Origin of the sequence: uncultured Cocleimonas sp. (genome assembly GCF_947495625.1) — a bacterium.
GTDB lineage: Bacteria > Pseudomonadota > Gammaproteobacteria > Thiotrichales > Thiotrichaceae > Cocleimonas.
In genome coordinates this window covers 1-57,671 of record NZ_CANLZW010000023.1, presented here as the reverse complement: position 1 = coordinate 57,671, position 57,671 = coordinate 1, and the positions used below count along the sequence as shown (strand labels likewise).

Genomic DNA, 57,671 nt, shown 5'->3' with positions numbered 1-57,671 from the left:
GATTCGTTTAAGACAGGGCGGTAGAATTGTGACCTTAACCTCTGTATCTGGTTTAATCGGAAATCGTGGTCAGGTAAATTATAGTGCTGCCAAAGCAGGTATTATAGGCGCAAGTAAATCGCTCGCTATCGAATTGGCGAAACGTAAAATCACTGTTAATTCGGTTGCTCCCGGAGTCATCGAGACAGATATGACTGAGGGGCTTTTTAAAGAAGAGGCCTATGTCAAAGAAGCTAAAAAGATGATCCCGATGGGCACTTTTGGTCAAGCCAGTGATATATCATCAACCATTAGTTTTCTGTTTTCTGATAAAGCGGCTTATATCACGCGCCAGACGATTAGCGTCAATGGTGGCATGTGTTAGCTTGCGATGAACAAATAGTTTTTAGCAAACCAACAATCAAAAAGTGATGGATAAACAAGTTAAAAGTGTTGCGATTATAGGTGCGGGGCCATCAGGCTGCGCGCTAGGATGCTTTCTCATAGAGAGAGGTATCGCGGTCACTATTTATGATAATTTGAGCAAACCAGAATTAATCGTAGGCGAATCAAATTTGCCCGCAGTCGTGCCCATTTTCCGTCGCTTAGGAATTGAAGAAAAAGTCGCCGCTATTTCACAAATTAAACGGGGTGCATCCTTTAGGCATGGCAGTGGCATACGCATGGATATCCCGTTTCAAACGCCCGGTAAACATTATCCTAACTTTTCTTACAATACGCCTCGCCCACAACTAGATTCACTGATACGCCAACGCGCTGAAGAGGTTGGTGTTCGATTTGTGAATAAAAAAGCGACATTAGAATTAGCGCCTGAGAATTCAGAGCGAGATTTAATTCTGTCTGAAGTGTCTTTGAATGATGCTGGATTGAGCACAGAAACACATCCAGATATTTTGATTGATGCGTCGGGGAGAAGTCGTCTTTTTAGCCGCTTGCTTGATATTCCGGCAAAACGTGGTGGTCGTGATGATATTGCGTATTTTGCTCATTTTGAGAACTTCGAATACAAAGAAGTGATTGAAGGCCAAATTGTTGTTTCCATATTAGATCACGGCTGGTCATGGCAAATACCTTTGAAAGGGAGATTATCTGTCGGTGTGGTGCTTAATAAACAGGCCGCCAAGAGTTACGGAGAAACCCCGGAAGAACGTTTAGATAATGTAATTAAACACAATTCCTTGCTAAAAGACGAAGGAAAGAACGCCAAACGTATAAGCAAAGTCATGCGTTATTCTAATTACCAATTACTTTCTGAAAAAGGCTATGGAAAGGGCTGGGTTATGTTGGGTGATGCTTTTGGTTTTGTCGATCCGATGTTATCCCCCGGTGTTTTTATGGCCTTAAATGCGGCACAAAGCATTGATGAAATCGTATTCAGTAGTCCTAAAATTACCTCGGCGAATTTAGAAAAATATTCTCAACAGGTAAATAGCTGGCATCAGTCGTGGACGACACTGATTGATTATTTTTACGATGGCCGATTGATGAGTTTGTCCGAACAGGGCAAGTCCATACAGGAAAATCCCAAGTCGTCAGTTGTGGGTAAAATGGCTGAGAAACTATACAGCAGAATAATTTCATCGATGGTCACTGGTATCAAAACTCGTTCTAAGGTAAATCAATCCCTGTTGTACCATGGCTGTCGCCAGCTATTGAAGGATCAGGAAGTCTTGAACGGCTATGCGGTAAAACCCTTTATAAAAAAAGAACAGAATAGTCACTGATATGTTTGAAAAAATTGCCCCCAATAAAGTAAAGCGTGTTTCGGAAATTACCAAGGAGCAATTTCTCAAAAATCATAAAGATACTGGCATTCCGGTAATCTTACCCACTCTTATGGAAGACTGGCCTGCCAAAGAAAAATGGGATGTCGATTATTTAATTGAAACCCTGGGTGATGAGGTTGTACCTGTGTACAGCAGTAAACCAGCCGTAGGCAAATCACATCAACATGCTGCTGCGAGGGAAATGCCGTTGCGTGATTACTTGAATTTACTGAAAAACGGCGAAAACGATTTACGCATGTTTTTTTATAATATTCTGAATAATGCACCACAGATGATTAAGGATTTCTCCTATCCTGATATCGGTCTTAAGTTCTTTAAGAAACTACCGGTTTTATTCGTTGGTGGGCGTGGCGCCAAAGTCCAGATGCATTACGATATTGATCTGGCGAATTTGATTCTGTGTCATTTCGGTGGCGTTAAAAAAGTATTGCTTATTCCGCCAGAACAAACCCAATTTATGTATAAAGTGCCATTCTCTTTCAGTGCTTTGTACGATGTGGATTTTTTAAATCCTGATTTTGAAAAATACCCTGCGCTAAAGTACGTTAAAGGTTATGAGGCAGAATTAAACCACGGCGATGCTTTATTCATCCCCTCTGGTTATTGGCATTATATTGTCTATGAAGACATTGGCTTTTCCATGACTTTGCGCGCATTTCCTACCAAGTTTAGTCAGCGTTTAAGTCTATTAAAAAATATTTTCGTGACCAGAACGGTAGAAGGATTGATGCGTAAAACTCGCGGACAAGCATGGAATGATAGAAACGAAAGAAAAGCGGTTGAGATAACAAACAGGAATATTCCTTAACACTTAATGTGAAAAAAGTTCCTTAAAGTAGGGGGGTGACTTTGTCTAATTAATCTTTAAACTTTTTTACAATTAAAGATGTATTTATCCCGCCAAATGCAAAGTTATTGCTCATAACCATATCAGTATCAATCGCTCTTAGATCACCTTGGATATAATCTAAATCAGCACACCTTGGATCAACTTCAGTCAGGTTTAGTGTGGGCGCGAACCAGCCTTCGTTCATCATCTGGATAGTGGAGTACAATTCAAACGCACCACAGGCACCAAGACTATGCGCAGTATAGCTCTTAATCGAGCTGGTTGGCTTTTTGCCGAGTACATTTAACGTCGCTTGTGATTCTGCGATATCGCCGTATTCGGTCGCTGTGGCGTGCGCGCTAACATAACCAATTTGATCTGCTGTAACTCCGGCATCATCAAGGCTCATTTGCATCACGCTTTGCATGGTCTCCTGATTCGGACGCATGATATGCGAGCCATCAGAGTTTGTACCGTATCCTATGATTTCAGCCAGAATATTAGCGCCGCGTTCTTTAGCGTGATCGTAAGATTCTAATATCAGTGAGCTAGCGCCTTCGCCAAGAACAAGGCCATCACGATCTTTATCAAAAGGACGGGGCGAAAGGTGGGGGGTGTCATTGGTGATACTGGCAGCAAAGATGGTATCGAAAACCGCTGCCTGAGTTGGGCAAAGCTCTTCCGCGCCACCAGCAATCATGACTTTTTGTTTGCCCGACTGAATAGCTTCATAGGCATAACCAATGCCCTGGCTTCCTGCGACACAAGCGCTAGAGGTTGTGTATACGCGTCCTTTGGTGCCAAAATATATGCCGATATTAACCGCTGCTGTGTGGCTCATCATGCGAATATAGGTGGTGGTATTGATGCGTTCCATCGACTGTTCTTCTAGCATGCTGAAGAATTCTACAGCACCCGCGCTGCTGCCCGTTGCAGAGCCAAAGCTCACGCCTGTCTGACCGTTAGTAATGACATCTTCACCATACAAACCTGATTCTTTAAGCGCTAATTCAGTGGCACGTACAGCCATCTGTGCAACTCTACCCATGCTTCTTTTCTTTTTTAGGCGATAGGTGTCTGGTAGCTCAAAGTCTTTGATGGGTGCAGCCAGACGCGTTTTAAGCTCGGGGTATTGATCCCATTCTTCCATGTAACACACTTTTGATTGTTTGCTTTCAAAAGATGTTTTTATTTCTTCCCAGGTTGAGCCCATTGACGAGATATTGCCAGCGCCAGTGATAACGACTCGATTGGGTGATTTTGATGAAGCTGGCATTATTAATGATTCTCTGCAGGTGATTTATTGATTGGCTGACGAAGTACAGATAAGTTGGCACTGGCAATGATTTCTGCTTCGTCTTTATAGCGAATTGTACAACTAAAACTTGCCAGTGTTTCTCCTACCATAGCGCTTTCACTGCATTCGACGACCAGTACACTGTTTTCTTTAAAATAAGATAGTGTGGATTGATATTTTCGAGTTCCCAGTAAAAAACCAAGCTTGGCATCTGCCGGATTTTTTATCGCTTGATTGCCTGCGATTAACGCAGCAGTTTGTCCCATGAATTCCAATCCAATGGTTGCTGGTACGCCCAAATCTTTTTCATAAAAAGTGGTTTCCTTGTCGATAAACACCTCAGCACTCGATTGTTTTTCGCTAACTTCCAATATTCTGTTAATCAACAGCATAGGTGGGCGGTGTGGAATTAACGTTAATATTTCTGGGTCAAAGCGTGTTGCTAAATCGCTCATGCTACTTCCTTGTTAGCGATAGTGTTAATTTGTTCCTGTGGGTTTTCTTCAGGTAGCCAGAAATCATAAAAATTAAACCATTGAAAAGGTGCTTTAGCGCACTGCTTTTCTAATTCTGTGGCAAACCTTTGTGCATAGTTTTCAATATCGCTTTGTCGTTGTTTGCGGCTAAGTACAATCTTTTCAGCGAAGTCGACCACTTCAAATTGTATCTGCCCAGATTTATCTGCAAAGTCTTGATAGGAAAACATCAGTTTTACCGGGCAATCTAATGCCTTCGCCAGTAAATAAGGGCCAATCGGTAATGCCGCTTTTTTATTAAAGAAATCGACAGTGACCGTACGCTCCACGCCAGTTAGTGGAATTCTGTCTCCTGCTATAAAGAGCCATTCTCCTGCATCTATCTTTTCCTTAAAAGACAGAATCGTATTGATATTGAACTCATCAACCTGATACACATTGAGTCTCGAATCTGGATTCAATTGAGCCATGATGTTGGTGTAGTTCTGTGAATGCTTATCGTGAAGTAATACGTTGATAGATTTGTCTTTATAGCGATGCATAAAACCACGACAGAATTCCAGATTGCCAAAATGAGAGCCAATAATCAATTGTCCGCGAGTATCGTTTAGTAACGTTTCAACGACTTCTGGTGAGTGAATTTTAAACAGGTCGCTATCAAGCTCCACATACCAGGATGAGAGTTTATCGACAACGGTCTCGGCGAATTGACGGAAGTGACGAATAGTGTCGGAAAACTTAGGTTTGCGCTTCCAGAAGTCAGGGTATTGTTGGTAATGATTTTTCAGGAATTCTTGCGATGCTTTACGTGAATCAGCACGAAAAATCACAAAGTAAGCAACCGTAGGTAATAACAATATAGATACAGCTTTTCGTCCAAGTGTTTTATGGATCAACCAGAGAAAACGTAACCCAAACAAAGTCCCAGCTTCCTGAGCGGAAGACCAGTGAGAATCGTCACTTGCCGCTCTTTGCTCGTTGTTCTTACTGTTACTGGAATTACTCATGTTTAGCTAAATTTTAGAAGTATAATTTTAGGAATGCGAATCAGCATACCTAGCATTAACTTGGTGTGGAGTTTGATTAAGAGTAAATTATCTCTCATATAATGAAAATGAGACACATTGTTTTCGATGTAAATGACTTTTGTGTCGATAAAGTCGGTTTTGATGCCTTCCCAATGTGATTTGACTAAAATATCCGTATCAAATGTCATACGTTTGCCGACATTGTAATTATCAAATACGATTTCAAACTCTTTAAGCGGATAGACTCTAAAGCCGCATAAGCTATCTTTAATATCAAACGACAGTGTTTCCAGGGCAACCCAGAAGCTCGTTACCTTTCTGCCGTACACTCTTGCTTTTGGGGCGCTCTCATCGAAATAGGGGGCACCGGAAACTATTTTGTGTGGGTTAGTCTCGCTATGTGAAATGAGTTTTTGTACATCTTCGATATTGTGCTGGCCGTCTGCGTCAATTTGAATGATGTGAGTATGCCCAGCCTGTCTTGCTGCATGGGCTGCAGTCAAAATCGCTGCGCCTTTGCCTCGATTATATGCGTGCTTGAGTAGTGTTATTTCAGGATAGTTACAGAGCAATTCCTCAAGCTTTTTGCGTTGATCTTCATCGCTGCCATCATCGACAACAATGCATGCCATGCCTAATGATTCTAGTTTTGGCAAGAATGCTTCAAAAGACTGGAAGTGATTATAATGAGGGACAGCAAGACAATAAGACATGATATAAATTATTTAGCCTCTGAAAATACTAATATGCCAGATGAAAAAAGGATTTCATCCTTTTCTTCCGTCATTGAATCGTCTTCTGTGATCGAGGTATATCGAAATTTCACAGTGTGTTTTTCAGGGTTTAAGGTGAGCGATAAGATTACCTTGGTTTCAGGCAAAATCATGGTGTTAAATTTTAAAGAATTAACGCCTCTGAATTCTTCGTATTTGAATAACCGTTTCGCTAGATCATTCGCCCAGTTAATCTGAACCACGCCGGGTAATACCGCCTGATCTGGAAAGTGTCCTTTAAAATAGGATAAGCTCACAGGAATGTCACAAATGACTTCGTATGAGTTATCAGTGGCTAAAGTGCTGGGTGTTTCACACACAGAGAATGTTGGCCATTTATCCTTCTCGGGATATTGCTGATTTAACTCTTCTGCTGTGATTGCTAGATTGATGCCTGTCATTTTTCTTCGTGTCTTTTGATGTGAATCTTACGGTAACCATATTCAAGGGCCATAAAACCACCGAGGAAAATATACGCTAAAAAGCCATTATAGAAAGTCCAGGCTTGAAGTGAAAGACAGCATGCGGTGTAGAAGGCTATGGCTGCGTTAACAATAAGAATAACGGCCCAGACCATCGAAAGGTTTCGCATATATTGTCGACCTTCATCGGGAATTTCTTTCATAAACATCTGGGCAAAGCGTTCAACCAAGGATGTTTCAGTGGTGAGTGACAACGCAAAAAATCCTGCAAAAGCAAGATTCATCATGACGGGATAATAACGAAGTAATTCTTCACTATTAAACCATGCTGCAATTACACACAATCCACCTACTAAAATCAGTTGGGCATATTGTTCCGGCCTTTGGAATTCACCTCTTAGAATGACTCGTGCTAGTAAAATAATAAAAAGCGCCAAAGAAAGCAGAGAAGGCCCAAACCTATCGAGGCTGAAATAGACGATAAAGGGATAGGCCACAGTCACAATGGCTATCAGGGCATATAGTATTTTTTTTGAATTCACAGCATCTAATCTTTGATGGCGTATTTAATAACTTAGTTTAATAGCTTAGTAAGCACTTTACGCTAAAACACTGTGTCGATACTCACCTAGCAAATCTCTTTCATCATCGCTGATAGATTGGCTAGGGTTGTCAGACAAAAACTCAAGTGAGTATTTCGCAATGCGCTCGAGCATCTCAGTATTGGTGGCTACAGCCTCTCTAATGTCTACCGTTTCATAGTCTTTTAAGACATCATTGAAATGGCGTAAACAAGGAATAAGGTATTGATCAAGGAAAATGCCTTGTGCAGGTTGAATAATGCGTTTGCTGGCCCTCTCTCTTAATTTCTCCTGAACTTGCTGGTGGAGCATTTTAGCTTTTGCTAGAAGAGGGTTTAGCTCGCGTATCGTATCGATATCAACAAAGGTATTTTTGAAAAACAATAAACTCAATATGCCCCAGTAATACGAATAATCCCAAAGTAGCTTGGTGCCCATCATTCTACGGTCTCCAAACCCACCATACTGCTGGGTGTATAGAGAAAGTGTATTTTCGTAATAATTATTTTGCAGGCTGTTGAAAACAACACTTTCGAGGCTGATATTGTTCTTTTCTTTTTGAGTGCTTATTAGGCTACTTATAAACGTGTTGCTCATCGCGATTGCATCACTACCTGGCGAATAGAAAGGGTCAGCAAATACGCCTGCTTCACCCGTTAAGCCCCAGCCATCTTCAGAAAAATACTTTTTACAGTCATAAGAGTAATCTCTTATAGCGACGTAATCTAAAACCTCGGCACCTTCAATTGCATTAGCACAATATGGTTGGTTTTTTGCTAGCCAGGCGAATGCATCATCGTAATCATTAAAGTCACTTTCTTCAAAAACCTGATCATCCATAACGATGCCAATACTTGTTGTGCCTGTACCTAGAGGGATTACCCAAACCCAGTAGCCGGGACCCATTAAGTGATTAGTACTTAACCAACGTTTGCCTGATTCAACAAGGCGGTTTTGCCAGTCACTATTTGAAGTCCAGTCATCTAAAGTCACCTGTCGATCAATTCGAAACCAGACTGCATTGGCTTTATGGTAGTTCTCTTTGGCCAGGTTGAGTTCTTTTTTAACCAGCATTTGACGTCCGGCTGCATCCACAAACCACTTGGAATTAAGCGTTTTGATGTCGCCGTTATTCGCAATGTCTATTTGTTGATGGTGTTTATCAAGTCTGATATTGCTGGTTGAAATGCCATCTATGACATTTACGCCTAGCTTGCTCGCTTCCCTGTGGAGTTTGTTTTCTAACACGCCTCGGTCTATCTGGTAGGTAGGAATGCCGAATAGATCACTAATACCTAACTCATCTTGATCTGAAAAGTCTGATTGCTGTTCACCAAAAAAACAACGCAGCCCATACTTACGTAGATGATCTTTCTCAAAATGGTCTTTTAGTCCCAATACTTCACTAAAGTAATGAGAGCCAATTTCTACCGTAGATTCGCCCACTTTGGCAATCGTTTCAGGAACAGGAAATGTTCTTTGTTCTAAAACGGCAACATCTAAATCAGGGGATTGTTGTTTGAGTTGCATGGAAAGCGACAGACCAGCAAGTCCGCCTCCTGCTATCACGACATCATAGTTTTGCGTATTGGACATATTAATTAACTAGCTTGGGATTATGTAAAGTTAACTGAAGCGATGTTTCAGCGCTGAGTGGAAGTAAAACAGTATCCGCAGAGTCTTTTGTCAGCATGTTTAATACTGCCAGAATTCTAGCGGATGGATTCTGTTTGTAGCTCGTATCAAGGTGAGTTTCCAAATCGAGTTCTGGCCATTCTGTTGCTTGTGACACTAATTGCATTTCCAGTAGGTTTGAATCGTTCTGATTTGATTCTAAAACAGGCTCAATAATTAGTGAGGCTGAGAACGACTGATCATTTTTTAATAGCGGTTTGAGAATTTCAGAAGAGGGTGCGTCATAAAACGTAATCTGCACAGGTGCTTGTTCTTGAACGCACTGGGTAACCGCTTCGAGTATTGCTAGCGATACAGACTCATTAAAACCTGCGACAGAGTTTGCAGCTTTCATGCAACCCGTACTAATCGTCCAGTAACCTGCGGCGGCGTTGTGTACCGAATTATGAAATTTGGTCGGCGATAATTGCATGTTTTCGGTAGCCAGCACTTTGCACATATAGTCTGTGAGTTGAGTGTCTCCTAAACCAGAAACAAAAACGCATGCCAAACCTTTCGGGTCTAAACCCGCCGATTGTGTCGCCTGCCATGAGGATTCAACTGCAAGCTTTACAGGCAGAGGTGCTCGTCGTCTTTCGTTGGCAGGGATAATTTCTGGCTTAGGACTGCTTGCTGTATTTTCAGCGGTAGCGCCAGTGGTCAGCAATTCTGAAAGTTCTTGCCAGTTTGTGTAATTTTGTCCCCAACCGCCCACGGCTTTGATGGAGCATCGTAAAATATTATCACTCATCAAGCGCTATCCTTATTACTATCAATCTTGCTGAAAACCAGACAGCAATTATTGCCACCAAAACCAAATGAGTTGGACATTACATGAGTCAGTGGGCGTTCGATATTTTCAGCCGTAATAGAAAAATCCAGCTCATTATCCAGATTGCTTAAATTCAAAGAACCAGGGATTAAATCAGTTCGCGCGGCATCAATAGCAATTAATGCTTCAGTGATCCCCGCAGCACCTAATGTATGTGCCATCCAGCCTTTTGTAGAAGAACATTGTGTGGATGATGGAAACATAGAGCCAATTAATTTTCCTTCGATAGAGTCATTCGCCTGACTCGATGTGCCGTGTAGATTGATGTAATCAATCTCTTCGGCAGGGAGTTTTGCCATTGTTAACGCACTTTCTATCGCCTGTTTGGCGCCCAATCCTTCGGGATGTGGGTGCGACATGTGATGAGCATCCGAGCTTTCACCGTAACCGGCTAACTCGATGCCTGTATCTGTTTCACAATCTTCTGCGCGCATTAAAATGGCATAGCCAGATGCTTCGCCCAGATTAATGCCGTCTCTGTCATTATCAAACGGCTTACAAGGATCTTGAGAGAGTAATTGCAGGGAATCAAAACCGTGCAAAACGCTATAGCACAAGGTATCAACGCCACCCACTAAAACAGCATCGACAACAAGACTCTGGAGCCATCTTGCGCCTGTGGCAAAAACTTTTGCGGATGAGGAGCAGGCCGTATTGATGGTGATTGCAGGGCCCGTCACGCCTGTTTGATGGGCGACAAATAACCCTGGTCCATGCGGGTTATGTACGGTTGCTTGTTGGTATTCTGCCGTCAGCGCGCCATTTTCATCGAGATGGCGGTAAGCCGTCTCAGTGCGATCGATACTTGAAGTGCTGGATCCCATAATGATTCCGACTCGACTAGGACGAAAACGCGTTTTCAGGTTTTCAAGTTGCGCTAAAATTGTTCCTTGTTGCAAGCCGTATGCCGCCATTGCATTGTTGCGACTTTGCCATTCACCCAAATCAATATCATCAATAGCGCTTACCCGTCCAATCCATGTGTCTAAATCAGAAAAAGGGAAGTCATTTTTGCGAAGTCCACTTTTTTGATTTTTAATAGCAATGCGAAGTTGCTCTATGTTGTCAGCGACAGCGGTTGTGGATTCGTAGTCAACAATGCGTATATTGCGTATTTTCATGTATTAAGCAGTCAATAAAATCTAATAGATTAGAGGGGGTAAAGAGAAGTGGATTCTATCAAATTAGCTTATACATTAACTAACTTTTTCATATTTTATTGGTTTGTCAGAACTTCTTGAAATATCAGCCTATTTTTATTGCAATAAATGGGAATTACTTCCATGCTAATCCTTTTTGTATTGGTTATGGGCAAACGATGAAGTTTTTCACAATATTTCAGATGTTTATACTCACGGTAATTCTCGTGGTTGGCGCTACAGCAAGCGCAGAGACGGATAAAGACGAAGAAGGATTGCCCCTTTGGGAGTTAGGTTTAGGCTTGGGCGCAGTGCATCAGTCGTACTACACGGGTACTAAACAATCGCGTGTTATTTTGCTGCCAATCCCCGTGCCTGTTTATCGTGGCGACATCTTAAAGTCAGATGATGATGGCGTGCGTGCGCAACTATTTAAAAATAAACGCGCAAAATTAGATATCAGTATGGATTTCAATGCTCAGATTGAGAGTGATGATGTTGATCTGCGTGAAGGTATGGATGATATCGGAAATATTGTCGAGTTCGGTCCCTCTTTTGAGGTGCTGTTAGGTGAAACGGATAACAGTCGATTGCATTTGAATTTACCCCTTCGAGCGATTGTCGAAATTGGAGAAAATGGTTTCGATAGTCGTGGTTTCAATTTCTCCCCGCATTTGACCTATCATCGCGACTTGGCATTTGCCGACAATTCATGGATTGCAGGTGTTTCTTTAGGGCCGCAATTTGGTAATTCTGATTATCATGATATTTATTACGGCGTGGGTACGGCTGATGTGACGTCAAACAGAGCCGCTTATTCAACCGCCAGCGGTTATTCAGGATCGCGTTTACAGTTGACGCTGAAGTCTAATAACCGTAAGCGTTTACTCCTTGGTTTTTTACGTTATGAGAATATTGACGGCGCAACGTTTGATGATTCGCCGATGGTTGAAACGAATGAGAACCTGGTTGTCGGATTTCTGTATAGCCATTACTTCTTTAAATCGAAACAACGGGTTCATAGAAAGTAAAAGTCACCCCCCTACTTATGGCGGTTTTTTATTCTCTTTTTAATCTACTGGAAAATATGAGTCATAATTTATGAATAAGTCTAATCAGCGAATCTCAGATTTGAGTTCACGCCTCTATCAGGCTTCTACAGAAATACGAATTCTTAAGCATATTAGTTGGCCTATTGAGGTTCGCGAAACGTTTTTTAGAAATAAAGCACAGCAATTACCAGAAATAGAATACCCAAGATTTGAACCACATAATGTATTGATGCAAATATCATCAATTCAGTCAGAGCTGGGTGATACTGTTGTGGACCAATGGCTGAATCGCCAGGCTCAGGATATTGCAGGAAGTGCTTTGATGTTAAGCGCTTCTGGTACAGAGCAATTTTATAAATATTCACGTGAGTTATATGGTGCGCCAAAAGACCCTCTAACAGATGGGATGACAACATCGCTGGCACTGGCACAAAAATTTGAGAAGCTGCTAGAATCTTTTTCCGATATTGATTTGGGTGCTCCTGCTAATGCAGATCGCTCCGCAGATGATGTTGCAGAAAAAATGTTAAAGGAGGTAAAGAAAACCTTCGCTAGCGATGCGCCAGAAATTTTGATTGTTGATGATCTCTCCGCAAATGCCTTGGCAAGCTCTAAAAGCATTCAGATTCGTCGAGGTGCAAAATTTACCGATCGTGATGTATTACAATTGATAAATCACGAGGCGCATATCCATGTTGCCACTTCTCTAAACGGTATAGAACAAGATTTATTACCCATGCTTGGCGCTAGTCATGCAGGAACAACCCGCACCCAGGAAGGCCTGGCTGTATTTGCAGAATTCATTACCGGAACGATGGATTTAGATCGAATGCGTCGTCTATCTGATCGAGTGCTGGGCATTCAAATGGCGATTGATGGTGCAGACTTTATCGAGGTATTTAGGTTTTTCGAAAACCGGCTGGATAATGAGGAACAAGCTTACGAAAACGCCCGACGAGTGTTCAGAGGAGGCGTAATAACCGGCGGTGCTCCTTTTACAAAGGATATTGTATATCTGGATGGTCTCTTGCGGATGCATAGCTTCTTGCGTGCTATTGTTGATACTAAACGTGTAGATTGTTTTCCTTTGATATTTTGTGGCAAGCTTGATTTGGAAGATATCACTGTACTTGGTCAGTTAGTGAAAGAAGGACTGTGCAAAAAACCAAAATATTTACCACCATGGGCAAGCGATAAACGTTTCCTACTAAGTTATCTCGCTTTTTCATCTTTACTCAATCACATTGATATGAAAAAAGTGAAGCAGCATTACAATATTTTATTGAATGAAGCGCCACATCTGGATTGGTCATAATCAGTTATAAAAAGTCACCCCCCTACTTAAAGGCCTTTTTTCTACATCCGAGATAATTGTATTTATTTCGGCTATCATTCTTAAATTAACCCTTACATATTTTCAAGAGAGATTTATCGTGGATAAACAAACGCAATTAGAAATCGAAGCAGCAGCCTGGCGCAAAACCCTGGAGCATTTTCAAAAACGTACCGATGTACAGAATATTGATTTGATGAATATGGCGGGTTTTTGCCGTAACTGCCTATCTAAATGGTATATGGGCGAAGCAAAAGAACGTGGTGAAGAGATCGATTATGATCAGGCGCGTGAAATTGTTTACGGCATGCCGTATGACGAATTTAAAGATAAATTTCAGGAAAAAGCATCTGAAGAGCAGATGGCCGCGTTTAATAGTATTGAGTGGGGTAAAGACACCACCGAATGATTTAATAGTTCAGTGTATTCATCTTTTGCCCCAGCACAGCGTTACTTTCGTATTCGAAAGTGCCTTGTTCTGAACCAAAATCTAAACACACTGAATCATTAAATACGTGGGAGTTTTACAGATGCAACTTTTTAAAGACCTAAGAAATCGTTTTTTATTTGCAGTATTTGTGATGTTTTTTGCTCTCCCTGCTCAGGCTAAAGATGCTTATGCTTTGCCTGAATTTACACAAAAATCTGCGCAAGAGTGGTTGAATTCGAAACCACTCACAAAAAAAGATCTGTTAGGTAAAGTTACTCTGGTTGATTTTTGGACGTTCGATTGCTGGAATTGCTATCGTTCCTTTCCCTGGTTGCACGGCATAGAAAACAAATATAAAAGCAAAGGCTTTCAAATCATCGGTATTCACTCGCCTGAGTTTGACCATGAAAAAATTCACGCCAATATCAAGGCGAAAATAAAACAATTTAAAATTACCAATCCAGTGATGGTTGATAATGATATGGGATACTGGCGTGCGATGAATAACCGTTACTGGCCAGCCTATTATATCGTTGATAAAAAAGGTCGAGTGCGTGCCAGTTATATTGGCGAAACGCATAAAAACACTGCGCAAGCGAATCAGATTGAAGCGACTATAGAGAAGCTTCTAGCCGAAAAATAAGATAGATAGAATTAGTATGAATCGTTAAAAAAACACCTCAAAGTAGGGGGGTGGCTTTATTTTCTAACTAGTATTTGTCTGGTCTAACACTCCAACCTAATTTAGTCCTAAGGATATGATAATAGTCATAATTTTTAGGGTGCATTAATTGAAGTTGATGAGATTTGTGACGAATCACCACATTATCGCCGGCTTTTAATTCAATATTGGATTGGCCATCAAAAGATACGCGCGCATCAACGTCTCGGCTTTCCTCCATGCTGATATTGATCAGGCTGTCATTGCTTATCACAATGGGGCGATTACTCAATGTGTGCGGGCATATCGGGACTAGTACGACGGCGTTTAAACTCGGATGAAGAATTGGTCCACCACTTGATAATGAGTAGGCTGTCGAGCCTGTCGGTGTTGCTACCACGATTCCATCAGCGCGTTGGGTATTAACAAATTTATCATCGATATGCGTTGTGAATTCAATCATGCGGATGTCATTTCTCACATGAAGTACAACATCATTGAAGGCAATGCTGCCACCCAGACTTTTATCGCCTCTAAAGGCTTCTGCATACAGCAAAGAACGTGTTTCTAAGGTGTATTCGCCTTTCAGCATGTGGCTTAATTGTTTGGTGATTTCATTGGGGGAAATATCGACCAGAAAACCTAATCGTCCCAGATTAATGCCAATAACAGGTACATTTTTATCCGCAAGTAAACGTCCTGCTTTCAGTAAAGTGCCATCACCGCCAACCACGATAGCGAGATCAATACAGTCGCAAAATTTTTCAGTATCAATAGCATTAATGTTTAGGTATTGGGCCGCATTTTTTTCCGCGACAACCGTAAACTTTTCTTTAAGCAGAAAATCATGAAGTGTTGTAAGCGTCGCTTTTACGCGGTCATCACTGTCTTTGGAAAAAATACCAATCGTTGAGAAGTTTTTCATGCAGGTCTCTTTTTAAATCACTAAACTACGATACATTAAAAATGTCGCGTAAACATGTATCTTAAATATGCTGGCTTCAGTAGAAGTTGGCCTATATTAACGTAAAAGCGCAAAAGAAGAGAGAATAAGAGAGTAATGACACAGAATCGATCAGCCCTTACCGGTAATTTCTTGATGATAATTACCGCTGCTTTATGGGGCTTTGCCTTTGTTGCACAAAAAACCGGGATGGATCATCTCAGCCCGTATATGTTTAGTGCAATTCGATTTGTTCTAGGTGCTACCTGTTTGGTGTTTTTGCTTAGATGGTTTGGTGGTGCTCGTCTGGATCGACGTGGTTATATCATGGGAATAGCCATGGGTGTGGTTCTGACCTTTGGTGCCCTGATGCAACAGGTTGGCATTGTTGAAACAACGGCGGGTAAGGGGGGCTTTTTAACGGCTATTTATATTCTGTTAGTGCCTATTTTTCTATCTTTTTCAGGGCATAAGCTTGCCGTTCAGATATGGCCTGCCGCCATTTTAGCGATTGCTGGATTGTATCTATTATCGATAAAAGGGGGCGAGTTTAACTCGATTAATGTCGGTGATTACTGGGTGTTAGCCTCTGCTATTTTTTGGGCAGTACATATTATTCTGATTGAAAAAGCCGTGAAGTATTACGATCCACTACGTTTATCCATTGTGCAGTTTTATACCTGTGGTGTGTTGTCACTGTTTGCGGTCTTTCTGTTTGATGAGACGGTTTGGTCTGAAGTGCTTGTCGGTGTAAAAGGTGGGTGGTTAGAATTACTTTATGGCGGCGTAGCATCCGTAGCGGTTGCCTATACGCTTCAGGTATTTGCACAACGATCTGTACCTTCGCATCACGCGGCTTTGATTCTATCGCTAGAGGCTGTGTTTGCCGTTATTGGTGGAGTTTGGTTGCTTGATGAAGAACTCACCATGCGCATGGTAATGGGCTTTGGCTTAATCTTCGCGGGCATTATTCTTGCCCAGATTCCGTTGTCCGGAACTAAGGCGAAACTAAAAATTAGAGAAAATATTGCTGATTGAGGCGGGAAGTGCAGTGAATAGTCATTCTATTGACAAACATTCCAACGAAAAGCAGGGGTATTTTAGCTATTTTTATGAGCCTTTGTTTCGCATAACGGTATCTATAATGATTTCAAAAATACGCTTAAGGTTGCCACCAACAAAACGCTTTAAAGAATAGATGTCAAAACGCGCTATTTCCATGTCGGCAATAATCAGGTCATGATCTTGATTATAAGTGTGGATGCCTATTGCGCCTTGAGTCGGAGTAATTGTTTCTAGCGGTTCTTCAATGTACCTATTTTCAATCTGGATGACTTTGTTGAGTTGGACTTGATGTCCGTATCGTTTAGCGCAATCTTGAGACACTCGAATTAATTCGCCATTTTTCTGGATAAAATTCCCAGCCATTCTGGCTTTTGTTACATCAGTAATAACAGGTTCGTCATAGAGCTTTTGAAAAGGACTGTTTAATAAATCTGCCGATTTATAAATGGATAATTCATCGTTATAGTCAGCTGCAGTTTGTCCTTCTGAAGTAAACAAATACCAGGTATTGTTAATTTTTAAAGGCGTGCTATCAACTGCTCCAACATTCTCGATTAAGGTTTTTTTCTTTTTCCATTCATAGGGGAATGAAGTGCACTCAAATAAATCGACGCTATTATTCTCTTCACTTTCCGGGATCATGTAGTACGTGCCGTTTTCCAGGAATACGTTAGGAAAAGACAAATGATAGTCAAAGTCTAGAATGACTTTGTCATTGATTAAGCGATTGTTTTCAATATCGAGTTCGGCCGCGCAAAGGTAGCCGCGATAATCCTCAAACTTTAGCTCTTCATAAAACACGTAGTATTTATCGTCTTTGAAAACCACAAAAGGATCGGCTTGAAACAGCGTCGGATCAGGAATGATTTTGTGCCATTTGGTTTCATGAGCTTGCTTGTAAACGATTACCCATTGAGTTGGGATAAACGTTTCGAATAGGATTTTCTTCAAAAATAGCAGCTTATAAATCAACTTATCAGCTTTGGATAAGGGGCTGCGATCGTATTCGAGGTCAGATTCATTGATGCCAAGTCTTGAACAAATGCGCTCTATTTTCTCATGCGTCAATTGTAGCGAACGACTTAGTGATCTTCTGTCTGCCGCCAAACTCGCTTTACGAATCGTTTCGCCATCTTTGGTGAATACTAATTCGACACAGCCATCGCTTACCGATGCTTTGTGGATACCTTCGAGTAGTGAGTTACAACCTGTAACCGTAAGCGTATAATTTGCAAGCATCTAAAAGGGAGTAATGGCCAATTAAGACTCGGCAATCAGATCAGATTCTGAAGCATTATTGTTGTTATATAAATTCCGATAAAGATCTTCGTGCTGCTTCACTTGTTGTTCCAGTGTGAAATTGTCTAAGGTTCTCTGTCTAGCTGCTTGTCCCATTTGGGCATAGGTGTCAGGTGTCTCTTTTTTGATTTCTACCATTTTTTGCCACGCTTCAGCCATTGCTTCATCATCTCCAATAGGAGTAATCAGGCCAGTATCACCAATAATATAGTCATTATCACCCACTGCAGTCGCTACGCACGGTATGCCAGATACCATCGCTTCACCTAATGTAAGTGGGAAGGCTTCGCCGAAAGAGGTAAGCGTTGCAAGGTCAAATGCATTCACTACATCAGGAATATCTTCGCGATTTCCTAGCATGTGTACTTTGCCTTCAAGCCCAAGCTCTTTTCGTAAGTTGACTAATTCTTCGTTATTTTCATCGACATTGGTGCCTACCAGCATAAAATGAACATGCGGCTGAGTCTTTGCCAGCATAGCTGCAGAATGCATAAAGCCGATATGATTTTTCTGGCGATGGAAACGCGCTATTTTGCCAATCACGAAAGCATCATCAGGAATCATAAGGCTATGACGAACTTTAAGTCCGGCAGGGCGATTAGGAAAACATTTGCTGGTGTCGACGCCATTCGGAATAACAATTGATTTTTCGTTATTAAAGCCCCAGGCAACGTGTTGTTCTTTATTCAGGTTTGAAACATACATCATACACGCAGGTAATTTTGAGATGAGCCCCCAGGTACGCAGTTGTAAACGTTTGCGAATTGGCTCTTTGTCGTAATGCTCTAAAGGCTCATGAACAGTCCAGATAACCGGTGGTTTTTTCGGCAGAAATTTGTTGAATAGTGTGCCAACAACGCCGCCTTCATACATGGTTCCATGAATCACGTCTGGATTGAATTCTTTTAGGATTGAATACGCTTTGCGTACATTTAATGGGTTCTTTTTGAGCTGTAATGAATGAACAGGCAAACCAAGTTCACGAATTCTATCCGCAAGATAGGTTTCGTTATGTAAGGAAATGACGATCATTTCAAACTTACTTTTATCGATATCAGTCAATAAACGTAGCAGCTGAACTTCTGCGCCACCCGTTTCTAGACCTGTAGATATATGAGCTACTTTAATCACTTTGGTTACCTTGTTTTTTGCCTTATTGTTATCATTCATTTAGTTTTTTGATTTTCTCATAAGGGTTTTATTTATCAATATTGAATAAGATGAAAGGACTGGAACTCAGATTCAAGTGTACAATTTTTATCCAGCTGTTTGGTTGGATTAATAAAAAAAGCCGTATAAGTAGGGGGGTGACTAAATTAAACGGTTCATTTAGGGTTGAAAACTTATAAAAAAACATCATCATTAAGCTTATGTCAAAAGATGCCTGTGATCTAAACGATCGTGCCAAACACTTATTAAAAGTCTTAATCGAAGGCTATATTTCTGATGGTCAGCCGATCAGCTCGACTTTGTTAGCAAAACGTAGCGGTTTGGACTTAAGTCCGGCTACTATCAGAAACGTCATGGCGTCTCTGGAAGATGCAGGCTATATCCATGCACCACATACTTCTGCGGGCCGAGTACCGACTTCACAAGGTTATCGTTTATTCGTTGATTCCTTATTGAATGTTACACCTTTGGCTGAGCAAGAATGTCAGACCCTGGAAATTCAATTAGATAATCGATCTTCAGCCAATTTAATTCAGTCGGCCTCAACCATGTTATCCGGGCTCACCCAATTGACAGGTATCGTGATGGCGCCGCAAATGGAAGCGCGTGCGATTCGTAAAATAGAATTTCTCAAACTTTCAGAAACTCAAATACTGGTTGTGTTGGTGATGTCGAATAACGATATCGAGAACCGCATGATTACGATGGATCGAGAAATATCCAGTTCTGATTTACAGCAAAGCAGTAATTATCTAAATGAAGTTTTAGTGGGTAAAGACCTGGCTCAGGCGCGTGCGGCTCTATTAAATGAAATGAAGCAAGTGCGAGCGGATATGAATGCAATGATGTTATCTGCCATTGATCTGGGCGAGCAAGCGGTCTCTGGTATGACAGAAGTTACTCAGGATGATTATGTCGTAGCAGGTCAAACCAATCTAATGGATTATGATGATTTGTCAGATGTCACAAAACTACGTCAGCTATTCAATGCCTTCAACGAGAAAAGAGATATTCTGAATATGCTGGATCGTTGTATGACGGCAGATGGTGTTCAAATATTCATTGGTCGAGAGTCAGGTCACGAAGTATTTGGTGATTGCAGTGTCGTTACTGCACCTTATCAAATTGATGATACTCACATTGGTGTTTTGGGTGTTATTGGTCCTAAACGGATGCATTATGATCGCGTGATTCCAGTGGTTGATATCACTGCTAAACTTCTTTCGGCTGCGCTGAATAAATAAAATTATTCGAGAAAGGCAAAAAACAATAAAATTTCCTTGAATTATTACTTAGAATCCCCACTTTTTATCGCACATTAAGTGAATTAAAGCTTTATTAAAATTTATTAAACACAAACAAATATTAGGTCGATAGCTCATGAGCGAATCTGAAAATAATAGTAACCAAGATAATATGGAAAATAACGTCGAGAACAATGTTGATAACATCGTAGAAAACGATGTTAATCAGCAAGAAGAAGCATCTGCCGAGATGCCCAATGGCGCTGAAGAAGTCACCATAGAATCTTTACAACAGAAGCTGGAAGAAGCAGAAGCCAAAGCCAATGATAACTGGGATAAGGCACTGCGAATTCAAGCTGAGATGGACAATTTACGTAAGCGTTGTGAAAAGCAGGTTGAAGATGCGCATAAATATTCGGTAAAGAAATTTGTGGAAGAAATTTTACCCGTAGCTGACAGCCTGGAAATGGGGTATGCGGTAGAAGGTGAAGTTGAACAGATTCGCGAAGGTATTGGCTTAACCATGAATGTCCTAAAAGCGGCAATGGAAAAGTTTAATGTTATTGCTGTTGATCCATTGGGTGAAAAATTTAATCCTGATCTGCATCAGGCAATGGCAATGCAGCCGAGCGAAGAATATGAGAATGATCATGTCAGTGCGGTTATGCAAAAAGGCTATACCTTAAATGGTCGTCTGGTTCGCCCTGCAATGGTAATGGTTGCTAAAAACTAAATAGTTATTTTGACTGCCTTATTCAGTAACACGAAAAGTGTATCTGACTAGGTAACAAATAAAGAAATAAAATAAATGTGGATTTTTTATTGATTTTAACCTTGATAAATAAACAAATAACCACACATTTATTACAACATTTTTTGATATTAACGTAACTCTAGATTGACACAATATTCAGTCCAAAGTTATTGACAGTAATAAACACATTTAAGAGAGAATTAACATGGGAAAAATAATCGGAATTGACTTAGGAACCACAAACTCCTGTGTCGCAGTAATGGAAGGTGACAAGCCTAAAGTTATCGAGAACGCTGAAGGCGATCGCACAACGCCTTCGATCGTTGCATTTGCAAACGACGAAGTATTAGTAGGTCAGCCAGCTAAGCGTCAATCAGTAACGAACCCTGAAAACACGCTTTATGCAATCAAGCGTTTAATCGGTCGTACTTTTGAAGAAGAAGCGGTACAAAAAGATATTAAGCTTGTGCCATACAAAATCATGAAAGCTGATAACGGCGATGCATGGGTAGAAGCGAATGGTAAGAAGATGTCACCTCCTGAGGTGTCAGCACGTATCCTTCAAAAACTTAAGAAAGATGCTGAAGCTTACTTAGGTGAGTCAGTAACAGAAGCAGTTATTACTGTTCCTGCATACTTCAATGACTCACAGCGTCAAGCAACTAAAGATGCGGGTAAAATCGCTGGTTTAGATGTTAAGCGTATTATCAACGAGCCAACTGCCGCAGCACTTGCTTACGGTATGGATAAAATGGCGAAAGGCGATAGCACGATTGCTGTTTACGACCTGGGTGGTGGAACGTTTGACGTATCAATCATCGAAATTGCAGAGATCGACGGCGAGTACCAGTTCGAAGTACTAGCAACCAATGGTGATACATTCCTTGGTGGTGAAGACTTTGATATGCGTCTTATCGACTATCTTGCAGACGAGTTTAAGAAAGACAATAGTGTTGATCTACATAGCGATCCATTAGCGCTACAACGTTTAAAAGAAGCTGCAGAAAAAGCGAAAATTGAGCTTTCATCTGCAACTCAGACTGATGTGAATCTTCCTTACATCACCGCTGATGCTTCTGGACCTAAGCACTTAAACGTTAAACTTACTCGTGCGAAGTTAGAGTCACTGGTTGAAGATTTAGTTAAGCGTACTATCGAGCCTTGTAAAGTTGCACTGAAAGATGCTGGTCTAAAAGGATCTGAAATCAACGACGTAATCTTGGTTGGTGGTCAAACACGTATGCCAATGGTTCAGCAAGCAGTAACGGACTTCTTTGGTAAAGAGCCACGTAAAGACGTTAATCCTGATGAAGCAGTAGCAGTTGGTGCAGCGATTCAAGGTGGTGTATTAGGTGGTGATGTTAAAGATGTATTACTTCTTGACGTAACACCTTTATCACTAGGTATTGAAACAATGGGCGGGGTAATGACCAAGCTTATTGAGAAGAACACAACTATTCCTACAAAGGCACAGCAAGTGTTCTCAACTGCAGATGATAATCAGAATGCAGTAACAGTACATGTACTTCAAGGTGAACGCGAAATGGCAACGGGTAACAAGTCACTAGGTCGTTTCGACTTAACTGACATCCCACCTGCACCACGCGGACAGCCACAAATTGAAGTTACTTTAGACATCGATGCAAACGGTATCTTGAACGTATCGGCAAAAGATAAAGCGACTGGCAAAGAGCAATCTATCCAGATCAAAGCTTCATCTGGCTTGAGTGACGAAGAAGTTGATGCAATGGTTAAAGATGCTGAAGCACACGCTGAAGAAGATAAGAAAGCGCGTGAGTTAATTGATGCACGTAATCAGGCTGATGGTCTTGTACACGCAACTGAGAAGTCTTTAGCAGAATACGGTGATAAGGTTGATGAAGCAGAGAAGACTAAAGTCACTGCATTAGTTGAAGAACTTAAAGAAGCACTTAAAGGTGATGACAAAGACTTGATTGAGAAGAAATCTCAAGAGTTGATGGAAGCATCAGGTGCTCTAGCTCAAGCTGCAGCAGGCGGCGAAGCAGGTGCAGCACCAGAAGGTGAGCAAGCTTCTGCAGAAGATGACGATGTTGTTGATGCTGAGTTTGAAGAAGTTGATGCAGAAGACGAAAAGAAGTAAAACGCAAAAAATGCCTCTTAATACTTTAATTTAAGAGGTGGGTAGACACATAAGGTGCATAGGTTTTTAACCTTTGCGCCTTATTTTGTTTTAGCGTTCTACTGGTTTTACAAACTCGGTTTAAACGGTTCTGTTTTAAGTGGTTCTAGTTTAAGCGCAGCACATTTATTGTTTATATAGTTTAAAGAAAAAAGGTTTCATCATGTCCAAACAATGTTATTACGAAATTTTGAGTGTTTCAAAAAGTTGTAGCGAAGCAGATCTGAAAAAAGCATATCGCCGCATGGCTATGAAATTTCATCCTGATAGAAACCCTGATAATCATGAAGCAGAAATAAAATTTAAAGAAATCAAAGAGGCATATGAAATCCTCTCTGATTCACAAAAACGCGCAGCTTATGACCAATTTGGTCATGCTGGTGTTGATGGCTCACAAGGCGGCGGTTTCGGTGGTGGCGGTTCTGGCTTTGGTGGATTTGGTGATATCTTTGAAGATATCTTCGGTGGATCACGTGGTGGCGGAGGCGGCGGAACTGCTGCTTATCGAGGTAGTGATTTACAATACAATCTAGAACTTACCTTAGAAGAAGCAGTCTTCGGAACAAGCGTAGACATTCGCGTACCAAGCAAACAAACGTGTGAGACTTGTGACGGTAGTGGTGCGAAAGAAGGCAGTCATCCAGAAACTTGTGGTACCTGTCATGGACAAGGCCAGGTCAGAATTCAGCAAGGCTTTTTCTCGGTACAACAAACCTGTCCTCATTGTCATGGTGCGGGAACCGTTATTTCAGATCCATGTGATGATTGTCATGGAGAAGGTCGTGTAGAGCAGAAGAAAACACTCGAAGTTAAAATTCCGGAAGGCGTTGATACGGGCGATCGTATTCGCTTAAGTGGCGAAGGTGAAGCTGGCATAAATGGCGGTCCATCAGGCGATCTTTATGTTCAAATGCACCTTAAAGAGCATGAGATTTTTACCCGTGATGGAAATGATTTGCACTGTGTGATGCCGATTCCATTTACACAAGCTGCTTTAGGTGGAAATATAAACGTACCAACGTTAAGGGGTGAAGTCAGTTTAAAAATTCCTGCTGAAACACAAACAGCTAAAGTTTTCCGCTTGCGTGGCAAAGGCGTTAAGTCTGTGCGCAGTAGTATGACAGGTGATTTGTTATGTCGTATCGACGTAGAAACTCCGATCAACCTAACCTCAAAACAAAAGAAGTTACTTGAGCAGTTTCAGGCTGCACTTGAAAAAGGTGGCGAGAAGCACAGTCCGCAACAGCATGGTTGGGGTACTAAGGCAAAATCATTCTTTGATGAAGTGAAAGGCTGGTTTGAAAACGAAGCAGATACCAAATAAACCCCTTAAAGTACGGGGGTGATTTAATGAGTAAAACTCAGTAATAAGCAAAGTAAAAAGCTAAGTAAAAAGAGACATATCATGGTGAATATAGCAGTAGTTGGCGCAGCGGGCCGTATGGGCAAGATACTTATTGAAGCTTGCGTTGAATCTGACGATGCGCAACTATCTGTAGCGACTGAGCATCCAGAGAGTTCTCTCATTGGAGCAGATGCTGGTGAAGTAGCTGGTGTTGGTAAGAATGGTGTGATTATCGCTGCAAGTCTTGATGAGGCTAACAACGACTTTGATGTACTGATCGATTTCACTCGCCCAGAGCCAACGCTTAACCATCTTGATTGGTGTGTGAAAAACAATAAATCTATCGTCATCGGTACTACTGGTTTTTCTGATGAAGAAAAAGCAAAAATCGATGCCGCTGGAGAAAAAATATCAATCGTATTCGCTGCAAATTTCAGTGTGGGCGTAACGCTCAGCCTTAAATTACTAGAAATTGCTGCGAAAACCTTAGGTGATAGTGTCGATATTGAAATCATCGAAGCACATCATCGGCATAAAGTTGATGCACCTTCGGGTACTGCTCTAAAGATGGGTGAGGTTATCGCAGATACGCTAGATCGTGATCTTACCGAGCATGGTGTTTACTGTCGTGAAGGGGTGACTGGCGAAAGAAATCGTAAAGATATTGGCTTCCAAACCATTCGCGCGGGCGATATTGTTGGCGAGCATACTGTAATGTTTGCAGATATCGGAGAGCGCATCGAAATTACGCACAAAGCATCAAGCAGAATGACCTTTGCTAAAGGTGCTGTTCGTTCTGCTTCATGGGTCACCAGCAAGCCTGCGAAAGTTTATGATATGCAAGACGTGTTAGAATTATAGGCAGTTAATTAACAGGTTGAAATTATATTGCATCATATTCCAAATATAATCAGTGCTTTACGAATTTTATTAGTGCTGCCAATTGCTCATCAGTTATTACATGCTGAGTGGAAAAATGCTTTAATTTTAATTTTTGTAGCAGGAATTTCAGACGCAATAGATGGATTTCTTGCGCGAAACTATAAATGGCAAAGTAAGCTCGGTGGATTTCTAGATCCATTAGCGGATAAATTATTGCTAACCGTTGTATTCGTTACCCTCGCTTATAAAGATATTATCCCAAACTGGTTGGCGATTTTAGTCATCTCTCGTGATTTGATTATATTGCTTGGGGCGATAGTTTATCACTGGGTGACACGAGAGTTACGTATGACGCCGATTTTGATAAGCAAGATCAATACCACCATGCAGATAACGTTTGTGCTGGCCTTGATGTATCATTTGGCTATTAACCCAATGACCGAGCCAGTACTGAATATTCTTAAATATGGTGTGGCGATAACAACACTGCTCAGCGGAATTATGTATGTGATTCATTGGAGTCGATATACAATTAAATATCTCTCCAAAAAACAACACAATAAAAACGGAGCAATCTGACAATTGTTAGTAGATAATTTTATTAAAAGGGTTAAGAGTAGGGCTAATAAATGATGACTCAAAGTTCGCGCTGGTTTTGGCTAACCATCGGCATAATCAGCGCAGGTTTATTGTATTTTTTAGCGCCTATTTTATTGCCTTTTGTTGCGGGTGCTTTGTTAGCATATCTGGGTGATCCATTAGTAGATCGTTTAGAAAAATTTAATATTTCCCGGACGTTATCGGTTGTTGTTGTATTTTTCATTGCTTTTTTGATTGTATTGCCGATTTTACTGTTTCTAATTCCCCTTTTGGAATCACAGATTCGATTACTCATTACTAAAGCGCCCAGTTATATCGACTGGTTGATGGTGAATTTAGAACCTACTCTGCAAGAAACCTTTGGTGTCAATATTCCCGCTTTGGAAGTAGAGCAATTAAAATCGACTTTCACCGATTATTTCTCGCATGCCGGAAGTTTCTTTAAGAGCCTGTTGCGCACGGTCACCCATTCGGGTTTTGTGGTTATTGGCTGGGCAGCTAATCTATTTTTAATTCCAGTCATTAGCTTCTATCTACTAAGAGATTGGGATCGCCTTGTTGCTTATATTCACGATTTATTACCTCGCGATGTAGAGCCAACAATCAGCCTTCTGGCTAAAGAGTCAGATGAAGTTCTGGGCGCATTTTTACGCGGTCAGATGATGGTGATGCTGGCGCTCGGTACTATCTATTCAATAGGTCTGAAGCTGGTTGGTTTAGAGTTTTCATTATTGATTGGCATGCTCGCCGGTCTGTTAAGTTTTATTCCGTATATGGGATTAATCGTAGGTATTGTTGTTGCTGGCGCTGCGGTGCTATTGCAAACACACGATCCGATGAATTTACTCTGGGTAGGCGCTGTATTTGTTGCTGCACAGATGGTCGAAGGTACTGTGCTTACGCCTTTATTGGTGGGTGATCGTATCGGTTTACATCCCGTAGCTGTTATCTTTGCAGTGTTAGCAGGAGGCCAGTTATTTGGGTTCTTTGGAATTTTGTTGGCGTTACCGGTATTTGCTGTAATTGCCGTGGTGATGCGTCATTTGAATAAATCCTACAAAGGTAGCCATTTGTATGGCTCGCCCCCGGATAGTTTAATAGCGGCCGATGACGATGATGCCTCTAGTAAAGCGTCTTAAATTAGTTAATCACTGAATAGAATCGTGTCAAACCAGCAGCTTACACTTAATGTACAAATCCGCGATGGCTACCGTTTTGCCTCATATTATGTCGATGAGGCAGGCGAGAATCATGAGCTAGATAATCATGAGCTAATAGGCGCGTTGAAATTATTTACGCAATCAACAGAAGCTCAGCAAAATATCCTCTGGGGAGAATCTAAATCAGGTAAGTCACATTTGTTGCAGGCTTGTTGTGCTGAAGTCGCAAACGATAAATATCCCGTTTCATACATTCCTTTAAAAAAACTTAAAACCTATGGCACCCAGATATTGTCGGGTATTACAAGTCATTCAAATTTTATTGCGATTGACGATGTCGATGAAATTGTAGGGGATAAGGAATGGGAGACAGCGCTGTTTAATTTGATTAATAGTACGCGCCAGCGTGGTCAGCGCTTGATTATGAGCTCTCAGGAAAATCCCAGACACTTGAAATGTGTGTTGCCCGATTTGGCTTCGCGTTTAATTTGGGGCGGGAGTTACCAGGTCCATGCGCTGAGTGACGAAGATAAGCCCAAAGCCCTTCAGGCCAGAGCAGAGCAACGCGGTTTTGAATTGAGTGATCGTGTGCTGGAATATTTGTTTCGTCGTTATCCGCGTGATATTGAATCCCTGATGGATATTTTAAACACACTTGATGAGCAAAGTCTGATTCAAAAAACGGTCATAACCGTACCTTTTATAAAGCAGGTGCTAGACTAAATTTTTGTTTTAGTAGCTGTTACAAGGTTTGATGCATCTATTGTTTATCTCGTAATTTAATTCTTTCTCGATATCAAGTGTAACGACTGAATTAGTTATTTTTTATCTGTTTTTGATTAACTATTGATTGCAATTAAAAGAGGATCTAGGTAGTTTTTATTATATTCATCTCCAAAATTATAAATAATTTATCTATTTATTTTATCAAAAAGAGTAAGTGTATAGCTGTTAGAAAGGGGTGTCAGTCGTTAAGCAAAATTATTGAATAATCAGAGTTTTATGATGTTTATGCTATTAATTTTCAAAAGCGTAAGATAAAAACTAATAACAAACATTATATTAAAGTTTTATGAACTTTTTCGTGTTCTGTTTGACTAATGGTGTGTGTACTATATAATTAGTCACAGCTTGAAAGTAAGTTACAATATTTATGCAACACCATCTCGAAGTTCCATCTGTTTAGATCCTCGTCCTGATATTCATAAAGTCATAGCAACACCACTTCAGCAAAACCCGCCTGAGTATTTCCATGCTGGAAACGCTTAAAAGGCACATTTAAAAACTTTGAATAATAGGAAAATATTATGTCTACTACTACTGGAACTGTTAAATGGTTCAACGAATCTAAAGGCTTTGGTTTTATCGAGCAAGAGTCTGGCCCAGACGTTTTCGCACACTTCTCTGCGATTCAGGGTGACGGCTTCAAGACTCTTCAAGAAGGTCAAAAAGTTGAGTTCACAGTTACTGAAGGCCAAAAAGGTCCTCAAGCTGAGAACATCACTGCTCTTTAATTTGTTACTTTTGTAACTACTAATTAAATTGTAGTTCTTACCTCGCAAGAGGTGAGATCAAAAAAAAGCGAGTCCTTTAGGTCTCGCTTTTTTTATGTCTGCAATAAATATAAAAGTAGCTCGCGGAGCATTAATTCAATTTACTTCTTTAAACGAAAAAAATGTAATACTAATCCAAAGGTGAGGGGGGTCATTAATTGAATACACTTTGCCTAATTACTTGAAAAAACACCATTTAGCCCCTATTAATTAGAGTGATACTAACAAGGAGCAACAACATGGATACCAAATCATTCCTCGATGAATTACTCAAAACAGGCAAAGACCTTGCGAGTAAAGGTCAAACCATAGCAGAAGAAAAATTACAATTACCTGAAGCAGGCGAAGAGCGTGATGCCAAATTAGATGGTATGAAAAAAGGTGCAATGGCCGCAGGCGTTCTTGCATTGCTTTTAGGTACTGGAGCAGGGCGCAGAGTAACAGGTTCAGCACTAAAAATTGGCAGTCTCGCAGCAATTGGTGGCATTGGTTACAAAGCCTATCAAAACTGGATGTCAGAAAGAAATGCCACCGCTCAGGAATATGAAGACATTGCCAAAGAAGCGGCGGGTCAAGGTAATAGTGAGGGACGTTTAATTAATTTTGACAAACTCGAGCCAGAACAAGCGAATGATCGTAGTCAAACCTTACTAAGAGCGATGGTTGCTGCAGCTAAAGCAGACGGCCATGTGAATAGCAAAGAAGAAACGGCAATCAAAGAGCAGATAGTAAAACTAGAGCTTGGTGATGAAGTAGAAGGTATTCTGCAGGCAGAAATTGCGAGACCACTCGATGTAAAAGAAATAGCGGCAATGGCGAAAAGTCAGGCAATGGCGTCAGAAATTTACTTAGTCTCGGCAGTAGTAACGGATCGAGAGAACTCTATGGAGCGCGATTATTTAGATTCATTAGCAAAAGAAATGGGATTGCCAGATGATTTGGTGGCTCAATTGCAAAAAGTGAAAGAAGAAGAATTAGCTTAAGCGAATATTTGTTTTAAAAATATGCTTATAAGTACGGGGGTGTCATTTTAATGACACCCCTTTTAATATGAATAGATGTGGTTATTGCGTTTGTTCGATTTTTTTAGAGAATAATTATCAAATGATAATACAAGTGCTTATAAATGCTGCACCTGCGCATAACTTTCATTTTTAACTAGCTTAACTTTGTCGCCAGTTTTGAAGGTTTGTGTCTCACTTTCAAGCTGAGTCACAACAACGTTTTCTCCATTATCCAGTAACAGGGAAATTTCTAATCCCGGTTTTCTACTTAAATCTTTATCCGCACTACTACCCGCTGCACTTCCAATCATGCTGCCGATAATTGATCCGGCAATACTTGCAGAGCCAAGAATAGAACCAGCAATTGAGCCAGTAGTTCGAAGCACGCTGCTATTAGCGCTAGGATCAGCAACTGACACTTTTTTAACTTCAGAGATGGTCGCTTTTTGTACCTGAATCACCGGTTGTTTTTTTATAGTGTTAGGTCGGCTGCTGGTAGCTGGTGCCGTTGAACAAGCAGTTAAAAGTGTGCTTAGCGCAATAGCTACAGTTAGCGTTGTTGTAAACTTAAGTTTTTTCATAATGGTCCTCTTTTTCTCAGATGTTATTGAGTAAGGAGAGTTTTTTGTCGTTTTGGTTCATGCCAGTGATACTTTCGTAGCTTTTTGTTTCATCCCTTATTTAGGGGTAACTACTTCACAGTTATGAGATTTATTTAGTCTAAGAAAAAATTCTACCCAGCTTTTCGGCCACACGATTCTTTGATGCCGCCGCTTTCATGAAAATCACAATTGATTCCAATTCTCCAATAGCAGGGAGCACTTCAATATCCTGATCGATAAGAATCTGCTTAATATCGTTGCCACAAAAATCAATTAAAAACTCATCGTCACGTGCTATGCCAATCGCTAAACCAATCAAATAAGGTGTAGCATTATCGCCACTAGTAACCGCAATTTTATGGGCGAAACGTTTCCATGCATTAATCCAGTGCTCTTTCTCTGACTGGCTAATGGCTCTGGTATCGATACGTAAAAACAAAATAATTCTGCTGATGTTCTGTTGGAGCGTTTCAGGCTCCATCTTGCCAAGCTTATGAGCTGCTTTTAAGTGGTGCGAAACACAATGATCGCATTGGTAGTATTGTGCCAATGCTAGTGCGACACATTCTTTTTGACGTAAATCCAGATAGGTATCCCACTTTTCTTCACCGTCAGTGCCATTGAAAACCATCATATGCATTAGATTCATTAAGTCAGATATGTGGCGTGGGAAGATACGATCTTGAAATAGGGTGATGCTCATTTTGTTTCCTCTTAGAATAATTGTGTGAGAATTTCTCGTGTGGAAATAATGTTACCCTATTTGAAATTTAATGAAAGAAAAACCTATCCTAGTCAATATTAATAATGAGCGTGTTTTAATTAATTGATTATTCTCTAAAGTGATTAAAACCAAATAATTTAAACTCAATCACTATTAAACTAACAAAAATTTTAAATCCGAATTAAATTCGGTATAAGAAATTAATATGTTATTAATAGCTACCAAACAACAAAACGGCTACTGTAATGACTCAAACCCAACTGAACAATTTCAAGCAAAGATTACTTAAACTGCAGAAAGGTCTGCATGAGTTAGAAGAGGAATTTGCTCAATCTGGTGATACTGTCATTCTTGATCAAAACAGTGTGGGCAGGCTTTCGCGGATAGATGCAATGCAAAGTCAGCAAATGTCGTTGGAAGCTTCTCGCCGAAGGGAAATGCTGGCAGATAGCATTGAAGGCGGTTTACGCCGCATTGAATCGGGAACATTTGGGTTTTGTTTTTATTGTGAAGAAGCCATCGATATAAAACGCCTAGATGCAGACCCTACCTATACGCGTTGCATAAAATGCACCGATTAGTTATAGGTTTCGGATGACGATAAAAGCATAAGGTCAGCAACTTCTATTTCAGCGTTTATTCTTAACTTTAATCAAGGTCCTGACTCTCAACTAATCCCTAATTCAACACTCATGCTAAAGTAGTAACATTAATAAAGATAAACGTTGTTAAAAATATCAAAAGAGTATTTTCAGCATGAAACAGAATAAAACCAGAACTGTTACCGATAGCATGGGCGATATAGAAATACCTGTCGATGCACTCTATGGGGCTCAAACACAACGCGCAATTCTGAATTTTCCACTTAGTGGGATACCCATGCCCAAGGAATTTATTCAAGCACTTGGTTTGATTAAATGTGCGTGCGCTCATGCCAATCATAAACTCGGATTACTGGATAATAAAATTGCTGAAGGTATCGAAAAAGCAGCCTTAGAAATTGCTGCTGGCGAATACAGTGATCAATTTCCCATTGATGTATTTCAGACTGGCTCCGGTACCAGTACTAATATGAATGCTAATGAAGTGATTGCCAATCTCGCTAGTCGCTATTCGGGTGAGACAGTTCACCCGAATGATCACGTCAACAAAAGCCAGAGTTCCAACGATGTGATTCCCACCTGTATTCACTTAAGTATTTCTTTATCGGTTTATAATAAGCTTTTACCTGCGCTTGAAATATTGATACAAAGCATCGATTCAGTCGCAGCAACACAAGGCAAATTGATTAAAACTGGGCGTACCCATTTGATGGATGCTATGCCGATAACTGTTGCTCAAGAACTCAGCGCGTGGACATCACAAATAAACGCGCACAAACAACGCATAACCAATATCGCTGAAGAAATGCAAAGCAATCTCGCCATAGGTGGAACTGCCGTAGGTACCGGCATCAACGCACATCCTGATTTCGGCAAATTGGTTGCTGAATATCTTACATCGCAAACAACACATCAATTTCAGCAAACGTCGAATACATTTCGCGGTTTAAACTCACAAGATACCGCTGTAAGTCTTAGCGGAGAATTCAAATCACTCGCCACCAGCCTGATGAAAATCAGCAATGATCTGCGCTGGATGAATAGCGGCCCATATGCAGGATTAGGCGAGATCCAATTAGCTGCCATTCAACCGGGCAGTAGCATCATGCCGGGAAAAGTAAACCCAGTGATACCCGAAGCGGTCTGTATGATTGCTGCCCAAGTCATTGGCAACGATGCTGCGCTAACCATCGCAGGACAATCCGGTAATTTTCAATTGAATGTGATGTTGCCACTGGTTGCCCACAATCTTCAACAAAGTGTTGATATTCTCGCATCTGGTTCAAAAGCGCTTGCTCAAACCAGCATTGCCAATATGCAGTATAAGCAAGAAAAGTTAGCGCAAACACTGGCGCAAAATCCTATCCTGATTACCGCTTTAAATTCCGTTATCGGTTACGAAAAAGGCGCTGCAATTGTCAAACGAACCAATGCCGAGCAACGACCATTGATAGAGGTTGCGCTAGAAATGACGGATTTAGACAGAGAAACCTTAGAACGCTTACTCGATCCAGCTCAGCTGACTAAGCCAACAGAATCAAAATAAATAAAAAGCCTCATCAAGTATTTATATCTAACAGTATTTATTAGAATAAATAGGATAAACTGCAACAAAAACTCGCTGTTTAATTATTCAAAGTGAAGCTATATGTTCCCAAGATTTTTATTATTTTTTCTATCATTATCCGCCACCCATTCACTCTTCGCTTCTCCCGATTTTTGTAGAGAACAAGAAAGCCCAAAACCCATCTTCTGTCAAGATTTCGAACAGCGCGAAACGGGTTTATACACTTCAGAAGACCTTATCGAAGACTGGCCTAATCTACAAAGCTTAAGCACCAAAGTTAATTTTTTAAATTTCGGAGTAAGCCAGCACCGTGTGAATGTCGTTGATAGGAAAGTTGGCGAACACGATAGCCACATGTTAAAAATTAAATACCCTGAAAACCTCTTCGGTTCAGCGCTTTCTGGTGCAACCTGGGTGATGAAATTTCCTAAAAAATACGAACAGCTCTCGCTCGAATATAAAGTCATGTTTAAAGAAGGTTTTTTATATGATCGAGAAGGACTCTTCGGCGGCAAACTCCCCGGTTTAATGGGTGGAGAAACCATCAGTGGCGGCGCAAAGGCAAACGGAAAAAACGGTTGGACATCTCGTATCATGTGGGGGCAATTAGGTCGCGGACTTGGTTATCTTTACTATCCGGATATGCGCAATGACAAATACAATCAAGATGCTTGCCCACGTTATGGTTTAGATCACGAATTATGCGTTATTAAACGTAATAAGTACTTCACCTTCGATGATGACAGCAGTAAAAAATGTTTATCCGAATGGGCAGCAGATGAATACGAATTCCGATTTAAAACAGAGCGTATCTATAAAATAAAACAATTCATTAAGATGAATACGATTCCGGAAAAAAACACAGATAGTGTTGCTATCGGAGATTATATTGCAGAAGGTAATCGTGACGGACAACTAAAAATCTGGCTCGATGACAAGCTCGTTGTCGATTGCACTAATATACGTTTTCGTGATGTACCTGAATTAGCTATAGATTCCATACTCTTCAGTACTTTTTTTGGTGGTAATACGCCTGAAAGCTCAGCGCATCCGCATGATGAATATATTTACTTTGATGATTTTGTCGTGAGGGAAAATTAGTAATAACAGTTATTATTTGTGTTATTCAGATTGCTGTATTAAACCGCTATTTAGCGGCTTGGCTAAGTCTTAGAGCGAATGAAGCCCTAGTGTAGGCTTCCCAACTTTTCTTTACCACGGCGCGCAGTAATTGACTCCCCATAAACACTTATATGCACGGCTTTTATTAATTCCTGAATATCTTCGTCAGTCACAAGCTCTAACTCAACTCCTGCCTGCATAAAACCTTCGCAGCGATGCTTATCTGCATCAGCAATCTTACCGCCAGCTCTCGCCACAGTCATAGACTCACGAAGCTGTGCTTCAAGGTTTTTAAGGAATTTTTCTTTTATATTTGTCACTTAGTTGTCTCTTAATTTATTACTTAGTTATCTCGTATTTAATTTCGATTGAACGTATAAAAAGCTCGTCGAAAAGCGTGTGGAGCAGTGTATAGCAAGACGCTGTGTTAAGAAACCAAGATAAGAAACGCAATCCGATATCTTGGCTACTCATACTCCCACATAACGCTCTTCTGTTGTTTAATCGATAATCGTAATAACTCCATCAATGGAAATGCGCGGGCTTTAGCGCTGACAATCTGTCTTTCTATGGCTTTGCGTTCATCATCAAAAACCTCGTCGCCAAACTCCATTGGTTTTTCTGTTTTCGCTTCGGCTTCTATAGAGGCTTCAAGATGATCAAGCGCCGCCTGAAGATCTTCAGGATTAATTGCACCGGGAATATTCCCAGTCATATCCATTGCGCGAAGCATTTTTTTCGCCTGATCTTCAAACATGGAAAGCGTTTGACCCGATGTACTACTGAATTTTACTAACATAATAGTTACCTCTAATTAGCACGAAAGATTTATATTAACATCATAGCGAAAGCTACGAACTCGCGAAAGCTACGAACTCGCGAAAGCTACAAACAGCCGATTGCAAAAACGAAACAGTAGCAACGTCTAATATATTCTCATCGGTTCATTCCAATCAAAAATCTGTTTAATGAATTAATACGATGCTATGTGCCATTTTTTAAAATTTTTTTTAAAGTCGCTAACAGCGTAAACCTTTAAAACCAGTTATTTTTACAAACAGAAAGACTGCTTGAGTCATGTCATTAGTTTTATCAGCTTATCCTTTATACTCTGCTGACTGTCATACAGGAAGAATTATGCCACTGGATCCGCTCAAATGTTTTTAAAACCCTATTTCCAATTCATTAAAAACGCCCTAATCAGGTTCAGGGCAAATCAGGGTATTCTGTTATCCGGTGCAATCGCCTATTACACATTGCTATCTATAATTCCGCTGTTCACCTTAATTTTAACGGGACTTTCACATTTTTTTGCAGAAGAACAACTACTCGCTATTGTTCAGAATAACCTCAGCCTGTTGATTGGCGATCAATCCCAAGTGCTGACACAGCAAATAGCGACCTTTATAGATCATCGAGAAACCGTCAGCTGGTTAGTCTTGTTAGTGCTAGTCTTTTTCAGTTCTATGGCGTTTACAGTGCTGGAAAATGCGATGTCAGTGATCTTCTTTCATCGTGTCGTCATCCATCGTCGGCATTTCCTGATATCTGCGATCATTCCCTACATTTACATTGCACTTTTAGGGTTCAGCATACTTATTATCACGCTAATCAGTGGTGCCATGAATATGCTCGATCAAAACCAGATCACGGTATTCATCTGGACCTGGCAAATGAATAATGTGACCGGTGTATTTTTATACGGACTCGGCATGATCGGTTTAACACTTTTACTAACCTCGTTTTACATGGTAATGCCAGTAGGCAAAATTTCATTTAGTCATGCATTTATAGGAAGTATTGCAGTAGTGATACTGTGGGAAGCAACCCGACATATTCTCGTCTGGTATTTTTCAACTTTATCGATGGTCAACCTCATATACGGCTCATTAGCCACCACCATCGTTGCACTGTTATTTCTGGAAATGGCAGCAATCATACTTTTGTTTGGCGCACAGTTAATTGCAGAATATGAACGTCGTGATGACAGTGATTATAATAGCAATGAGGATGTAGGAACCGATAAAGATGGTTTTAATACCTAATCATAATCATCAAACACAAGCATTAATCACTAATACTAATAAATCACTTAGCTTGAATCGATTCCAAATACCCTATTAGTGAAGTAATACGACCCAAAATCATCGCCTGAGTATCCTGTTCGTGAAGGGGAAACGCAATGCTTTCATCGGTTTCAATTGCCTTAGATGTATAACGGTCACCCCAAACCGCCATATCCGTTTCGCCATGTGAATTGATAATGTCATGGCCGACGATAACCTTGTAGACGAAGTCTTCAGGAAACTTGCCACTGTACTTTTTCGAGATCATTGTTAAATCGTATGGCTTGTTTGTAAGTGCTTCTGCGACAGGACCACTGCCCTTGCCATCTCTTCCATGGCAGGCTGCACAGTTATTTAGATATTCCATTTCGCCTAGCTTAAGCTGAGCTTTTTTATCCAGCGCGTTAACGCTAGCAACACTGAGCAGAATGGCACACCCGGCGATGATTGCAGCACTAAAGTTGATTTTACTCTTATGTATTGCTTGTGAATTTCGCACGGTTTATCTCCAGCTTTTTTCTAATAGATAGATGATTTTGTATCCCCATGTTTACCCTAGCATAGACAGGAAAAGTACTTGGTGACATAAATCATGGGTGTTTAAAATCGTCTCGAAAGATCAAGAATTGATCCGAGAGGTGATTGTGGCATGAGCGCTGGTAATCGGGGGTTGTTGTCCAAAGAAGCTCTCTCAAAAACAATAGATAAAAGTACACCCCCCTACTTATAGGCACTTTTTCAAAAAACAGCCTGAAAGTAGGGGGGTGACTTAAAATCATTCAAAGATCATCTAACTCAATTTTTTTATTCCTAATCATATTAATAACCAGCCATTTATTTGGCTTTTCGTTTTAGATTCTGTCTGCTGCTGTTGAAAATAAAATTTACCATTCTTAATGCAGATCAATAATTTGCTTTGTAATTAATCATATAGTGATTGTGTTTTTAGTTACTAATGCCTGAGAGGATAATTATGATTACCTATGATGAGTTGAATGAGCAAAACCATAAGATTACTGAGCTTTCGAATGTGTTGGCTATTCTGCTTAAAGATCGTTTGATTTGTGATTCGGAGACTTGCTGTAAGTTGTTTTTCAATTATATTGATAGGGTTAACGAGCATATGCATGATGTTGAGGCGAATCTTTATACGGATTTACTAAGGCATTCTTCTTCTGAGATTAATAATACCGCTAAGAATTTTATGTCTGGGTCTCAGGAGATTAAGCGGATTATGAATAGTTATGTGAAGAAGTGGTGTAATAAAAGCAGTCAGGCACTTTCTATCGGTAAGAATCATGAGAAGTTTATGAGGGAAACCGATGAGATGTTTGAGATGGTGCTTTCCCGAATCCAAAGTGAAATTGAGCATTTGTACCCTACGATTCGAGCAGTAAACAGTGCTTGATTGATTGGCTCTTGCTAAGCTCTCTTTATCCTCGCTTCTTTTTCAACTTTCTCTCCACTCCTGCCAGGGCTTAGTTTCGCTTATTGGTGTGACTATGGAGTTATTAGGTTTCTACCTTTTGATTCGCGGATTATGTTTAGTGTTTTAAAAGCCATAGCAAATTAAGAATCTCTAAAATATTTAATTTTAATTAAATTGTTAGATAAAATTTGTGCTTAAAAGTAGGGGGGTGACATTAGATTAAAGCCATTCCTGCTCTTTTTCTAAATTGGTTCTTGCAGTGGTTCTTTATTGGTTTTTTTACGTATCCAGTTCATCGTTTTGAAAACGGGAGGCTGTTGTGCGATTTTGCGTAGTAGTCTAAATTTCCCCGGAAAATCAGCGAATACTACGCCGACCAAAATGGTTAAAATTCCCTGTCCTGGTAACACCAGCATAAATATGCCTGCAATAATTAAGAACCCTCCGAGTATGTTTTTGGAAAATCGTAAGGAATAATAAATTAATGGATGAGTGTCACGGGTTTTCGATATATGACGTGTTTCATCGGTAAAATAATCACTGGGTAAGCGTGTTATTAACCACGGAATAAAAATTAAGGATAGTAAGAACAGCACTAGAGAGGCAATAGCAAGGGCTATCAACCATTCAGGATTAAAGGGTAATTTATCGAATAAGTTCTGCATTATATTGGATCTATTTTATGGCTGTTTTCGCACTGAGTCACCAACTAATAAAGGAGCCATCAGCAAATAAAGGAGCCATCAGCAAATAAAGGAGCCATCAAAGAAAAAAGTAGTTAGACTTATATTAGGCATATAAAAAGGGGCAGGGTCGTTAACATTCTGAATTATAAGATGCCCATTATCAGATCGATAATAAATCAAAGAGTTCAGACTCTCTGGGCTATAACTAATAAATTCATTACCGCAAACAAAAAAGTACATCGGGAATAATCCAGAGCCGTATTTTTTTGCTTTTGAATGACCTTGCATATTCATAAATTATCCTGTTTTAAATATTTGTTGTATTGATGGGTAATTGATATCTATTTCAATCTGCTCTGCACTAAATCACCTTAATCTAAACTTAACAATGACTTAGCGAAATCGAGGCTTAAATCTGGATTTTTTCTGATTTATTCACAAGCAAAAAAGCAAGCATTAAAATGTCATAAAAATGTAACATCCGCTCGTTTTTTGTTTTTATTGATTAATTAAGCTCTGTAAGTCATTGATAAACATATGTTAATACCAAGTGGTTAAAAATTGACCAATCTGTAAAGCGCCTGCTTCTAGCGAGGCTTCAAGACTTAATGCACAGTGATATGCACAGACTTATCCACAGATATTGTGGACAAGTTGACGAAAAAAAATAATCAAGTTTTTTATCTTATGAATGAAAAAAGTTTTCTGAATACTTAAGATCTATTTTAGGTTATTTAAGTTTTAAAATGGTGCATTCAACTGAATCGTATATTTTCAATAGGTGAAAGAGTGTGAAAGGGCGAGAAAAAACTGGAAAAGTACGGCGATTGTTTGTTCTTTGCATTTCGGCCTAAACCAATTCACCAATAATTCATTTCAATACATTAGAATATTCTAATAGACATTGTTATCTGATGGGTATAAATTTTAGCAGTGACCAGTAAACAAGTGTTTGCTGGTATAAGGCGAGTTCCCCGAAAAACGAACCTTGGATTCTTGTTAATTCTCATCTTTACGGATGAGTGTTTAACCTACAATTTAACTTACAAGGAGTTAATTGAAATGAATGTTAATGTCGGAAAATACGAACGTATTATTAGAATTGTCGCAGGTTTGGTTATTATTGCCTGGGGTGTGTATGCGAAAAACTGGTGGGGTGCTGTTGGTGCTGTACCGTTGTTAACAGGTTTGATCGGTTGGTGCCCTCCATATGCGATGTTTGGTATTAATACCTGTTCTGTGAAGAAGAATAAATCTTAAGCAAATTACTGTGATTACGTTTGGTCGCTGATGCAGTCGTTATGATTTGTAGAAACCACTAAATAACGTATTCATACCTTTAAGTCACCCCCCTACTTTTGAGCACTTTTTTAAAGTAGGGGGGTGATACTATTAATCTGTTTCGATATTTCCAGACCCTTCTTAAATTCATCTAATCCCGCCTTAATTCATCCGAACGCTAGATCTTGTAGTATCATTCTTTCAAATGTACACTGCGCGCCGTTAGACGCTATTCTGCGTTCTGTATTTACTCTTAAATTATTTATTAGCTGTAGTTGATGGCTAATGAAAGACTCATCCCACTAGGATTCCAATGAAAAAGACTTTTAAGCTAGAACACCCAAAAATCAAAACACCTCGTATCGTCGATTCGATTAAACACGAGATCAAAAAATTCCTGAAAAAAGAACGTAGCAAAAACCTACCGGCAGACGCCAAGTATTGGAGCTTCGATTGCAAAGTTGGCCAAACTGAAGAAACTGCCAATAAAGTACCGCTGTTATCACTTACAGAAAGCATCGATGATTTAGTCTTGAATAATGCGAAAAGCATCTATGTGGAATTGACTGCAAAAGGTGTTGCTACTATTGATGAGAATGATTGATCTTATTTAGCTGTCTCGTTTTATTCATTGTTATTTAGTTTTAACTCAGGTCAATAAAAACGGTAAATTAAAAGCGACCAATACAGTAATAATTACTAAATAAGGCGCGAACTCTTTGATTGTTTTCGTGATTGTCTTCAATGTGTAATTTATATGAATGCAGTTAATCAAACGTGTATAAATTGTTAGTAGAACTCAAATCAAAAGATAGTTATTCATATATAGATTAATCTATACTTAATCTATGGAGATGAGACATTTACAAGCGTTAATAACCGTAGCGGAAGCCGATTCGTTTGCGGACGCGGCGGAGTTATTGTTTATTACACCCGCAGCGGTTAGTCAGCAAATCCGACAATTGGAGGAGGAGTTAAATCTACAATTGTTTGATCGTTCACTGCGACCACCCCGAATAAATACAATGGGTGAGTCATTGTTAGAGCGCGCGCGTAAGCTGGTAGAGGAGTTTGATGATTTCAAATCTACCGCGGCTGAGGGTACGATTCGTGGTCGATTATCGATAGGTTCAATCAATGGTATCACCCCGTCATTATTACCCGAAACATTACGTTCGTTGGTAAGGCGTTATCCCGAGGTAAGGGTGCGCATCGAAGAAGGTCAGTCGCAAGTTTTGATGCGGCGGGTAATGCGCAAAGAATTGGATGCTGCAATTGTCAGTGACGCGACAGAGTTACCTGAATCTATGGAGCGAATTCCGATTTTCAGCGAGCCGCTAGTGGTGATTTCAGATTTAACGAAAAACCCAAAGTCGTGGCGGGAAGCCCTCGAAGCCGATCATTTCATTCGACTCAATCGAAACGCTGGTCTAGGTATTCAAATTGATAAAGCGTTAAAGCAGTTTCATCTAAACGTAGACGAAGCGATGGAACTAGATTCAACCGATTCCATCGTGCAAATGACTCTGGCAGGACTTGGTAGTGGTATTGTTCCTATGGGCAGGGTGTCGCTAGAAGTCGCGAGAAATCTCAGAATATTCCCTTTTGGCGAACCGCAAGTGCATCGCCATGTTGTGCTGGTGCAAAGAAAAGGCACATCATCGTCTGAGCTTTCACAGCTGTTGTATCAGGAATTGCAATCGCAGTTGGCTGAACGGAGTTAGTTTAGTTTGAGATTGATAGGAAAAAAGCCCCTGAAAGTAGGGGGATGACATTGTCTTTGATTAATCTTTAATCAACTCTCTCTTTTCGATTTTTTTAATCGCCCTAAACATACCGTTAGTATTTATCTAACCAATATAAATGAACCCCTGTGAGACATTGATCTTCCTGTCTCATCTCATTATTGATTAACTCATGCAAAATATTTTTGCCAAAAGCCAAACTAGTAACCTCGCTAAAAGGTTAGCTAGTAAACTGACGGATTGGCTGATTGCTTTATTTGTGGCAAGTGTATTGATCTGGTTTACGGTGACGCAACCGATTTTTTCTTTTGTCAAAGAAGATACAGCCCCAGAAGTTGATGTGAAAAGGCTTGAGAGGCATGTTCGTATGTTGACGAATGAATATGCCCCTCGCACACTTGATAGTGCGCAGTTGAAAAAAACCGCTAAATATATCTCAAATGAATTTATTGGTCTTGGTAGGGTGAGGTATCAGTACATTAATACCTTGGCGGGAAATTATCAAAATGTGATACTCAATTTAGGCGCAGATTCAAAAGAAGTTTTTGTGATAGGCGCGCATTATGATGCGGAGAACAGTTCGCATGATACCGAAGGCAACGCATCGGGTGTGTCGGCCTTAATCGAGCTAGCGAGACAGTTATCGAAGAATGCAGAGAAGTTGCCGCTACGAGTAGTTTTGGTGGCCTATCCGTTATCCAGTAATCAATCGAGCCGCATCGAAACTACAGGAAGTTATATTCATGCGGAGTCTTTGAAAGATTCAGGAAAAGAAGTGCGTCTGATGGTGTCGCTGGACAGCGTCGGTATCTATAACTCGGATAAGCAAAGCCAGAAACATCCGTATAATTTTATGAAACTGTTTTATCCAGAGCAGGGGAATTACATCAATCTCACCGGACGTTTGACGGATTTTTCCGAAGTCAGGCAATTGAAGCGCAGTTTTAAACGGGTATCGAAATTACCGCTTTATTCGCAGAGTATTCCGCAAAATCTATTAGGGTCGAAATCGGTCGACCACCAAAACTATTGGAAAATGGGCTATCCCGCAGTGTTGATGAGCGATACGGCTGAACTTAGAACTAAGAATGAGCCAAAAGGAGGAAAGGGCCGAAGTGCGTCCAAATCCAAACTCAAGCATGTCCCTGAAAACGATATCGATTACGAAAAAGTCGCAATGTTGGTACAGGGTTTGTATCAGGTGGTGATGGATTCTGGAGAGCCAGCGAATAAGCCTTTGATTGCCGAGCAACGCAAGGGCTTATCCGCTGAATTGTAGTTTAAAGATCTCTTCTAAAAATGAGTTCTTATCCAGCGTTTTTAATCACATTCATTGGCCCACCTCTAAACGGGGCAAAGCCTGTACCAAAAATCACGCCAGCATCGAGTAAATCAGCGTCTTCTACCAGTCCTTCATTGAGACATTTCTGTGACTCGTTTAAAAACTTATCGATGAGACGCTTTTCTAATTGATCAAGGTCACCCCCCCACTTTGGGGCGTTTTTTTCCTTAATTTTCTTATCTGCTTTCCAATTATAGAAACCTTGTCCTGATTTTTTACCTAATCGACCGGATTCTACTTCACTATCCAGAGTGGTTGGCAAGGTCACGCCGACTTTATCCGCAAGAATTTTCCCCACGTGCAAACAGATATCCAGACCGACAGTATCAGCCAGCTCTAACGGTCCCATTGGCATGCCGTAATCGACAGCGACTTTATCTACAACTGTAGCCGGAACACCTTCCTGATGAATCGTTACGCCTTCAAGAATATAAGGCATCAAAATACGATTGATCAAAAAGCCCGGTGAGCTTTTAACAGGTAACGGCAGTTTGCCAATATGCGCGCCAAACGATTGAGCCAATTCTATGATTTTAGGATCGGTTTTGTCAGGGGTATAGATGATCTCCAGCAACGGCATTTTAAACACGGGATTAAAGAAGTGCAGGCCAACTAAACGCTTTGGGTTTTTCATTACTCCGGCAATTTCATTTAGCGTAATACTGGAGGTATTGGTCGCGATGATTGCATCGGGTTTGGCTTTGGCTTCGACGTCTTTGAATATCGTTTGCTTGGCTTCCAGGTTTTCAAAAATGGCTTCGATAATGACATCTGCTTTGCTAATTCCGTGGCCATGTATATCAGGGATGAGATTATCTTGTGCGCTCATAATACGAAATTTGTCTTTGCGATAACGGCGTTTGAAGCCTTTGACAGCACGACCCACGACACGACCTAATGCATCTTGGCTAAGGTCTTGAATGGTGACTTTGAAACCTTGCATTGCACACCATGCTGCAATGTCTCCACCCATCACGCCACCACCTATCACATGTACATGCTTCGGTGAAAACAGTGATTTATCACCCAAGGCTTTTAAACGATTTTGTAAGAAGAACACGCGTACCAGATTCTGTGCAGTTTCAGTCATCGCTAACTGCGCAACAGACTCTGCTTCAGCAGCATACATATCATTGCTTTTGCTGCCGTGCATTTCCCAAATATTGATTAAGGCGTAAGGGGCAGGGTAGTGCTCTTGCTTGGCTTTTGAGGCTACCTGTTTGCGCATTTGCATCGTGACTAGTTTTCTCATCGGACCAGCTTCTAGCAACATTGCTGATTTGGGCGCTTGTTGTTTCGGTGGTTTGCGTAAAGCCGTTTGAATCGCAGAGGCTTTCAGCTGGCGTAATGGCACGCATAAATCCGTGAGTCCCATTTTCTTAGCCTGACGAGGTAATACATTTCTACCCGTTAGCATCAATGGCATAGCGGCTAATACACCCATACGGCGAATCGAACGAACCGTGCCACCAAAGCCAGGGTGAATGCCTAGTTTGACTTCGGGTAGTGAGAGTTTGGTCGATGGCGAATCGTCAGTGACAATATAGTCACAAGACAATGCAATTTCTAAACCGCCACCCATGCAAAAACCTTGAACCATCGCCACAGTGGGAATCGGCAAGTCTTCAATTTTTTGACAGGCAGCCTGACCTGCGTGGATAAACACCAAGGCTTGTGTCGTGTCGGTGACTTCGGTGAATTTTTTCACATCGGCACCCGCGATAAAGCCGCTGGGTTTGCCCGAATGAATAATTAAGCCTTTTATGCCGGACATGGCTTTGACTTCATCACAGGCTTTTGATAGTTCTGCAACAACATCAGGGTTAATCACATTTGCTGCTTCGTCTTTAACATCGAGTGTTAACCATGCGAGTTCATTTTCAACAGAGAGTGAAAGGTTTTTGTAAGTGTTTTTGTTATTTTCTATACTGTTGCTCATACCGCCTCCACCAACATTGATCCACCTTGACCACCACCAATACAAAGTGATGCGATGCCTTTCTTGGCATTTTCCCGTTTAAGCACATGCGCCAAATGAAGCACAATGCGAGCACCACTCGAACCTACCGGATGGCCGAGTGCAATTGCACCCCCATCAACATTGAGTTTATCCATCGGGATTTTTCCTGCTTCCTTGAGTAAGCCTAATTCATTCTTACAGTATTCTGTGTCGTTCAGTGCCAGCACGCAGGCTTGTACTTGCGCAGCGAAGGCTTCGTTGATTTCCCAGTAATCTATATTTTCCATAATTAGATGATGGAATTTCAGTGTTTCTACAATTGCGTGCGCTGGGCCTAAACCCATTTGTGCCGGGTCTAATCCTGCCCATTGAGCAGGACTTAATTTGGCGATAGGTGAAAGCTTGTATTTTTTGACTGCATCTTCGCTGGCAACGATTAAACTGGTTGCACCGTCTGTGATTTGTGAGCTATTTGCTGGTGTCACTTTTCCATAAGGTTTATCAAAGAAAGGTTTGAGTTTGGCAATTTTTTCTACCGAACTATCAGGTCGAACGCCATCATCTGCATCAAACATCTTTCCTGAATCATCATAAATCGCTTCGATTTCTTCAAGCGAACCTGCTTCCATCGCGGCGACTAAGCGCAAGTGACTTTGTACCGCGTATTCGTCCATTTGCTCACGGCTAATATTGAATTTATACGCCAGATTTTCGGCAGTTTGACCCATATTCAAACCCACTACAGGATCAGTTAAACCACGCAGAAGCGCAATTATGGGCGCGAAGTAACGGCCTTTTAATTTACCCAGTGCTTTGATCTTTGCGCCTGCAGATTTTGCTTTATTCCAGTTGGCTAACCAGTGCACCATGTCTTGTCGCAGTAATAATGGCGCTCTACTCATTGCATCCACACCGCCAGCCATAATCATATCGGCATAACCGTGTGAGATATTTCTCACTGCATTATCGATGGCTTGCATGCCTGAGGCGCAGTTGCGTTGGACAGTGAAGGCCGTGAGTTTATCTCCACCACCCATGCGTAATGCGATTACACGTGCGATATTTGCCTCGTCCTCACTCGGCATCATACAACCATAAATAACCTCATCCAGATCAGATGCTTCAAATGGCTGTCTTAGCATTAACGGTTTAGTTGCGCCAAGTGCAAGTTGCGTCGCACTAAATAAGCCAGGTGCACCGGGTGCTTTTAGAAATGGCGTGCGCGCTCCATCGACAAGATAAACAGGTCTTGCTTGCGAGCTGGTTTTTGATTTAGAGTTTTTAGGCACGGTTTAATTCCTTGCTGGTAAAGTGATCAACGCGAATAGCTTCTCTAGTCGCTAACCATAATTCATGTAATTGTTCGCCTTCTGCCTCGGTCAATAGCTTCTTCTCTACTGCTTCTTGCATGCGTTCTTCGTGTGTTCTGCTGCTCAATTTATCTTCTTTCATGAGTTTTTTGAACTTGGTCTCTAAGGTTTCCGCTTTAATCGCCAGATTAAATGCGTGTTCGATTCTGCCAGCGGGATCATTTGGGTCATCCGTTAAATAGCAACCTTCGGTTAAACGATCTCTGGTAGCAGACGGACTTAAAGCCAGTTGCGCTACTTCGTGAATCAACTTATCCGAAGGTGGCGAGTAGGGCTTGCCGAATGGGAACATTAATGCGCGCAAGGTTTTGGCAATGGGTGAAATAGGTAAGTTGTAGAAAACCGCTAACATTGCTTGTTGTGCATCGTGCATGGTTGACTGACAAGCGTAGTGGAGAAGCGGTAAATCAGCTTCTGGCTCACCTTGGTCTTCGAAGTGCTTCAGTGCGGCTGAACATAGGTACATATTGGCTAAGATATCTGCAAATCGACCTGAGAGTCTCTCTTTACGTTTTAGACTTCCTCCCAGTGTTAACAGAGCATAGTCAGACAATAATGCGAAACCTGCACTTAAGCGTGTGAGGCGACGATAATATTGACGTGTTAATGGTGTGCCAGGTACTTCAAATACGGCATTAGTCAAACCGAACCAGACACTGCGAGATAGATTGCTTACAACAAATCCGATGTGTGAGAATAACTTATCATCGAGTGTTTTAAGATCATCTTCTTGCGTTGCTTTCATAATATCTAATAGATAAGGATGACAACGTATTGCTCCTTGCCCAAACACGATTAGCGTGCGCGTAAGGATATTTGCGCCTTCAACCGTAATAGCTATAGGAATTGCTTGATAGCCACGACCTATAAGATTCGATGGGCCAAGGCATATGCCTGATCCACCTTGAATATCCATCGCGTTGTTAATGACAACACGCATACGCTCTGTAAGTTGATATTTGAGTAGGGCAGTTACTACTGCGGGTCTCTGACCTTGGTCTAATGCGGTGGTTGTTAGTTTTCTCGCGCCATCCATGATGTAGGTATTACCCAGTATTTCTGCGAGTGGTTCTTCCACGCCTTCGAAAACACCGATTGGGAGACCAAATTGTCTGCGGACTCTAGCGTACGCACCTGTGTACCTAGTGACCAACTTGGCAGCACCGGTAGATTGAGCCGGCAATGAAATACCGCGTCCTTCACCAAGACATTCAACCAGCATGCGCCAGCCTTTACCGACATTATCAACACCACCGATGAGCCAATCCATAGGAATGAAAACGTCTTTACCCCAATTAGGGCCATTCATAAATGGACTGTTAAGAGGGAAGTGGCGTTTGCCAATATCAATGCCTGGTGTATTGGTAGGAATCAGGGCAACGGTAATGCCGATGTGATCGCCTTCTCTTTCAATATCTGCACTTAATAGATTGTCAGGATCGTAAAGCTGGAAGGCTAAACCTAATAGCGTGGCAACAGGGGAGAGGGTGATGTAGCGTTTTTCCCAATTGAGACGAATGCCAAGAACATCTTCTTCACCATTGAATTCTTGCTTACAGACAATGCCGATATCTGGAATAGATCCTGCATCACTGCCTGCTTCTGGACCTGTTAATGCAAAGCAGGGGATATCTTTACCCACTGCGAGACGAGGAAGATAAAAATCTTTTTGATCTTTATTGCCATATTTCATCAATAACTCACCAGGACCGAGTGAGTTCGGTACCATAATGGTTACAGCAGCAGTAATGCTTCGGCCTGAAACTTTCATCACAACTTGTGAGTGAGCGTGGGCTGAAAAGCCTAAACCGCCGTATTCTTTGGGGATGATCATGCCAAAAAAGCGTTGTTCTTTTATATAATCCCAAACTGAGGTGGGTAAATCATGTAGCTCGTGAGTGATTTTCCAGTCATCTAACATTCCGCACAATGTTTCTACTGGGCCGTCGATGAATTCCTGTTCTTCTTTACTGAGTGAGCTTGAAGATAGATCGCGTAATCGTGTCCAATCAGGTTTTCCAGAGAATAGCTCGGCATCCCACCAGACATTTCCGCCATCCAGTGCTTCTTGTTCTGTTTTCGATATGGTTGGAAGATTGGCTTTAAGTAATTTCATCGCCGGTTTACTGATGAGTGACTGACGTAAGCTTGGGATATTAATCAGAGTGATAATCAGCAGGACCGGGACCCAAATTATCCAGAGCCAACTAAATAAAGCGCCAGCGAACGCACTGATGACAAGCCATGCACCGATTGCCCAACTTGCATGGTTCAAGGATGAGCGTAGATAGCCAATGACCCCGATTATAATTATGAGTGCTAACAACCAAAGCATGGTTTTTCTCCTAGGTAGGTAATTTGTTTATAGTTTCTGATTTTGTTCTTTTTTTAATTAAAGATTTTAGAAAGCCGGTAGATGAATTTTTACTATCTGTGTTGTTTTCTTTCATTGTAACTGTTGCAGTATTTGTGACACCAACTAAATCATTTTTCTGATCAGTAGCATCGTTGATTTTATCATCACTGCCAGTATTACGGTCATCATTACAAATAACGTGTGGTTTTAATGCTGTTCCTAATTGTTCTTCGTGCCACGGTAAATTCCGGTAACTTTGACTTATGGATATTGGCCAGGCTGGAAATTTTAGTACGTCAAAATAAGGTGAGTAATCAAAATCTGATGGCACAAATAAACGGAAATTGCGTTTATGGAATTTAAGGCGGTCTTTATGATCACCCTCTATCGTGGGTAGTATTGGATAATTAACGCTGTGGAAGCATCGCGCAATCATGCTGGAACAAACAATATTGGTTGGTTTTCCTGCATTATGCTGAAAAAGGGAAGAGCGCCATTGTCTGGGTAATATGGCATAGGGGAACATGAATCGCGCTAAATCGAGTAATTGACGTACATCGTATTCAATACCTAAATGTTCCGCAGCGAATCCCACAACTTCATTCTGGTCTTCAGGACTTAATCCTTCTGGTCGGCAAACCCTTAAGTTATCGTTTTTATAATCAGAGAGTTTATTAATAACTGTCCCAAAGCCTAAGAGGGATTCAGCAATTAAGTGCTCGTCTGGGTCGCCATCGTAATGTTGTTTTATAATTGATAGTGTTTCGGGGTTATCAATTTCGTTGAGCTTGCCGATATAAAGTGCGGCGTGCGTCCATGGGGAAAGGGTAATAATTTTTATAACTTCGCTAACACGTGCTTTACCTTCAAATAAAATAACGTCTGCGGGACGTAAATTACAAAGCATATCTTCATAATTATTGATTGCTTGCATGTTCTGATTACTTTTTGGGATATCGTTAAGCCAGTCAACGATATTTTTCCAAAGCGAATTACGTAAATTATTAAACACGAATCTATTCCTTATATTTCATGTTATGTCTTTAATTATACTGTCTTTTTAGTTTAGCTTATAAGAGAGGACATAACCGTTTTAGATTATTAATAGAAACGAGAAAAAAAGTATTTTAGACCCAAATAATAATATTTTTATTTTTTTAAAAAAATTTGACATTAGTATATAAGAGTATTATTATATTCCCATATTCAGTTAAACAACTGATCCCCTCCATCCTCCTTTGGTGGTATTTGGCAGCTCATTTTAGGGCTGCTTTTTTTTTGCTGAAATATGTGTGAATCACCATATTTTATCCACTTCGAACATATATATACCCATGGTTTTACTATGTTAACTCGTTTTATTCGAATAAAATTTGTTGCTATTGAAAAAGTGATAATTATTATTAGGTAAGCATGGGTTCTTCTATGATGCTGATAAATATAGTTTTTAATGGTTGTGCTCTTCTTTTTTAATCCGATTATTCAAGGAATAAATGGAAAAGAGTCAATCTTGTCTTTACTATTACGTCAACTATTAAATAAACCAGTGTATAAAAATAATTATGATTAAAAAAGTTGATATTCTACTTGTAGGAGCAGGAGCAATGAGTGCCACACTTGGCTCTATGCTAAAGCAGTTGGATCCTGATTTATCCGTTGTTATTGTTGAGCGTCTTGATAAACCATTGCAGGAAAGTAGTGATGGTTGGAATAACGCAGGTACAGGTCATGCGGCTTATTGTGAGCTTAATTATACCCCTCAACAGCCAGACGGCAGTGTGAATGTTGAAAGAGCTTACGGTATTAATGCAAGATATGAGGTAAGTCTTCAATATTGGTCTTATTTAGTAAAATTGGGAGCATTGCCTGAGCCTACTAAATTTATTAATCCCGTACCGCACGTTAGTTTTGTGTGGGGAGATGATAATGTAGAGTTTTTGCGTAAACGTCATGCAGCACTTATTGGACATCCAATGTTTGCAGCAATGGAGTTCTCAGAAGATCCTGAAGAAATCAAAGAGTGGATGCCTTTAGTTATGGAAGGCAGAGATACTTCGCAGAAAGTTGCGGCGACACGAGTTCCATATGGCACCGATGTTAATTTTGCTGCGGTTAGTATGGGAATGATCGAGCATATGAAAACGCAAGATCATTTTGACTTGTTGCTAAGCACTTCAGTGAAAGATTTGAAGCAAGATGCCGATAAGCGTTGGACCGTTTCATTAAAAGATGAAGTGACTTCTGAGCATTACGATATTAAAGCAGGTTTTGTTTTTATTGGTGCTGGTGGAGCTTCTCTACCTTTGTTACAGAAATCAGGCATTCCAGAAGGAAATGGTTATGGTGGTTTCCCGGTCAGTGGGCAATTCCTGGTGTGTAAGAATCCAGAAATTGTTAAGCGCCACATGGCAAAAGTGTATGGTAAAGCTTCCGTAGGCGCACCACCGATGTCGGTGCCGCATTTAGATGCCAGAATCATCGGTGATGAAAAGGCATTGTTATTCGGACCATTTGCGGGCTCTACGACAAAGTTTTTAAAGAAAGGCTCAGTACTGGATTTATTTAAATCTATTCGATTGGATAATATTTGGCCAATGATGAGAGTCGGGATGAAAAGCTTTGATTTGATCAAGTATCTGATCAAGGAGACTTTCCAGTCATCAGGTGCGCGCATGAAAGCCTTACGCGAATATTATCCAGAAGCTAAAGAAGAAGACTGGACCTTATTAACAGCAGGGCAGCGTGTTCAAATTATTAAGAAGTGTGAAGAGAATGGCGGTAAGATCGAATTTGGTACTGAAGTCGTTCATTCTTCTGATGGTACCCTGGCGGCGCTTTTAGGTGCATCTCCGGGCGCTTCATTACTTGTCCCTATTATTTTAGAGACGATTGAAGAATGTTTTGCCGATAGACTCGCTACAGAAGAATGGCAAAGCAGAGTTAAAGAGATTATTCCTTCTTATGGTATATCGATTGTATCTCATGAAAATTTATTTATGAGTATTCGCGAAGATACATTGTCTACTCTGAAACTTGATATAGCGAAATAATCCGCAACAAATAAACGATATTATTTAGGTTTTAAATCTATATTTAATGCAGATGTTCTTTTTATTAGTAAAAAAAAGGATTTAATTGAAAGTACTGCTTGAATACTGGGTGGGATTCTCCTAAAATGTCGCGTTCTTTGAATCTGCATGCTTATGAGAATCTTTTGTATATTTTATACATCAGGATACAGAGTAATCAGTTCATTCATAATTTATTAGTTGATGATCGTGTCGAGCGGTCATTGGCTATTTGCAAGAATAGACCTTCATTTCTGGAGAATTGAAATGGGAATTACAGTTAGTACTAAACCTGCTGAAGTAAAACGTGACTGGTTTGTCATCGATGCTGATGGTAAAACACTTGGACGTTTATCAAGTGAGGTAGCTTTACGTTTGCGCGGCAAGCACAAGCCTACTTACACACCTCATGTTGATACAGGTGACTATATTGTTATCGTTAACGCTGAAAAAATTCACGTGACTGGTAATAAGCTAAAGAACAAGATGTATTACAGACATACAGGTTATGTTGGTAATCTGAAAGAAGCATCTTTAGGTAAGATGTTAGATGACAAGCCTGAGCGTGTTATCGAGCTTGCAGTTAAAGGAATGCTTCCAAAAGGTCCTTTAGGTCGTGAGATGTACAGAAAATTAAAAGTTTACGCAGGTCCTGAGCACAATCATCACGCTCAGCAACCACTAGCATTAGAGATTTAAAAAACATGGCAACTACACAATACTACGGAACCGGACGTCGCAAATCTTCTTCAGCGCGTGTTTTCATGAGCAAAGGAACGGGTAACATCGTAATCAACAAGCTTCCGCTTGAAGAGTACTTTGGACGTGAAACAGCTCACATGATTCTTAAGCAACCATTGGTTACTACAGAGAACAGTGAAAGTTTTGACCTTATGGTTACAGTAAAAGGTGGTGGCGACAGTGGTCAAGCTGGCGCGATTCGTTTAGGTATTGCACGTGCATTACTAAAGTACGATGAAAGCCTACGCGGAACATTAAAGAAAGCGGGTTACTTAACTCGTGATGCAAGAAAAGTTGAGCGTAAGAAGGTTGGTCTTCGTAAAGCACGTAGAGCGACTCAGTTCTCTAAACGTTAATTTACAACGTTTACTGTTTCTTACAGAAACACACCAAAAAAGCCATCGTATCTACGATGGCTTTTTTGTTTGTAGCTAATAACAATTAGATATAAATCGCTTACCCATAAGCTATATGGCTTATAGATGCATGCTCCAGTAAAGTTTCCTTCATAATAAGTACTGAGACAGTGTATATATGAGTAAGTTAGAAGCGTTAATCTTTGATGTTGATGGAACATTGGCTGATACCGAGCGAGATGGTCATCGAATTGCCTTCAATCAAGCATTTACCGAAGCAGGGCTGGATTGGGATTGGACGCCAGAGCTTTATGGTGAACTATTACAAGTGACGGGTGGGAAAGAACGTATTCGGTTTTACGTCGAAAAATACTTGAATGATTTCAAGCTTGAAGAAGATATCATCACTTTTGCTGCAAATTTACATAAGCGTAAAACGCATTTTTATCTAGAGTTACTTAAATCTGGCGCTATTCCTTTGCGATCAGGTGTGGAAAGATTGATTCTGTCAGCAAGAGAAGCAGGATTGCGTTTGGCAATTGCTACGACCACCACACCTGAAAATGTGACCTATCTACTTTCGTCAACCTTAGGTAAAGAATCCATCGATTGGTTTGAAGTAATCGCAGCAGGGGATATCGTCCCTGCTAAAAAACCAGCGCCTGATATTTATAACTGGGCGTTGCAACAGATGAATATTAAAGCAGAAGCTTGTCTGGCATTTGAAGATTCAATTAATGGGATCAAGTCCTCATTATCGGCAAATATTAAAACCATTATTACCATTAACGATTACACCAAAGACGATGATTTCACTGGGGCCAGTCTGGTATTGGATCAATATGGTGAGCCTAATTCGCCTTTTACAGTGATAGAGGGTGACGCAATGGGCTATGATTACGTTGATATAGAATTACTCAAACAGATACATGGAAAACCATAAAAATAACTCCCGCGCGATCACTGATGCACAGCAAGGTATTCACGAAAACCTTGAAAAAATAGTGCGTAAGCATTTTGGGAATAGCTATAGAAAACCCATTGCGGAACACACTTTAGTTGCTTTTAGCAAAATTGAGCAGCAAGTAGAAAATGCATTAGCTAAAGGCACCCCCCTACTTATAGACTCTTTTTGTGGGACTGCAGTAAGTACCCGAATAATCGCTAAACAGAATCCAGATGCATTAGTCATTGGGATAGATCGTTCGGAGGTTAGGTTATCGAAACAATATGACGACTACGTTCCTGAGAATGCGATTTTAGTTCAGGCAGATTGTGCTGATTTCTGGATGTTGGCGCAAAGAGCGGGGTGGAAAACAGTAAAGCACACCATTTTATATCCTAACCCATATCCTAAATCCAAACATTTGAAACGTCGCTGGCACGCGCATCCTGCCTATCCGTCTTTATTGTCGTTAGGAGGAGAGGTCGAACTGCGGACCAATTGGAAAGTTTATGCAGACGAGTTTTGTCAGGCCCTTGCATATAGCGGGTTAGAGGGCGTGAAAAGTTCTGGCGTTGAGGTGATTGATGTCGGCGAGTCTTTTAAACCTTTGACTTTATTTGAGAAAAAATACAAGGAGGCTGGTCAGGTGCTATATCGCTGTAAATATGTCCTATAATCATATTCGAGTTTTATGAACAAAGCTAAGCGAGTTTATTACTCACTAAATAAGCTGGTTAAAAGCTTACAAAAATAATCATATATTACACTGGAGACTTACATGCGACTATTGTCACTTTCATTCCTTTCTTTTATCTTATTGATACTACCTTATTCAGTTACTTCTGCAGCTGATATGCCAAAGACGTTGTCAGCGGGCGGACAACAACTCGTTTTGAATGGCGTTGGAACCCGAACCAAATTTGTAATTTCTGTTTACCGTGCAGGACTTTATCTACAGAAAAAAAGTGGCGATGCCAAACAAATCGTTGCGGCAAACGCGCCGATGGCAATTCGCATGAAAGTACTTTCTGGATTTGCTAGTGCAGATAAAATGAAAAAAGCACTAATTACTGGCTTCAATAATTCTACAGGTGGAAATACTGCACCGATTCAGCCACAAATAGATCAGCTTTTGAAGGCTGCTTTTACAGAAAAAGTGAATAAAGGTGATGTATTCGACTTGGTTTATACGCCGGGCGGTGGAACACAAGTGTTAAAGAATAAAAAACAAACTACTGTTGTTCGTGGATTACCGATTAAACAGGCTTTATTTGGAATCTGGTTGTCTGGTAAGCCAGCGCAAACTAGCCTTAAAGAAGAAATGCTGGGTAAAGATTTCTAAAAAACGCCTCTAAACTAGGGGGGTGACCTATTCACCTCCCTAGCATTAATATTTTAAGTATTTTTAAGCGAGTAACTTCTTTAGCATCGCGTAATAGATATTCTCTAACTGCTCTAATTCATCTTCTCCGACACATTCGTTAATTTGGTGAATCGTTGCGTTGGTAGGCCCAAGTTCCAACACCTGAGCACCTGTAGGCGCGATAAAGCGTCCATCCGATGTTCCACCGCTGGTTGACAGTTCGGTATCAATTCCACGCACTTCTTTAATTGCAGAGACTGCGGCATCAACCAAATTTCCTTCCGCCGTTAAAAATGGCATGCCGGATAAAACCCATTTGATTTCATAATTGAGCTTATGCTTATCGAGAAGGGCTTCAACGCGTTGTTGTAATTCTTCTGGTGTAATTTCCGTAGAAAAGCGGAAATTGAAAATCATTTTCAAGGTTCCAGGAATAACATTTGTCACGCCAGTACCCGAATTTAAATTCGATACCTGAAAGGTTGTAGGCGGGAAGAAATCATTACCTTTGTCCCACTCCATGGCAGTCAATTCTTCTAACATTGGAGCCGTTAAGTGAATGGGGTTTTCTGCTAAGTGCGGATACGCCACATGACCTTGCTTGCCGTTAATTTGTAACCAGCAGCCGAGAGATCCGCGGCGACCATTTTTGATGACATCACCCACTTCGTTAGTAGATGATGGCTCGCCGACTAAACACCAGTCAATTTTTTCGTTGCGTTCTTCCAGTGTTTTTATGACTTTGACCGTACCGTCCGTGGCAGGTCCTTCTTCATCACTGGTTATCAAATAGGCAATTGAGCCTTTATGATTGGGGTAGTCTGCGACAAAGCGTTGGCAGGCGACAGTGAATGCGGCGATGCTACCTTTCATATCTGCGGTGCCACGCCCGAACAACTTCCCATCACGTATCTCAGCAGAAAAAGGATCACTATCCCAGCTTTCTAATGGGCCCGTTGGTACAACGTCAGTATGACCTGCAAAGCAAAAAACAGGTGCTTCTGTGCCTTTGCGTAGCCAGATATTTTCGACTTCGCCAAAGTTGAGTTTCTCGGCAACAAAGCCAATGGGCTCAAGTTGCTCGATGAGTAAATCCTGGCAGCCTTCATCTTTCGGTGTTACAGACTTGCGGGAGATCAGTTCTTTTGTGAGATTTAAGGTATTAGACATGTGAATATTTTACAGCAAAGTGGCATAGGTTTTTTCAGAAAAACCAACCATTACCTGATCAGGAAGTTCTAAAACAGGTCGCTTAATAATCGTTGGTTGATCTTCTGCAACGACTAAAGCCAGAGTTTCATTCATGTTTTCTTTGGTTTCGTCTGGGAGATTGCGCCAGGTTGTGCTGCGCTTATTGATGATTTTTTCCCAGCCTAATTCTTTCATCCATGCGCGTAATTGCACTGGGTTTAAACCATCTTCGCGAAAATCTTTAAACTCATAGGGGATGTTATTTTTTTCCAGATAACTGCGCGCTTTTTTGATTGTGTCGCAATTTTTGATGCCGTACATAATGATCATTGTTGATGTGCTTCGTATTCAGTCAAAAGGCGTACTATAAACGGAATAAGTGCCTAAATACACGGTAAAATCTAGTATCGCCTATCGGCGAGCTAGTTCTAAGCTTTAGCATACATGAGTTGTCCATTTCAAAAAACGAAATAGCAAGCTCAAGGCTAGTAGGGGGGGGGCATTACAAATATCCTTCGTAAAGCTAGTTGTCCCACTTGTTTATAACTGTTTTATATTTACCGCTAGCAAGTGCGCGAATATTTGCTTGCTGTAATTTAAGTAGCATTTCTTGGGAAATGGATTTTTTACTAAAAGCAAAAAAAGTTGGTAGGCTTGATACATGAAATGGGTGTATCTCCAATTCTTTAGAGTATTTTGGATGAATTTTAAGTTCATATCTCGCATTTTCTTTCATTCTTAATACAGCAGATAGTCGTCCTAAGTAGACCATTTCTGTTAGATTGACTGAAGGGTGCGGATATAAATTGTTTTTAAAATCTTTATCAGAATTTAATTTTTGAGTGAACCTTTTATCAAATATATTACCTTTTTCATAACCAATTTTGTTAGGTAGATTTTTTAAATCATCGAGTGAATTAATGAGGAAATTACTATCTTTTCGTACAAGTAAAACTTTTGTCTCATTTGAATTTGGATTTATATAATGGAAAAATTTGGCTCGCTCAGCATTAAACCCAACATTCATCATAGCATCGATGGTTCCTTTTTTTAGTTCCAGTATTGCTCTGTTCCAGGTCATCTTATGATATTCAGCTTTGCAGCCAGCTTCATCTAAGAGTGCTTCCATCAACTCAACAGCCCTTCCAGTCCATTTATTGTTCTCTATCATGTATTGAGGAGGAGTCTCGTAAACTCTGACTTTAATAATACAGTTTGCAAACGAGATTGAAGGTAGCAATAACGCTAATATGAATAATACTTTTGAATAAAAAATGTTGTTTTTCGCCAAGACTATAGTCCTACTTAATATTTAGATATTGTTACTAGGAGTGAAGACAAGCACGTATATTAGCATATGATCAGAACGGTTTGTTTTACAGATTAGAGCTATTATGAAGATGATTTTATGAGTGATTTAAGTGGCTCGTAAGCTAAACTTAAATCGCATATACAAGCAGTGATGACATAAGAAGCTATCAAGCATGTTATTTAATTCTACGATGGCTCTAAAAATTACAATTAAATAAGCAATTAATTGCTCTAATTTTCGGTGAGGTAGATAAAAAGTGCAGGGGGGGGGGCAATGCCGTTGAATTAAGACTATAAGCCATTGATAGACATAGTATACTACCTTTCTTATTACACATTTAGACGAGGA

General features: G+C 40.6%; 58 protein-coding genes (1 of these 58 running past the window's edge). 33 read left to right on the top strand and 25 right to left on the bottom strand.

Going from position 1 to position 57,671, the window contains the following annotated elements:
- The 3 genes in view from fabG to Q1A31_RS13575 are tightly spaced (at most 46 nt apart) and all read left to right on the top strand, a layout consistent with a single transcriptional unit that may run on beyond the window.
- Positions 1-364 carry the 3' portion of a 3-oxoacyl-ACP reductase FabG gene (gene fabG / locus Q1A31_RS13585; RefSeq protein ID WP_299877607.1) on the top strand. It extends 380 nt beyond the left edge of the window, so 364 of the gene's 744 nt are visible here — the last part of the coding sequence; its start codon lies beyond the left edge, outside the window; the stop codon is at positions 362-364.
- A gap of 46 nt (positions 365-410) precedes the next feature.
- Positions 411-1,724 (top strand): NAD(P)/FAD-dependent oxidoreductase, encoded by a 1,314-nt coding sequence (locus tag Q1A31_RS13580; RefSeq protein WP_299877604.1) that lies wholly within the window; start codon positions 411-413, stop codon positions 1,722-1,724.
- Between the two features lies 1 nt (position 1,725).
- Positions 1,726-2,595, top strand: coding sequence for a cupin-like domain-containing protein (locus Q1A31_RS13575; protein ID WP_299877601.1), 870 nt, complete (start codon positions 1,726-1,728; stop codon positions 2,593-2,595).
- Positions 2,596-2,644: 49 nt separating this feature from the next.
- On the opposite strand, the gene Q1A31_RS13570 is transcribed toward Q1A31_RS13575, so the two are convergent.
- The 9 genes from Q1A31_RS13570 to Q1A31_RS13530 all read right to left on the bottom strand — a co-directional run bounded on the left by Q1A31_RS13570 (position 2,645) and on the right by Q1A31_RS13530 (position 10,820).
- Positions 2,645-3,892, bottom strand: a complete 1,248-nt coding sequence (locus tag Q1A31_RS13570; protein WP_299877598.1) for a beta-ketoacyl-ACP synthase — start codon at positions 3,890-3,892, stop codon at positions 2,645-2,647.
- Between the two features lie 2 nt (positions 3,893-3,894).
- Entirely contained in the window at positions 3,895-4,368 is a 474-nt protein-coding gene (locus Q1A31_RS13565; protein ID WP_299877595.1) for a hypothetical protein, read from the bottom strand.
- Positions 4,365-5,396 carry a hypothetical protein gene (locus Q1A31_RS13560; RefSeq protein WP_299877592.1) on the bottom strand — a complete coding sequence of 344 codons (1,032 nt, stop codon included), beginning with the start codon at positions 5,394-5,396 and terminating at the stop codon, positions 4,365-4,367. The genes Q1A31_RS13565 and Q1A31_RS13560 overlap by 4 nt, the downstream gene beginning before the upstream one ends.
- A 2-nt stretch (positions 5,397-5,398) precedes the next feature.
- Positions 5,399-6,130: a glycosyltransferase family 2 protein gene (locus tag Q1A31_RS13555; protein WP_299877589.1), complete on the bottom strand. Its 732-nt coding sequence runs from the start codon at positions 6,128-6,130 to the stop codon at positions 5,399-5,401.
- An 8-nt stretch (positions 6,131-6,138) separates the two neighbouring features.
- The gene (locus tag Q1A31_RS13550) at positions 6,139-6,591 is read right to left on the bottom strand and encodes a hypothetical protein (RefSeq protein WP_299877586.1); all 453 of its coding nucleotides are present in this window, start codon (positions 6,589-6,591) and stop codon (positions 6,139-6,141) included.
- A complete protein-coding gene (locus tag Q1A31_RS13545) occupies positions 6,588-7,115 on the bottom strand; it encodes a septation protein IspZ (RefSeq protein ID WP_299877583.1) in 528 nt (175 codons plus the stop codon). The genes Q1A31_RS13550 and Q1A31_RS13545 overlap by 4 nt, the downstream gene beginning before the upstream one ends.
- 96 nt (positions 7,116-7,211) lie before the next feature.
- Positions 7,212-8,789, bottom strand: coding sequence for an NAD(P)/FAD-dependent oxidoreductase (locus Q1A31_RS13540; RefSeq protein ID WP_299877579.1), 1,578 nt, complete (start codon positions 8,787-8,789; stop codon positions 7,212-7,214).
- Between the two features lies 1 nt (position 8,790).
- Positions 8,791-9,618: a beta-ketoacyl synthase chain length factor gene (locus tag Q1A31_RS13535; protein WP_299877576.1), complete on the bottom strand. Its 828-nt coding sequence runs from the start codon at positions 9,616-9,618 to the stop codon at positions 8,791-8,793.
- Positions 9,618-10,820: a beta-ketoacyl-ACP synthase gene (locus tag Q1A31_RS13530; RefSeq protein WP_299877572.1), complete on the bottom strand. Its 1,203-nt coding sequence runs from the start codon at positions 10,818-10,820 to the stop codon at positions 9,618-9,620. The genes Q1A31_RS13535 and Q1A31_RS13530 overlap by 1 nt, the downstream gene beginning before the upstream one ends.
- Positions 10,821-11,017: 197 nt before the next feature.
- Here Q1A31_RS13530 and Q1A31_RS13525 point away from each other — a divergent pair, with 197 nt between their 5' ends.
- The 4 genes from Q1A31_RS13525 (at position 11,018) to Q1A31_RS13510 (ending at position 14,296) form a co-directional block, all read left to right on the top strand.
- Positions 11,018-11,869 (top strand): MipA/OmpV family protein, encoded by an 852-nt coding sequence (locus Q1A31_RS13525; RefSeq protein ID WP_299877569.1) that lies wholly within the window; start codon positions 11,018-11,020, stop codon positions 11,867-11,869.
- 70 nt (positions 11,870-11,939) lie between these two features.
- Positions 11,940-13,205 (top strand): flavohemoglobin expression-modulating QEGLA motif protein, encoded by a 1,266-nt coding sequence (locus tag Q1A31_RS13520; RefSeq protein WP_299877566.1) that lies wholly within the window; start codon positions 11,940-11,942, stop codon positions 13,203-13,205.
- Positions 13,206-13,323: 118 nt separating this feature from the next.
- Positions 13,324-13,632, top strand: coding sequence for a DUF1244 domain-containing protein (locus Q1A31_RS13515; RefSeq protein ID WP_299877563.1), 309 nt, complete (start codon positions 13,324-13,326; stop codon positions 13,630-13,632).
- 121 nt (positions 13,633-13,753) lie between these two features.
- Positions 13,754-14,296 carry a redoxin family protein gene (locus tag Q1A31_RS13510; RefSeq protein WP_299877560.1) on the top strand — a complete coding sequence of 181 codons (543 nt, stop codon included), beginning with the start codon at positions 13,754-13,756 and terminating at the stop codon, positions 14,294-14,296.
- Positions 14,297-14,363: 67 nt separating this feature from the next.
- Here the strand turns inward: Q1A31_RS13510 and Q1A31_RS13505 are convergent, their stop codons facing one another.
- Complete coding sequence (locus Q1A31_RS13505; RefSeq protein ID WP_299877557.1) at positions 14,364-15,239, bottom strand: NAD(+) kinase; 876 nt, start codon at positions 15,237-15,239, stop codon at positions 14,364-14,366.
- A 135-nt stretch (positions 15,240-15,374) separates the two neighbouring features.
- On the opposite strand from Q1A31_RS13505, the gene Q1A31_RS13500 reads away from it, so the two are divergent.
- Positions 15,375-16,295, top strand: a complete 921-nt coding sequence (locus Q1A31_RS13500; RefSeq protein ID WP_299877551.1) for a DMT family transporter — start codon at positions 15,375-15,377, stop codon at positions 16,293-16,295.
- Between the two features lie 72 nt (positions 16,296-16,367).
- On the opposite strand, the gene Q1A31_RS13495 is transcribed toward Q1A31_RS13500, so the two are convergent.
- Both Q1A31_RS13495 and Q1A31_RS13490 read right to left on the bottom strand, forming a co-directional pair.
- The gene (locus Q1A31_RS13495; protein WP_299877548.1) at positions 16,368-17,561 is read right to left on the bottom strand and encodes a hypothetical protein; all 1,194 of its coding nucleotides are present in this window, start codon (positions 17,559-17,561) and stop codon (positions 16,368-16,370) included.
- A 21-nt stretch (positions 17,562-17,582) separates the two neighbouring features.
- Positions 17,583-18,791 (bottom strand): glycosyltransferase, encoded by a 1,209-nt coding sequence (locus tag Q1A31_RS13490; protein ID WP_299877545.1) that lies wholly within the window; start codon positions 18,789-18,791, stop codon positions 17,583-17,585.
- A 200-nt stretch (positions 18,792-18,991) separates the two neighbouring features.
- On the opposite strand from Q1A31_RS13490, the gene hrcA reads away from it, so the two are divergent.
- The 10 genes from hrcA (at position 18,992) to Q1A31_RS13440 (ending at position 29,473) form a co-directional block, all read left to right on the top strand.
- Positions 18,992-20,035 (top strand): heat-inducible transcriptional repressor HrcA, encoded by a 1,044-nt coding sequence (hrcA, locus tag Q1A31_RS13485; RefSeq protein WP_299877542.1) that lies wholly within the window; start codon positions 18,992-18,994, stop codon positions 20,033-20,035.
- Positions 20,036-20,171: 136 nt separating this feature from the next.
- Complete coding sequence (gene grpE / locus Q1A31_RS13480; RefSeq protein ID WP_299877539.1) at positions 20,172-20,768, top strand: nucleotide exchange factor GrpE; 597 nt, start codon at positions 20,172-20,174, stop codon at positions 20,766-20,768.
- A gap of 226 nt (positions 20,769-20,994) precedes the next feature.
- Positions 20,995-22,911 carry a molecular chaperone DnaK gene (gene dnaK / locus Q1A31_RS13475; protein ID WP_299877536.1) on the top strand — a complete coding sequence of 639 codons (1,917 nt, stop codon included), beginning with the start codon at positions 20,995-20,997 and terminating at the stop codon, positions 22,909-22,911.
- Positions 22,912-23,113: 202 nt separating this feature from the next.
- Positions 23,114-24,274, top strand: coding sequence for a molecular chaperone DnaJ (gene dnaJ, locus Q1A31_RS13470; protein WP_299877533.1), 1,161 nt, complete (start codon positions 23,114-23,116; stop codon positions 24,272-24,274).
- 81 nt (positions 24,275-24,355) lie between these two features.
- Entirely contained in the window at positions 24,356-25,156 is an 801-nt protein-coding gene (dapB, locus tag Q1A31_RS13465) for a 4-hydroxy-tetrahydrodipicolinate reductase (RefSeq protein WP_299877530.1), read from the top strand.
- Positions 25,157-25,183: 27 nt separating this feature from the next.
- Positions 25,184-25,756: a CDP-alcohol phosphatidyltransferase family protein gene (locus tag Q1A31_RS13460; RefSeq protein WP_299877527.1), complete on the top strand. Its 573-nt coding sequence runs from the start codon at positions 25,184-25,186 to the stop codon at positions 25,754-25,756.
- A 50-nt stretch (positions 25,757-25,806) separates the two neighbouring features.
- Positions 25,807-26,916, top strand: coding sequence for an AI-2E family transporter (locus Q1A31_RS13455; RefSeq protein WP_299877524.1), 1,110 nt, complete (start codon positions 25,807-25,809; stop codon positions 26,914-26,916).
- A 24-nt stretch (positions 26,917-26,940) separates the two neighbouring features.
- The gene (gene hda, locus Q1A31_RS13450; protein ID WP_299877521.1) at positions 26,941-27,660 is read left to right on the top strand and encodes a DnaA regulatory inactivator Hda; all 720 of its coding nucleotides are present in this window, start codon (positions 26,941-26,943) and stop codon (positions 27,658-27,660) included.
- A gap of 584 nt (positions 27,661-28,244) precedes the next feature.
- Positions 28,245-28,451: a cold-shock protein gene (locus Q1A31_RS13445; RefSeq protein ID WP_131907351.1), complete on the top strand. Its 207-nt coding sequence runs from the start codon at positions 28,245-28,247 to the stop codon at positions 28,449-28,451.
- Positions 28,452-28,729: 278 nt separating this feature from the next.
- Positions 28,730-29,473, top strand: coding sequence for a tellurite resistance TerB family protein (locus Q1A31_RS13440; protein ID WP_299877516.1), 744 nt, complete (start codon positions 28,730-28,732; stop codon positions 29,471-29,473).
- A gap of 137 nt (positions 29,474-29,610) precedes the next feature.
- Here the strand turns inward: Q1A31_RS13440 and Q1A31_RS13435 are convergent, their stop codons facing one another.
- On the bottom strand, positions 29,611-30,075 hold the full coding sequence (locus Q1A31_RS13435) for a hypothetical protein (protein WP_299877513.1): 465 nt from the start codon (positions 30,073-30,075) through the stop codon (positions 29,611-29,613).
- A gap of 139 nt (positions 30,076-30,214) precedes the next feature.
- Positions 30,215-30,799 (bottom strand): carboxymuconolactone decarboxylase family protein, encoded by a 585-nt coding sequence (locus Q1A31_RS13430; protein WP_299877510.1) that lies wholly within the window; start codon positions 30,797-30,799, stop codon positions 30,215-30,217.
- Between the two features lie 266 nt (positions 30,800-31,065).
- Between Q1A31_RS13430 and Q1A31_RS13425 the strand changes: the two genes are divergently transcribed.
- From Q1A31_RS13425 to Q1A31_RS13415, 3 genes are all read left to right on the top strand, one after another.
- Complete coding sequence (locus tag Q1A31_RS13425) at positions 31,066-31,401, top strand: TraR/DksA family transcriptional regulator (RefSeq protein WP_299877507.1); 336 nt, start codon at positions 31,066-31,068, stop codon at positions 31,399-31,401.
- 175 nt (positions 31,402-31,576) lie between these two features.
- Complete coding sequence (locus Q1A31_RS13420; protein ID WP_299877504.1) at positions 31,577-32,968, top strand: lyase family protein; 1,392 nt, start codon at positions 31,577-31,579, stop codon at positions 32,966-32,968.
- 102 nt (positions 32,969-33,070) lie between these two features.
- Positions 33,071-34,090 carry a polysaccharide lyase gene (locus tag Q1A31_RS13415; protein ID WP_299877501.1) on the top strand — a complete coding sequence of 340 codons (1,020 nt, stop codon included), beginning with the start codon at positions 33,071-33,073 and terminating at the stop codon, positions 34,088-34,090.
- Positions 34,091-34,176: 86 nt separating this feature from the next.
- On the opposite strand, the gene Q1A31_RS13410 is transcribed toward Q1A31_RS13415, so the two are convergent.
- Both Q1A31_RS13410 and Q1A31_RS13405 read right to left on the bottom strand, forming a co-directional pair.
- Positions 34,177-34,431: a hypothetical protein gene (locus tag Q1A31_RS13410; protein ID WP_299877498.1), complete on the bottom strand. Its 255-nt coding sequence runs from the start codon at positions 34,429-34,431 to the stop codon at positions 34,177-34,179.
- Positions 34,432-34,577: 146 nt separating this feature from the next.
- Complete coding sequence (locus Q1A31_RS13405; protein WP_131903982.1) at positions 34,578-34,910, bottom strand: DUF1840 domain-containing protein; 333 nt, start codon at positions 34,908-34,910, stop codon at positions 34,578-34,580.
- A 358-nt stretch (positions 34,911-35,268) separates the two neighbouring features.
- On the opposite strand from Q1A31_RS13405, the gene Q1A31_RS13400 reads away from it, so the two are divergent.
- Entirely contained in the window at positions 35,269-36,156 is an 888-nt protein-coding gene (locus tag Q1A31_RS13400) for a YihY/virulence factor BrkB family protein (protein ID WP_299877492.1), read from the top strand.
- A gap of 43 nt (positions 36,157-36,199) precedes the next feature.
- On the opposite strand, the gene Q1A31_RS13395 is transcribed toward Q1A31_RS13400, so the two are convergent.
- Positions 36,200-36,676 carry a cytochrome c gene (locus tag Q1A31_RS13395; RefSeq protein ID WP_299877488.1) on the bottom strand — a complete coding sequence of 159 codons (477 nt, stop codon included), beginning with the start codon at positions 36,674-36,676 and terminating at the stop codon, positions 36,200-36,202.
- 474 nt (positions 36,677-37,150) lie between these two features.
- On the opposite strand from Q1A31_RS13395, the gene Q1A31_RS13390 reads away from it, so the two are divergent.
- Positions 37,151-37,585 carry a hypothetical protein gene (locus tag Q1A31_RS13390; RefSeq protein ID WP_299877486.1) on the top strand — a complete coding sequence of 145 codons (435 nt, stop codon included), beginning with the start codon at positions 37,151-37,153 and terminating at the stop codon, positions 37,583-37,585.
- A gap of 263 nt (positions 37,586-37,848) precedes the next feature.
- Here the strand turns inward: Q1A31_RS13390 and Q1A31_RS13385 are convergent, their stop codons facing one another.
- The gene (locus Q1A31_RS13385) at positions 37,849-38,271 is read right to left on the bottom strand and encodes a PGPGW domain-containing protein (protein WP_299877483.1); all 423 of its coding nucleotides are present in this window, start codon (positions 38,269-38,271) and stop codon (positions 37,849-37,851) included.
- A 1,083-nt stretch (positions 38,272-39,354) separates the two neighbouring features.
- Here Q1A31_RS13385 and Q1A31_RS13380 point away from each other — a divergent pair.
- The 4 genes from Q1A31_RS13380 (at position 39,355) to Q1A31_RS13365 (ending at position 42,597) form a co-directional block, all read left to right on the top strand.
- The gene (locus tag Q1A31_RS13380; protein WP_299877480.1) at positions 39,355-39,552 is read left to right on the top strand and encodes a DUF2892 domain-containing protein; all 198 of its coding nucleotides are present in this window, start codon (positions 39,355-39,357) and stop codon (positions 39,550-39,552) included.
- Positions 39,553-39,886: 334 nt separating this feature from the next.
- A complete protein-coding gene (locus Q1A31_RS13375) occupies positions 39,887-40,177 on the top strand; it encodes a DUF6172 family protein (protein ID WP_299877478.1) in 291 nt (96 codons plus the stop codon).
- A 250-nt stretch (positions 40,178-40,427) separates the two neighbouring features.
- Positions 40,428-41,297 (top strand): LysR family transcriptional regulator, encoded by an 870-nt coding sequence (locus Q1A31_RS13370; protein ID WP_299877475.1) that lies wholly within the window; start codon positions 40,428-40,430, stop codon positions 41,295-41,297.
- A gap of 484 nt (positions 41,298-41,781) precedes the next feature.
- Positions 41,782-42,597 (top strand): M28 family peptidase, encoded by an 816-nt coding sequence (locus Q1A31_RS13365; RefSeq protein ID WP_299877472.1) that lies wholly within the window; start codon positions 41,782-41,784, stop codon positions 42,595-42,597.
- A 28-nt stretch (positions 42,598-42,625) separates the two neighbouring features.
- Here Q1A31_RS13365 and Q1A31_RS13360 read toward each other — a convergent pair whose 3' ends face one another.
- From Q1A31_RS13360 to Q1A31_RS13345, 4 genes are read right to left on the bottom strand one after another with little or no spacing between them, the layout of a single operon-like run.
- Positions 42,626-44,599, bottom strand: coding sequence for a 3-hydroxyacyl-CoA dehydrogenase NAD-binding domain-containing protein (locus tag Q1A31_RS13360; RefSeq protein WP_299877468.1), 1,974 nt, complete (start codon positions 44,597-44,599; stop codon positions 42,626-42,628).
- Positions 44,596-45,909, bottom strand: a complete 1,314-nt coding sequence (locus Q1A31_RS13355; RefSeq protein ID WP_299877465.1) for an acetyl-CoA C-acetyltransferase — start codon at positions 45,907-45,909, stop codon at positions 44,596-44,598. The genes Q1A31_RS13360 and Q1A31_RS13355 overlap by 4 nt, the downstream gene beginning before the upstream one ends.
- Positions 45,902-48,325 (bottom strand): acyl-CoA dehydrogenase, encoded by a 2,424-nt coding sequence (locus tag Q1A31_RS13350; RefSeq protein WP_299877462.1) that lies wholly within the window; start codon positions 48,323-48,325, stop codon positions 45,902-45,904. The genes Q1A31_RS13355 and Q1A31_RS13350 overlap by 8 nt, the downstream gene beginning before the upstream one ends.
- Positions 48,326-48,335: 10 nt before the next feature.
- Entirely contained in the window at positions 48,336-49,358 is a 1,023-nt protein-coding gene (locus Q1A31_RS13345) for a YiiX/YebB-like N1pC/P60 family cysteine hydrolase (RefSeq protein WP_299877459.1), read from the bottom strand.
- Positions 49,359-49,908: 550 nt separating this feature from the next.
- On the opposite strand from Q1A31_RS13345, the gene mqo reads away from it, so the two are divergent.
- From mqo to Q1A31_RS13315, 6 genes are all read left to right on the top strand, one after another.
- Positions 49,909-51,396 carry a malate dehydrogenase (quinone) gene (gene mqo / locus Q1A31_RS13340; protein ID WP_299877456.1) on the top strand — a complete coding sequence of 496 codons (1,488 nt, stop codon included), beginning with the start codon at positions 49,909-49,911 and terminating at the stop codon, positions 51,394-51,396.
- A gap of 285 nt (positions 51,397-51,681) precedes the next feature.
- Positions 51,682-52,113: a 50S ribosomal protein L13 gene (gene rplM, locus Q1A31_RS13335; protein WP_299877452.1), complete on the top strand. Its 432-nt coding sequence runs from the start codon at positions 51,682-51,684 to the stop codon at positions 52,111-52,113.
- Positions 52,114-52,118: 5 nt separating this feature from the next.
- Positions 52,119-52,511 carry a 30S ribosomal protein S9 gene (gene rpsI, locus Q1A31_RS13330; protein WP_131903970.1) on the top strand — a complete coding sequence of 131 codons (393 nt, stop codon included), beginning with the start codon at positions 52,119-52,121 and terminating at the stop codon, positions 52,509-52,511.
- A 178-nt stretch (positions 52,512-52,689) separates the two neighbouring features.
- A complete protein-coding gene (locus Q1A31_RS13325; protein WP_299877446.1) occupies positions 52,690-53,454 on the top strand; it encodes an HAD family hydrolase in 765 nt (254 codons plus the stop codon).
- Positions 53,441-54,133 carry a tRNA (guanosine(46)-N(7))-methyltransferase TrmB gene (locus Q1A31_RS13320; protein ID WP_299877443.1) on the top strand — a complete coding sequence of 231 codons (693 nt, stop codon included), beginning with the start codon at positions 53,441-53,443 and terminating at the stop codon, positions 54,131-54,133. The genes Q1A31_RS13325 and Q1A31_RS13320 overlap by 14 nt, the downstream gene beginning before the upstream one ends.
- A gap of 102 nt (positions 54,134-54,235) precedes the next feature.
- Positions 54,236-54,799 carry a chalcone isomerase family protein gene (locus tag Q1A31_RS13315; RefSeq protein ID WP_299877440.1) on the top strand — a complete coding sequence of 188 codons (564 nt, stop codon included), beginning with the start codon at positions 54,236-54,238 and terminating at the stop codon, positions 54,797-54,799.
- A 63-nt stretch (positions 54,800-54,862) separates the two neighbouring features.
- Here the strand turns inward: Q1A31_RS13315 and dapE are convergent, their stop codons facing one another.
- From dapE to Q1A31_RS13300, 3 genes are all read right to left on the bottom strand, one after another.
- The gene (dapE, locus tag Q1A31_RS13310) at positions 54,863-55,996 is read right to left on the bottom strand and encodes a succinyl-diaminopimelate desuccinylase (RefSeq protein ID WP_325809886.1); all 1,134 of its coding nucleotides are present in this window, start codon (positions 55,994-55,996) and stop codon (positions 54,863-54,865) included.
- 3 nt (positions 55,997-55,999) lie between these two features.
- Positions 56,000-56,341 carry an ArsC family reductase gene (locus Q1A31_RS13305; protein ID WP_299877437.1) on the bottom strand — a complete coding sequence of 114 codons (342 nt, stop codon included), beginning with the start codon at positions 56,339-56,341 and terminating at the stop codon, positions 56,000-56,002.
- 193 nt (positions 56,342-56,534) lie between these two features.
- Positions 56,535-57,302, bottom strand: a complete 768-nt coding sequence (locus Q1A31_RS13300) for an ABC transporter substrate-binding protein (RefSeq protein WP_299877435.1) — start codon at positions 57,300-57,302, stop codon at positions 56,535-56,537.
- Positions 57,303-57,671: the final 369 nt, after the last annotated feature.

Excerpts from the sequence above, each read along its gene's own strand:
- Q1A31_RS13455 (WP_299877524.1), top strand. The coding sequence starts at position 25,807 with ATGATGACTCAAAGTTCGCGCTGGTTTTGGCTAACCATCGGCATAATC.
- Q1A31_RS13570 (WP_299877598.1), bottom strand. The coding sequence starts at position 3,892 with ATGCCAGCTTCATCAAAATCACCCAATCGAGTCGTTATCACTGGCGCT.
- Q1A31_RS13350 (WP_299877462.1), bottom strand. The coding sequence starts at position 48,325 with ATGCTTTGGTTGTTAGCACTCATAATTATAATCGGGGTCATTGGCTAT.
- Q1A31_RS13320 (WP_299877443.1), top strand. The coding sequence starts at position 53,441 with ATGGAAAACCATAAAAATAACTCCCGCGCGATCACTGATGCACAGCAA.
- Q1A31_RS13415 (WP_299877501.1), top strand. The coding sequence starts at position 33,071 with ATGTTCCCAAGATTTTTATTATTTTTTCTATCATTATCCGCCACCCAT.
- Q1A31_RS13490 (WP_299877545.1), bottom strand. The coding sequence starts at position 18,791 with ATGAATGATAACAATAAGGCAAAAAACAAGGTAACCAAAGTGATTAAA.
- Q1A31_RS13370 (WP_299877475.1), top strand. The coding sequence starts at position 40,428 with ATGAGACATTTACAAGCGTTAATAACCGTAGCGGAAGCCGATTCGTTT.
- mqo (WP_299877456.1), top strand. The coding sequence starts at position 49,909 with ATGATTAAAAAAGTTGATATTCTACTTGTAGGAGCAGGAGCAATGAGT.
- Q1A31_RS13305 (WP_299877437.1), bottom strand. The coding sequence starts at position 56,341 with ATGATCATTATGTACGGCATCAAAAATTGCGACACAATCAAAAAAGCG.
- Q1A31_RS13315 (WP_299877440.1), top strand. The coding sequence starts at position 54,236 with ATGCGACTATTGTCACTTTCATTCCTTTCTTTTATCTTATTGATACTA.
- Q1A31_RS13555 (WP_299877589.1), bottom strand. The coding sequence starts at position 6,130 with ATGTCTTATTGTCTTGCTGTCCCTCATTATAATCACTTCCAGTCTTTT.
- Q1A31_RS13525 (WP_299877569.1), top strand. The coding sequence starts at position 11,018 with ATGAAGTTTTTCACAATATTTCAGATGTTTATACTCACGGTAATTCTC.
- Q1A31_RS13385 (WP_299877483.1), bottom strand. The coding sequence starts at position 38,271 with ATGCAGAACTTATTCGATAAATTACCCTTTAATCCTGAATGGTTGATA.
- dnaJ (WP_299877533.1), top strand. The coding sequence starts at position 23,114 with ATGTCCAAACAATGTTATTACGAAATTTTGAGTGTTTCAAAAAGTTGT.
- Q1A31_RS13430 (WP_299877510.1), bottom strand. The coding sequence starts at position 30,799 with ATGAGCATCACCCTATTTCAAGATCGTATCTTCCCACGCCACATATCT.
- rpsI (WP_131903970.1), top strand. The coding sequence starts at position 52,119 with ATGGCAACTACACAATACTACGGAACCGGACGTCGCAAATCTTCTTCA.
- Q1A31_RS13510 (WP_299877560.1), top strand. The coding sequence starts at position 13,754 with ATGCAACTTTTTAAAGACCTAAGAAATCGTTTTTTATTTGCAGTATTT.
- Q1A31_RS13550 (WP_299877586.1), bottom strand. The coding sequence starts at position 6,591 with ATGACAGGCATCAATCTAGCAATCACAGCAGAAGAGTTAAATCAGCAA.
- Q1A31_RS13440 (WP_299877516.1), top strand. The coding sequence starts at position 28,730 with ATGGATACCAAATCATTCCTCGATGAATTACTCAAAACAGGCAAAGAC.
- Q1A31_RS13530 (WP_299877572.1), bottom strand. The coding sequence starts at position 10,820 with ATGAAAATACGCAATATACGCATTGTTGACTACGAATCCACAACCGCT.
- Q1A31_RS13540 (WP_299877579.1), bottom strand. The coding sequence starts at position 8,789 with ATGTCCAATACGCAAAACTATGATGTCGTGATAGCAGGAGGCGGACTT.
- Q1A31_RS13435 (WP_299877513.1), bottom strand. The coding sequence starts at position 30,075 with ATGAAAAAACTTAAGTTTACAACAACGCTAACTGTAGCTATTGCGCTA.
- Q1A31_RS13400 (WP_299877492.1), top strand. The coding sequence starts at position 35,269 with ATGTTTTTAAAACCCTATTTCCAATTCATTAAAAACGCCCTAATCAGG.
- Q1A31_RS13445 (WP_131907351.1), top strand. The coding sequence starts at position 28,245 with ATGTCTACTACTACTGGAACTGTTAAATGGTTCAACGAATCTAAAGGC.
- Q1A31_RS13575 (WP_299877601.1), top strand. The coding sequence starts at position 1,726 with ATGTTTGAAAAAATTGCCCCCAATAAAGTAAAGCGTGTTTCGGAAATT.
- grpE (WP_299877539.1), top strand. The coding sequence starts at position 20,172 with ATGAGCGAATCTGAAAATAATAGTAACCAAGATAATATGGAAAATAAC.
- hrcA (WP_299877542.1), top strand. The coding sequence starts at position 18,992 with ATGTCAAAAGATGCCTGTGATCTAAACGATCGTGCCAAACACTTATTA.
- Q1A31_RS13500 (WP_299877551.1), top strand. The coding sequence starts at position 15,375 with ATGACACAGAATCGATCAGCCCTTACCGGTAATTTCTTGATGATAATT.
- Q1A31_RS13405 (WP_131903982.1), bottom strand. The coding sequence starts at position 34,910 with ATGTTAGTAAAATTCAGTAGTACATCGGGTCAAACGCTTTCCATGTTT.
- rplM (WP_299877452.1), top strand. The coding sequence starts at position 51,682 with ATGGGAATTACAGTTAGTACTAAACCTGCTGAAGTAAAACGTGACTGG.
- Q1A31_RS13380 (WP_299877480.1), top strand. The coding sequence starts at position 39,355 with ATGAATGTTAATGTCGGAAAATACGAACGTATTATTAGAATTGTCGCA.
- Q1A31_RS13425 (WP_299877507.1), top strand. The coding sequence starts at position 31,066 with ATGACTCAAACCCAACTGAACAATTTCAAGCAAAGATTACTTAAACTG.
- dnaK (WP_299877536.1), top strand. The coding sequence starts at position 20,995 with ATGGGAAAAATAATCGGAATTGACTTAGGAACCACAAACTCCTGTGTC.
- Q1A31_RS13390 (WP_299877486.1), top strand. The coding sequence starts at position 37,151 with ATGATTACCTATGATGAGTTGAATGAGCAAAACCATAAGATTACTGAG.
- dapB (WP_299877530.1), top strand. The coding sequence starts at position 24,356 with ATGGTGAATATAGCAGTAGTTGGCGCAGCGGGCCGTATGGGCAAGATA.
- Q1A31_RS13565 (WP_299877595.1), bottom strand. The coding sequence starts at position 4,368 with ATGAGCGATTTAGCAACACGCTTTGACCCAGAAATATTAACGTTAATT.
- Q1A31_RS13505 (WP_299877557.1), bottom strand. The coding sequence starts at position 15,239 with ATGAAAAACTTCTCAACGATTGGTATTTTTTCCAAAGACAGTGATGAC.
- Q1A31_RS13535 (WP_299877576.1), bottom strand. The coding sequence starts at position 9,618 with ATGAGTGATAATATTTTACGATGCTCCATCAAAGCCGTGGGCGGTTGG.
- Q1A31_RS13375 (WP_299877478.1), top strand. The coding sequence starts at position 39,887 with ATGAAAAAGACTTTTAAGCTAGAACACCCAAAAATCAAAACACCTCGT.
- Q1A31_RS13325 (WP_299877446.1), top strand. The coding sequence starts at position 52,690 with ATGAGTAAGTTAGAAGCGTTAATCTTTGATGTTGATGGAACATTGGCT.
- Q1A31_RS13560 (WP_299877592.1), bottom strand. The coding sequence starts at position 5,396 with ATGAGTAATTCCAGTAACAGTAAGAACAACGAGCAAAGAGCGGCAAGT.
- Q1A31_RS13520 (WP_299877566.1), top strand. The coding sequence starts at position 11,940 with ATGAATAAGTCTAATCAGCGAATCTCAGATTTGAGTTCACGCCTCTAT.
- Q1A31_RS13420 (WP_299877504.1), top strand. The coding sequence starts at position 31,577 with ATGAAACAGAATAAAACCAGAACTGTTACCGATAGCATGGGCGATATA.
- Q1A31_RS13495 (WP_299877548.1), bottom strand. The coding sequence starts at position 17,561 with ATGCTTGCAAATTATACGCTTACGGTTACAGGTTGTAACTCACTACTC.
- Q1A31_RS13360 (WP_299877468.1), bottom strand. The coding sequence starts at position 44,599 with ATGAGCAACAGTATAGAAAATAACAAAAACACTTACAAAAACCTTTCA.
- Q1A31_RS13580 (WP_299877604.1), top strand. The coding sequence starts at position 411 with ATGGATAAACAAGTTAAAAGTGTTGCGATTATAGGTGCGGGGCCATCA.